General features: G+C 41.8%; 54 protein-coding genes, 1 tRNA gene and 1 other RNA gene (2 of these 56 running past the window's edge). 25 read left to right on the plus strand and 31 right to left on the minus strand.

Going from position 1 to position 57,671, the window contains the following annotated elements:
- On the minus strand, positions 1-169 hold the 5' portion of the coding sequence (locus RM556_RS11460) for a hypothetical protein (RefSeq protein ID WP_311362815.1). The gene continues 161 nt to the left of window position 1, outside the view; 169 of the gene's 330 nt are visible here — the first part of the coding sequence; it begins with the start codon at positions 167-169; its stop codon lies off the left edge, out of view.
- Positions 170-363: 194 nt separating this feature from the next.
- On the opposite strand from RM556_RS11460, the gene RM556_RS11465 reads away from it, so the two are divergent.
- Positions 364-440: transfer RNA gene (locus RM556_RS11465), tRNA-Ile, on the plus strand.
- A 34-nt stretch (positions 441-474) separates the two neighbouring features.
- Here the strand turns inward: RM556_RS11465 and RM556_RS11470 are convergent.
- Together RM556_RS11470 and RM556_RS11475 are read right to left on the minus strand one after the other, a co-directional pair.
- The gene (locus RM556_RS11470; RefSeq protein WP_311374635.1) at positions 475-2,085 is read right to left on the minus strand and encodes a PH domain-containing protein; all 1,611 of its coding nucleotides are present in this window, start codon (positions 2,083-2,085) and stop codon (positions 475-477) included.
- Positions 2,078-2,617, minus strand: a complete 540-nt coding sequence (locus RM556_RS11475; protein ID WP_311374636.1) for a PH domain-containing protein — start codon at positions 2,615-2,617, stop codon at positions 2,078-2,080. The genes RM556_RS11470 and RM556_RS11475 overlap by 8 nt, the downstream gene beginning before the upstream one ends.
- Positions 2,618-2,864: 247 nt before the next feature.
- Here RM556_RS11475 and RM556_RS11480 point away from each other — a divergent pair, with 247 nt between their 5' ends.
- Positions 2,865-4,934 (plus strand): EAL domain-containing protein, encoded by a 2,070-nt coding sequence (locus RM556_RS11480; protein ID WP_311362818.1) that lies wholly within the window; start codon positions 2,865-2,867, stop codon positions 4,932-4,934.
- 1 nt (position 4,935) lies between these two features.
- On the opposite strand, the gene RM556_RS11485 is transcribed toward RM556_RS11480, so the two are convergent.
- Genes RM556_RS11485 through RM556_RS11505 form a run of 5 tightly spaced genes read right to left on the minus strand, consistent with a single transcriptional unit; the run spans position 4,936 to position 10,236 of the window.
- A complete protein-coding gene (locus RM556_RS11485; RefSeq protein ID WP_311362819.1) occupies positions 4,936-5,367 on the minus strand; it encodes a hypothetical protein in 432 nt (143 codons plus the stop codon).
- Positions 5,367-6,572, minus strand: coding sequence for a hypothetical protein (locus tag RM556_RS11490; RefSeq protein ID WP_311362820.1), 1,206 nt, complete (start codon positions 6,570-6,572; stop codon positions 5,367-5,369). The genes RM556_RS11485 and RM556_RS11490 overlap by 1 nt, the downstream gene beginning before the upstream one ends.
- Positions 6,572-7,723 carry a response regulator gene (locus RM556_RS11495; RefSeq protein ID WP_311362821.1) on the minus strand — a complete coding sequence of 384 codons (1,152 nt, stop codon included), beginning with the start codon at positions 7,721-7,723 and terminating at the stop codon, positions 6,572-6,574. Before RM556_RS11495 ends, RM556_RS11490 begins: the two co-directional genes overlap by 1 nt.
- A 3-nt stretch (positions 7,724-7,726) precedes the next feature.
- Positions 7,727-9,673 carry a response regulator gene (locus RM556_RS11500; protein ID WP_311374637.1) on the minus strand — a complete coding sequence of 649 codons (1,947 nt, stop codon included), beginning with the start codon at positions 9,671-9,673 and terminating at the stop codon, positions 7,727-7,729.
- A complete protein-coding gene (locus RM556_RS11505; protein ID WP_311374638.1) occupies positions 9,673-10,236 on the minus strand; it encodes a heme NO-binding domain-containing protein in 564 nt (187 codons plus the stop codon). Before RM556_RS11505 ends, RM556_RS11500 begins: the two co-directional genes overlap by 1 nt.
- Positions 10,237-10,472: 236 nt before the next feature.
- Between RM556_RS11505 and RM556_RS11510 the strand changes: the two genes are divergently transcribed.
- From RM556_RS11510 to RM556_RS11550, 9 genes are all read left to right on the plus strand, one after another.
- Positions 10,473-11,171: a hypothetical protein gene (locus tag RM556_RS11510; protein ID WP_311374639.1), complete on the plus strand. Its 699-nt coding sequence runs from the start codon at positions 10,473-10,475 to the stop codon at positions 11,169-11,171.
- Positions 11,172-11,178: 7 nt separating this feature from the next.
- Positions 11,179-13,494 (plus strand): EAL domain-containing protein, encoded by a 2,316-nt coding sequence (locus RM556_RS11515; protein WP_311374640.1) that lies wholly within the window; start codon positions 11,179-11,181, stop codon positions 13,492-13,494.
- 61 nt (positions 13,495-13,555) lie between these two features.
- Complete coding sequence (locus RM556_RS11520) at positions 13,556-14,398, plus strand: DUF3034 family protein (protein ID WP_311374641.1); 843 nt, start codon at positions 13,556-13,558, stop codon at positions 14,396-14,398.
- The gene (locus RM556_RS11525; protein WP_311374642.1) at positions 14,398-14,859 is read left to right on the plus strand and encodes a group 1 truncated hemoglobin; all 462 of its coding nucleotides are present in this window, start codon (positions 14,398-14,400) and stop codon (positions 14,857-14,859) included. Before RM556_RS11520 ends, RM556_RS11525 begins: the two co-directional genes overlap by 1 nt.
- Positions 14,860-14,934: 75 nt before the next feature.
- Positions 14,935-15,600, plus strand: coding sequence for a sulfotransferase family 2 domain-containing protein (locus tag RM556_RS11530; protein ID WP_311362828.1), 666 nt, complete (start codon positions 14,935-14,937; stop codon positions 15,598-15,600).
- 38 nt (positions 15,601-15,638) lie between these two features.
- Entirely contained in the window at positions 15,639-17,264 is a 1,626-nt protein-coding gene (locus RM556_RS11535) for an MBOAT family O-acyltransferase (protein ID WP_311374643.1), read from the plus strand.
- Positions 17,265-17,298: 34 nt separating this feature from the next.
- Positions 17,299-18,288, plus strand: coding sequence for an SGNH/GDSL hydrolase family protein (locus RM556_RS11540; RefSeq protein ID WP_311374644.1), 990 nt, complete (start codon positions 17,299-17,301; stop codon positions 18,286-18,288).
- Positions 18,285-19,058 (plus strand): sulfotransferase family 2 domain-containing protein, encoded by a 774-nt coding sequence (locus tag RM556_RS11545; RefSeq protein WP_311374645.1) that lies wholly within the window; start codon positions 18,285-18,287, stop codon positions 19,056-19,058. The genes RM556_RS11540 and RM556_RS11545 overlap by 4 nt, the downstream gene beginning before the upstream one ends.
- A 173-nt stretch (positions 19,059-19,231) precedes the next feature.
- On the plus strand, positions 19,232-19,900 hold the full coding sequence (locus RM556_RS11550) for a hypothetical protein (RefSeq protein WP_311374646.1): 669 nt from the start codon (positions 19,232-19,234) through the stop codon (positions 19,898-19,900).
- Positions 19,901-19,977: 77 nt separating this feature from the next.
- On the opposite strand, the gene RM556_RS11555 is transcribed toward RM556_RS11550, so the two are convergent.
- The 6 genes from RM556_RS11555 to RM556_RS11580 are packed head-to-tail and all read right to left on the minus strand — an operon-like array spanning position 19,978 to position 26,525.
- A complete protein-coding gene (locus RM556_RS11555) occupies positions 19,978-21,420 on the minus strand; it encodes an oligosaccharide flippase family protein (RefSeq protein WP_311374647.1) in 1,443 nt (480 codons plus the stop codon).
- Position 21,421: 1 nt separating this feature from the next.
- Positions 21,422-22,303: a glycosyltransferase family 2 protein gene (locus tag RM556_RS11560; RefSeq protein WP_311374648.1), complete on the minus strand. Its 882-nt coding sequence runs from the start codon at positions 22,301-22,303 to the stop codon at positions 21,422-21,424.
- Positions 22,300-23,550 carry an O-antigen ligase family protein gene (locus tag RM556_RS11565; protein ID WP_311362835.1) on the minus strand — a complete coding sequence of 417 codons (1,251 nt, stop codon included), beginning with the start codon at positions 23,548-23,550 and terminating at the stop codon, positions 22,300-22,302. Before RM556_RS11565 ends, RM556_RS11560 begins: the two co-directional genes overlap by 4 nt.
- Entirely contained in the window at positions 23,547-24,659 is a 1,113-nt protein-coding gene (locus tag RM556_RS11570; RefSeq protein WP_311374649.1) for a glycosyltransferase, read from the minus strand. The genes RM556_RS11565 and RM556_RS11570 overlap by 4 nt, the downstream gene beginning before the upstream one ends.
- Complete coding sequence (locus RM556_RS11575; RefSeq protein WP_311374650.1) at positions 24,652-25,749, minus strand: glycosyltransferase; 1,098 nt, start codon at positions 25,747-25,749, stop codon at positions 24,652-24,654. The genes RM556_RS11570 and RM556_RS11575 overlap by 8 nt, the downstream gene beginning before the upstream one ends.
- Positions 25,746-26,525 (minus strand): WecB/TagA/CpsF family glycosyltransferase, encoded by a 780-nt coding sequence (locus tag RM556_RS11580; protein ID WP_311374651.1) that lies wholly within the window; start codon positions 26,523-26,525, stop codon positions 25,746-25,748. The genes RM556_RS11575 and RM556_RS11580 overlap by 4 nt, the downstream gene beginning before the upstream one ends.
- Positions 26,526-26,780: 255 nt before the next feature.
- Here RM556_RS11580 and RM556_RS11585 point away from each other — a divergent pair, with 255 nt between their 5' ends.
- The 4 genes from RM556_RS11585 (at position 26,781) to RM556_RS11600 (ending at position 31,585) form a co-directional block, all read left to right on the plus strand.
- Entirely contained in the window at positions 26,781-27,425 is a 645-nt protein-coding gene (locus tag RM556_RS11585) for a transglutaminase-like cysteine peptidase (RefSeq protein WP_311374652.1), read from the plus strand.
- A 71-nt stretch (positions 27,426-27,496) separates the two neighbouring features.
- Entirely contained in the window at positions 27,497-29,437 is a 1,941-nt protein-coding gene (locus RM556_RS11590) for an EAL domain-containing protein (RefSeq protein ID WP_311362840.1), read from the plus strand.
- Positions 29,438-29,553: 116 nt separating this feature from the next.
- Positions 29,554-30,150, plus strand: coding sequence for a hypothetical protein (locus RM556_RS11595; RefSeq protein ID WP_311362841.1), 597 nt, complete (start codon positions 29,554-29,556; stop codon positions 30,148-30,150).
- Between the two features lie 55 nt (positions 30,151-30,205).
- Positions 30,206-31,585 (plus strand): O-antigen ligase family protein, encoded by a 1,380-nt coding sequence (locus RM556_RS11600; protein WP_311362842.1) that lies wholly within the window; start codon positions 30,206-30,208, stop codon positions 31,583-31,585.
- A gap of 24 nt (positions 31,586-31,609) precedes the next feature.
- On the opposite strand, the gene RM556_RS11605 is transcribed toward RM556_RS11600, so the two are convergent.
- From RM556_RS11605 to RM556_RS11625, 5 genes are all read right to left on the minus strand, one after another.
- Positions 31,610-32,317, minus strand: a complete 708-nt coding sequence (locus tag RM556_RS11605; protein WP_311374653.1) for a VpsP family polysaccharide biosynthesis protein — start codon at positions 32,315-32,317, stop codon at positions 31,610-31,612.
- 11 nt (positions 32,318-32,328) lie between these two features.
- The gene (locus RM556_RS11610) at positions 32,329-33,057 is read right to left on the minus strand and encodes a CpsB/CapC family capsule biosynthesis tyrosine phosphatase (RefSeq protein WP_311362844.1); all 729 of its coding nucleotides are present in this window, start codon (positions 33,055-33,057) and stop codon (positions 32,329-32,331) included.
- Entirely contained in the window at positions 33,054-35,291 is a 2,238-nt protein-coding gene (locus tag RM556_RS11615; RefSeq protein WP_311362845.1) for a polysaccharide biosynthesis tyrosine autokinase, read from the minus strand. The genes RM556_RS11610 and RM556_RS11615 overlap by 4 nt, the downstream gene beginning before the upstream one ends.
- A 16-nt stretch (positions 35,292-35,307) precedes the next feature.
- Positions 35,308-35,805 (minus strand): polysaccharide biosynthesis/export family protein, encoded by a 498-nt coding sequence (locus RM556_RS11620; protein ID WP_311362928.1) that lies wholly within the window; start codon positions 35,803-35,805, stop codon positions 35,308-35,310.
- 86 nt (positions 35,806-35,891) lie between these two features.
- Positions 35,892-37,103: an outer membrane beta-barrel protein gene (locus RM556_RS11625; protein ID WP_311374654.1), complete on the minus strand. Its 1,212-nt coding sequence runs from the start codon at positions 37,101-37,103 to the stop codon at positions 35,892-35,894.
- A gap of 318 nt (positions 37,104-37,421) precedes the next feature.
- On the opposite strand from RM556_RS11625, the gene RM556_RS11630 reads away from it, so the two are divergent.
- From RM556_RS11630 to RM556_RS11645, 4 genes are all read left to right on the plus strand, one after another.
- Positions 37,422-38,846 carry an undecaprenyl-phosphate glucose phosphotransferase gene (locus tag RM556_RS11630; protein ID WP_311374655.1) on the plus strand — a complete coding sequence of 475 codons (1,425 nt, stop codon included), beginning with the start codon at positions 37,422-37,424 and terminating at the stop codon, positions 38,844-38,846.
- Positions 38,847-38,905: 59 nt separating this feature from the next.
- Positions 38,906-39,805 (plus strand): histone deacetylase, encoded by a 900-nt coding sequence (locus RM556_RS11635; protein WP_311374656.1) that lies wholly within the window; start codon positions 38,906-38,908, stop codon positions 39,803-39,805.
- A 132-nt stretch (positions 39,806-39,937) separates the two neighbouring features.
- Positions 39,938-40,825 (plus strand): WYL domain-containing protein, encoded by an 888-nt coding sequence (locus RM556_RS11640; RefSeq protein ID WP_311362849.1) that lies wholly within the window; start codon positions 39,938-39,940, stop codon positions 40,823-40,825.
- A gap of 189 nt (positions 40,826-41,014) precedes the next feature.
- On the plus strand, positions 41,015-41,407 hold the full coding sequence (locus RM556_RS11645; RefSeq protein ID WP_311362850.1) for a TerB family tellurite resistance protein: 393 nt from the start codon (positions 41,015-41,017) through the stop codon (positions 41,405-41,407).
- Here the strand turns inward: RM556_RS11645 and RM556_RS11650 are convergent.
- Entirely contained in the window at positions 41,404-42,156 is a 753-nt protein-coding gene (locus RM556_RS11650; protein ID WP_311374657.1) for a hypothetical protein, read from the minus strand. The two genes, RM556_RS11645 and RM556_RS11650, sit on opposite strands and share 4 nt — an antisense overlap.
- A 180-nt stretch (positions 42,157-42,336) precedes the next feature.
- On the opposite strand from RM556_RS11650, the gene RM556_RS11655 reads away from it, so the two are divergent.
- The 3 genes from RM556_RS11655 (at position 42,337) to RM556_RS11665 (ending at position 44,916) form a co-directional block, all read left to right on the plus strand.
- A complete protein-coding gene (locus tag RM556_RS11655) occupies positions 42,337-43,599 on the plus strand; it encodes a histidine kinase (RefSeq protein WP_311374658.1) in 1,263 nt (420 codons plus the stop codon).
- Positions 43,592-44,242, plus strand: coding sequence for a response regulator transcription factor (locus tag RM556_RS11660; protein ID WP_311374659.1), 651 nt, complete (start codon positions 43,592-43,594; stop codon positions 44,240-44,242). Before RM556_RS11655 ends, RM556_RS11660 begins: the two co-directional genes overlap by 8 nt.
- A 107-nt stretch (positions 44,243-44,349) precedes the next feature.
- On the plus strand, positions 44,350-44,916 hold the full coding sequence (locus RM556_RS11665) for a hypothetical protein (RefSeq protein WP_311362854.1): 567 nt from the start codon (positions 44,350-44,352) through the stop codon (positions 44,914-44,916).
- A gap of 101 nt (positions 44,917-45,017) precedes the next feature.
- On the opposite strand, the gene RM556_RS11670 is transcribed toward RM556_RS11665, so the two are convergent.
- From RM556_RS11670 to zapE, 4 genes are all read right to left on the minus strand, one after another.
- A complete protein-coding gene (locus tag RM556_RS11670) occupies positions 45,018-47,552 on the minus strand; it encodes an exo 1,3/1,4-beta-D-glucan glucohydrolase (RefSeq protein ID WP_311374692.1) in 2,535 nt (844 codons plus the stop codon).
- Positions 47,553-47,835: 283 nt separating this feature from the next.
- An RNA gene (gene rnpB / locus RM556_RS11675) (RNase P RNA component class A) lies at positions 47,836-48,192 on the minus strand.
- Between the two features lie 15 nt (positions 48,193-48,207).
- Entirely contained in the window at positions 48,208-48,924 is a 717-nt protein-coding gene (locus RM556_RS11680; RefSeq protein WP_311362855.1) for a YebC/PmpR family DNA-binding transcriptional regulator, read from the minus strand.
- A 91-nt stretch (positions 48,925-49,015) separates the two neighbouring features.
- Positions 49,016-50,113, minus strand: a complete 1,098-nt coding sequence (zapE, locus tag RM556_RS11685) for a cell division protein ZapE (RefSeq protein ID WP_311374660.1) — start codon at positions 50,111-50,113, stop codon at positions 49,016-49,018.
- Between the two features lie 259 nt (positions 50,114-50,372).
- Between zapE and RM556_RS11690 the strand changes: the two genes are divergently transcribed.
- The 3 genes from RM556_RS11690 (at position 50,373) to RM556_RS11700 (ending at position 53,519) form a co-directional block, all read left to right on the plus strand.
- Entirely contained in the window at positions 50,373-50,831 is a 459-nt protein-coding gene (locus RM556_RS11690; RefSeq protein WP_311362857.1) for a ZapG family protein, read from the plus strand.
- Positions 50,832-50,904: 73 nt separating this feature from the next.
- Positions 50,905-52,275: a DegQ family serine endoprotease gene (locus RM556_RS11695; protein WP_311374661.1), complete on the plus strand. Its 1,371-nt coding sequence runs from the start codon at positions 50,905-50,907 to the stop codon at positions 52,273-52,275.
- A gap of 170 nt (positions 52,276-52,445) precedes the next feature.
- Complete coding sequence (locus tag RM556_RS11700; protein WP_311362859.1) at positions 52,446-53,519, plus strand: trypsin-like peptidase domain-containing protein; 1,074 nt, start codon at positions 52,446-52,448, stop codon at positions 53,517-53,519.
- Between the two features lie 25 nt (positions 53,520-53,544).
- On the opposite strand, the gene murA is transcribed toward RM556_RS11700, so the two are convergent.
- The 7 genes from murA to mlaF form a co-directional block, all read right to left on the minus strand.
- Positions 53,545-54,807, minus strand: a complete 1,263-nt coding sequence (gene murA / locus RM556_RS11705) for a UDP-N-acetylglucosamine 1-carboxyvinyltransferase (protein WP_311374662.1) — start codon at positions 54,805-54,807, stop codon at positions 53,545-53,547.
- 82 nt (positions 54,808-54,889) lie between these two features.
- The gene (locus tag RM556_RS11710) at positions 54,890-55,141 is read right to left on the minus strand and encodes a BolA/IbaG family iron-sulfur metabolism protein (RefSeq protein WP_311374663.1); all 252 of its coding nucleotides are present in this window, start codon (positions 55,139-55,141) and stop codon (positions 54,890-54,892) included.
- A gap of 12 nt (positions 55,142-55,153) precedes the next feature.
- Complete coding sequence (locus RM556_RS11715; RefSeq protein ID WP_311362862.1) at positions 55,154-55,468, minus strand: STAS domain-containing protein; 315 nt, start codon at positions 55,466-55,468, stop codon at positions 55,154-55,156.
- Positions 55,469-55,476: 8 nt separating this feature from the next.
- On the minus strand, positions 55,477-56,091 hold the full coding sequence (locus RM556_RS11720; protein ID WP_311374693.1) for an ABC transporter substrate-binding protein: 615 nt from the start codon (positions 56,089-56,091) through the stop codon (positions 55,477-55,479).
- Between the two features lie 73 nt (positions 56,092-56,164).
- Entirely contained in the window at positions 56,165-56,653 is a 489-nt protein-coding gene (gene mlaD / locus RM556_RS11725) for an outer membrane lipid asymmetry maintenance protein MlaD (RefSeq protein WP_311362863.1), read from the minus strand.
- Positions 56,654-56,661: 8 nt separating this feature from the next.
- Positions 56,662-57,438 carry a lipid asymmetry maintenance ABC transporter permease subunit MlaE gene (gene mlaE, locus RM556_RS11730; RefSeq protein WP_311362864.1) on the minus strand — a complete coding sequence of 259 codons (777 nt, stop codon included), beginning with the start codon at positions 57,436-57,438 and terminating at the stop codon, positions 56,662-56,664.
- Positions 57,435-57,671 carry the final stretch of a phospholipid ABC transporter ATP-binding protein MlaF gene (gene mlaF / locus RM556_RS11735; protein ID WP_311362865.1) on the minus strand. It continues 567 nt past the right edge of the window, so the window shows 237 of its 804 coding nt (coding positions 568-804); the start codon falls outside the window, past its right edge; the stop codon is at positions 57,435-57,437. Before mlaF ends, mlaE begins: the two co-directional genes overlap by 4 nt.

Genomic DNA, 57,671 nt, shown 5'->3' on the forward strand with positions numbered 1-57,671 from the left:
GTTTTGCGTCGAGTTTATTTTGCGGGATCTTGCCCTCATAAACTTCGATTTCGTTATGCATGACAAGCAATACTGGATCACGGCGACCATTGATGATTAACAAATCTAACTTACGTAATTTGTGAATAATGGTATTTCGACCGCTGATTAAGTATGGTGCATCAGCCATTTACCGCTCCTGACAAGTGAAAATAATGTTTACACGCGAAATATACCAAAGGTATGACATATTTGCACGTTTAGTACTAAGCTTAGTGCATTTTACTGGCTTATATGCCAATTATCGGCTTTTTTAAAAAAATATTTACCGCTTTGATGACATACCCGCAAAAAAAATTTATACTGCACGCCGTTTTTCCGGATGGCCCTTTAGCTCAGTTGGTTAGAGCACCCGACTCATAATCGGTAGGTCCCCAGTTCAAGTCTGGGAGGGGCCACCATCTCCATCCTGCTTATATTGTAGCCACTGCGCACTTACATCCAAGACCGCTTATCACTCACAAGCTTATCTAAGGCCCGATTAATCTGTTGCCTAACCACGTCTTCAGGTAGGTACGGGATGGTTTGTGGACCCGATGCCAAGATCATACGCAAGCTCGCCAGTTTGTATGGTTTGATAAAAGCGTTTTGCTTGAATTGAGCTTGTTGGATTTTGTGGATCGGGAAGCAGTAATAATTTACTCCCAAAAATCCTTTGCGAATATAGATGAATTCATCGTCAAAGCTATATCCCCAGCGCCACCAGCGTAGACTCACTATTGCAAAAAACATCGCTAACAAACCCACACTCATTGCCATTCCGGCCAAGCCATTTTTATCTATCAAGCCAAAGGTAATAGCGCCAAGCGGAATAGCAAACAGCATGGTGTTTTTCAAGATGAGACGCTTTGAAATCGGCGCAAAAACTTGCTCGCTCAAACGCTGGCTTGGCATCGCGTCTAACATTAACGCTTTTGATTCTTCTAATGTCACGGACGGCACCAACAAGGTATTCGACATTTGTTGGCCCGGTTTATTGGCATTCGCAGAGCCTGTCTTGTTTTGCTCAAAGTGCAGATTTACTCGCTTTAGCAGCACATCAAGCCAGTCTTGTGCTTGATACATTATCTGAAGGCGACGTAACTTCATACTCACTTCTTGCTTGGTCAACAGACCTGAGCGACGAATATAACGATTATCTATTTTGCTTAGTGTGTACTTGTAGAACATTAAAATAGAGCCAATCACAGACAAGATAACGACTATCAGCATCAATAACATGGCTACTGACAGTACATGTAAGCCAAACTCCCACCATGCTTGTGTTTCCAAGCTGAAGTATGCTTCCGCATCAAAACCAACGGCTGCAAACACTTCCTGAAGAATATCAGCAAGTGAATTATAAAATGGAGCTAAGGCCCCTAGGAAAATCCAAACTCGGTTATTTGAAATGCCATGAATAACGAGGTCTTTCATACTGCGTCGATTAAGCACAACTTCTTGACTAGCGTCGGCTGCCTCAGAGTCACTTTCCCCAAGCTCTTGATTAATAGCCGCGTGCTGCTTAGTATTTTCAACGACGATTTGCCGCAGCGCTTCTGCTTGCTGCATTTTCAAAGCAACAATTTTAGCTTCCTGCTTTGCACTACCTGCGGTATCTAACTCAACACAAGCGTAATTGTTAAAGCGATAATAAAGTGGCTGCTCAAGTTTCACGTTTTGAATGCGTTCAAAAGGTAAGTCAATGTGGGACTTCTTGAAAATACCTTGTTTAATTTCAACTCGACCGGCTTCTAGCCGAAACCGATAGAAAAAGTAATTCAAAAAACCGATGACGGAAAAGAGCAATAAAAAACCACCTGCAGCAAACGCTAAAATTAAAGGGTTTTCCTTTATTTTGGATAAGTTAAACGCCACTGCTGGTAGCAAATAGAATAGAGTATTGGCCATCGCATAGAACGACTTCACCATGAAGTACAATATACTGATGGGCGATAATCGTTGCCAATCTGTGTAGTCACTGACAACCTGTGCTTCGGCCTTCTTATTGATCACGTTGTTCTGTGCATCATTCGAGTGTTCTAGCTCTTCAAGCGACTTATCCATCCTCTCGAACATCCTTGTGATCTAAGATGAATTGCCGAAGTTCTATGGCTTTTTCATGCACCAAACCAGGGATTTCGAAAGTGTGATTGGCCCCACCGGCACTGAAAACTTGTAAGGTTGCCAAGCCCGCTTTTCGTTCAATTGGTCCACGCTCAATTTCGATATGTTGAATGCGCATAATGGGTTGGCTTGTTCGCTTTTGAAAAATCCAACCGGTTTGAAAGTGGATATCGTGCTCACGGATCGCGTATTTCTTTTTCGGATCGGCGAAATAATGATAAATCACAGACCAAATCATGAGAAGAAGTAACACACTGATTGCTATCCACGCATGTTCATTGAAGAAAGTAGGTAAATCAAAAAAAGGCTGGAGCAATACCAGAGCGATAATGGCAGCAAAACCTCCCCAAAAAGCAAAGGAAATTTGGATATTAAGGCGCCGATACTTAGGAGAGAGAGCCTTCATATCCATGCTCTCTACCTCTGTTAAGCCATCCAATTCGACTTGTCTATTACTGGTAATTGTTTCCATTACTTACCCTTTTATCGCGAAGATTCTGATGTTCAATTTGTCTGTTTATAAAATACACGATCATGAAATAGCCCTATTTGTCGTATACTGCCAAATACCTTAATACATATAGTGAGCTTGGAACATGTTTATTTGCAGGAATATGTTTCAAACGTTTACGTGTATTTATACTTGTTACTATTTTTTCATACCCTCAGGCGACAGTAAGTCCTTTCAATAGCCGGGGGCATCTTTATAATTAAGTAATATGATTTTTAAAACAATACGCTCAACCCTCACCGTCTTCAACAGCTTGGCGATAGCAGGCTTGTGTGCTGCCGTTTTGGCTTTTTCAATTTTCACTCATGAAGATCTATACCGAGAAGCTGTAACCGGCGATTTAGATGGCCTATCAAACAATTTGTCAGTCGACCTTTTCGCGGTGCTCGCTGAAGAGGGCGATGACCTCGACACTGTGGCTATTCGCACCTTGTTACTTCGCTTAGGCGAATATGAGAATGTTAAGTTTGCAGTAGTATTTGATCGAGACTTTAATCAGATAGACACCTACCGTGGCCCCACTTTGCAAGTCGAAGGCGAACTCGAGATTGTCGTGGACACAGAGCAGCTAAACCAAATCCCTTTAGGTATGTCGAACAAAAATGGCGAACTCTTCGCATACAAAATTGTTGGCGATGAAGAGCTCCCGTTTGGTTACCTTCTGATTGTGAATGATTTAGAAAAGCCACTGACTGGCAGCAAAATGCATTTATTAACGCGTGTTTTGCCATTGACATTTATTATCATTGGTATCGGTATTGCTCTCTCTTTATGGCTTAACAGTCGCATGTTACTGCCTTTACAAAAGCTTGCTCGCTTAGCGCATCAAATTAAAGAAACCAACGATTATTCCATCGATATCAATGTTGAAGGTAAAAAAGAAGTAGTCGATTTAAGTAATGAAATCGGCAGTATGATGGACACCATCCATGAAGAAGAAATAAAGAACAAACGCTACACACAGCAATTAATGCAGCAACGTAAAGATATGGAGCGCTTGGCCAATTTTGATAGTTTGACCGGCCTACCTAACAGACAGTTTTTTATGGAAACCTTACGTAAGTCTCTGAGCACGGCTGAGCGTGAAGGTGATAATTTAGTATTGATGTATTTCGACCTCGATGGCTTTAAAGGCGTCAACGACACCTACGGTCACGAAGTTGGTGACAAGCTGCTTATCGAAGCAAGCAAACGCACTCAACGATTCTTACGCCACGGTGATTTAATTGCTCGCTTGGGCGGCGATGAATTCCTTATTTTGTTGTACAACGATCCAAATGACTTCGTCGTAACTGATATCTCTGAACGTATCATTAAAGAAATAAGCAAACCATTCGACATCAATGACTGGGAAATACTCATTAGTGCTAGCATTGGTATTGCTAGGGCTAAAGATGCGCAATTCAATCTTAGCGACTTCGTTAGCAACGCCGACGTGGCCATGTACAAGTCAAAAGTAGAAGGGAAAAACACCCATACTATTTTTGTCCCTGAAATGATGGAAGACAATAAGCGTAAGCTGTTGTTAGCTAACAAAATTATACCTGGTTTGAAAGACGGTGAATTTAGCTTGTACTATCAACCAAAAGTCAATCCATATGAAGAAATCGTCGGCTTTGAAGCACTCCTGCGTTGGAATAGTCCTGAATTTGGTTTTGTTTCCCCTGTAGAGTTTATTTCTATTGCGGAACAAAGCGGCAAAATAAACGAAATCACATACTGGGTACTAGAAAGTGTGCTGCGCGATTCTGCTACCTTGATTGAGCATTTTGGTTCTAAACTGAGTATTTCCCTCAATTTATCGGTACATGATTTACGTAATCCAAAGCTCTTTGAAGATATCGTTAGGCTATATAAAGAGTTAGATATAGACGCTAGATGCATCGAATATGAGGTAACAGAGTCTACTTATTTAGAAAACTTCGATATGGCAAACGAGTTCTTTGGCAAAATAAAAGACTTAGGCTCATTCATTGCTCTGGATGACTTTGGCACTGGTTACTCAAGCTTAAGCTACTTAACTCAAATTGAGTTGCATACCCTTAAAATTGACAAGCAATTTGTTGACAACCTTGGGGTATCTAAACGAAGCACTCTGGTAACAAAAACAATCATAGAGATGGCAAAACAGTTGAATCTTAATATTTGTGCTGAGGGTGTTGAAACAAGAGAGCAAACCGATTTCTTGATAGCGAACGGATGTCATCAATTACAAGGTTATTTGTTTGGTAAACCTGCTCCCTTGAAAGCAATCTTAAATACCTTCACTAAGCGATAAACTAGTTCACACTATAAATAACCCTCAAGCCATCCGGCAGTTTATCCGCTTTGCTTTCATCCAAATAAGCCGCTGCGCCCTGATTATTCTGTAGATATTCCAATACCGCTTGTTCAGATTCTAACTCTTGTGGGGGCTTACTCTTTCCGGAAAAGCGCATTTGCGCCCAATAACTTTGAACTCTCGATTCAGTTAATCCTAAAACACTCGCATTGAACTGCATTCTCGACTTGTGTTTTGGTTTTAATGCGACCGCTTTCAAATTATAAGAAACTGCACCGCCCATAAACAAGGCCTTCACCTCTTGTCGCGTCAGTTTAATGACTTCATCAGTGTTCGCTACAACAATGACTTTGGCATTTACAGTTGAGCATATCAATGAACTTGCGATAATCGAGGAGTACAGTAGGGATTTTCGAACGAAGCCCATCATTAAAACACCCACTCTATAGCTAATTGATAGAGTGTTGACTGGCGATCGCCACTGTCGTTTGGGAACTCATCAAAGAAACCTCTTTCTCCATCTTCTGCATTCAGGAAAGATAATTCAGCTTTAACTGCTATGTTTGTGGAATAGTCATACCGGGCGCCAACAGTAAGAGAATCTAATGAATCCACGGGTAGAGAATTGACAACTTGCTGGTAACCAAATGCAAGTGCATCTAGTTGAGGGGCAATACCAATAGGTATTTCATCTGGAAATTCGTTATATTCGGCATCACTCGTTGCATAAGTCGCATGCAATAGTACGTTTGATAAATGGTAACCAACACTCACATACGCTGCGCTGACTTTAGGTACAAAGTGAACTTTAGAATCTATTTGCGTCCACTCTGTTCTGAAGTAGTAATCAAACGTTTCATAGGCAAGCCCAAGCTTGGCGAAAGTTGCCTCCCCATCAATTTCGAGAGCCAATGCGCTATTGTTGAAACCGAGTTGGCGAAGCGAGTCGATAAAAGGTTCGAGCCCAGGGTTTTTCACCGCAACTTCTCCCTGATGATATGCAGCTGAGAAGTCAAAGCCAGACCAAGACGCCTCTACTGCCACACCCGCTATATATTTAACATCAGCTTGTCGACGATCATTGGAAACATAAATATCACCATCAAAAGCACCGTAATAAGCGGTAACAGCGCCTGAAGCCGAGTTATTGATAAAATCGTAGCGACTGCTCAAACCTTCAAAATCTGAGAATACATAATTAGTATAAACTTGGGTCGGTGGGCTTATCCAAGGATAAGCAAACCCCACATCAATAACGTCACTGTAATTGAAAAATGGTATGCGCTGGCGACCCAACTTAAGTGACCAATTACTCGTTGCTTGATAATTCAAATATAACCATTGAATGCCGCTATCTCTTGTATCTGCGCTGTGTCCAATGACTTGACCGACAAACGAAATATCGTCAGTAAAAGTATAGTCTGCTCTAAGTGCAATTAAACTTTGTTGATCTAAACTGAGATTCTTGTCATAGCCGTTGAAACTCAGGTCTTTATCTGAAATAGCGCCACCTACAACCCTACCAAACCCAGAAAACTCTATGTCTTGCGTAGCGTTTGCTGCTGTGCAAATAGACAAACTTGACAGCATTAGAAATACACAGTTCAGTCTTTTAACGTTTATCAATTTATTCACTAATTATCCAGATCAATAGTCAACATGACTAACCTATCTCTCAGCGTAGTGAGGTTATCCTCAACGTGCATACCCTCATCGATATGGGATATGATCTTCGCTGCCTTCGTATTAACCAACTCAGAAATCGTATTTTCCTGAGTCTCAATTAACCCCAATTTAAAAAAACTGTCACCCAATTCGTTTTGCATATCTTCGAGTATATGCATACTTTTCTGTTTATGCGTGGTTTGCATTTGAATAATCATCTCCATAGTGGACTGAATATCCTGAAGTTCTTCTCGGAGAGTAGCTAGCCGAGTATCTGGTAATGGAGACTCCATAATTTCGCCTGACGACGTACCCATTTTTTTATTCAATGCATCGGTATCTTCGATGATCATCATGAGATTGTCGCGCAGTTCACCCCGCTCCATTTCATCATCGGGCATATTCTTGATAATCACAGACACACTTTCAAAATTCACAATGTAGCGACTTCCCTTTTCAAGGAATCGCCCTTGCATGTTTGCTGCTCGATACAATAAATCTTGCTCAAGTGGCGTAATCATCATTTGACTGGAACGATTAATGACCCTCTTTTCCATCCGAAGTTGTACGCATGCATCAATATTTAAGCCATCAAATACGTCAAACAAAGCGCTAACAAGCGCCTCCGGCGTTCTAATTTTTAAACCGCTTCGTAAGAAGCCCAAAACAGTCCCTAGATGTCCAGCGCTCGCAATAACCGACATCACCATATCTGTCGTTGACTTATTCTCGTCTGACAACTCTGCTATACGAGCTCTATCTTCAATGACCACCTTTACTTTTCTGGCAACGAGCGTTGCATCGATAGGCTTGGTCAAATAATCTAAACCACCAACATCGAAGCCTCGCAATATTTCTTCAGTGTGAGTGTTTCCAGAAACGAACATAATTGGAATATGAGGAGCGATTTCGAGTATTTTCTGGCAAGTTTCATAACCGTCCATATCTGGCATGACAACATCTAACAAAACCAGCTCAATATCTTGATCATCCTTAATCATTTGTAACGCTTGAAAGCCACTCGTCGCGGCCACTATTGCATATTTATCTTTCAAGACTTCCATCAAAATGCGTAATTCATTTGGTGAATCGTCAACAAGTAGAATTCTGTTCTTAGCCATTATCTATCCTAGTTGCACCAATGCTGCGGCAATCGCTGCCGACACCATTGGTGTATCAAACTGATTCATTGCATTTTGCGCATTTTTTAGCTCTTCTAGCACACCCTCTGAAAGCTCACAATCCAATAAATCTTTCAAAATATCCTCTGCAGCGAACAAGTCTTTATTTACCAAGTTTTGTAAATCTTTTAGCTGTTGCAATACATAGCCTTGCGACTCTTGCCGCAGCGTTGACTTTTGGTTTTCGTTGCTAGGGTTATCGACCGTTTGCATCGATTTATTAAGATTATCGACCATCATTTGTAAGCTTGAAAAAGCAGATTCATCTGGCCAATTCTGCTGCTTTGCTAATAGTGTTTCATAATCGCCCGCTAGCGATGACAATTCGGCAATTCCTAAATTTGCAGCGCCTCCCTTCACTTTATGCAGCAAAATAATCGCGTTAGTTTGATCGTTATCTGCGAGATACCGCTTCAAGGTATTCCCTAGATTTGTGTTTTCAGTCAAAAAGCGTGCGATTAATGAATATAACAAAGGCCAATCTCCGTTCACTCTTTCCAAAGCGCTGGCTATATCGATACCAGGGATACGTAAACTGTTGTCTATTGCTATTTCGTCTGACTCTTGTATGTCATTGCTCACACTTAAATATTGTAAAACGACTGCCTGCAGACTGTCCCGCTCAATTGGTTTAGAAATATGGTGCTGCATGCCAGCGTCATAACACTCCTGCATATGCTCTTTACTATTGTGGGCTGTCATTGCCACGATAGGTATGTTGGCAAACTTTTCTTTAGAAGCTCGAATGCGTTTTGTCGCCTCGATTCCTCCCATATTCGGCATTTGAAGGTCCATTAACACGAGTTGGTAATCCTTGGTCTCAAGCATTTGTAATGCACAAAGGCCATCGTCTGCCAAATCAACATGACAATCCCACTTCGAAAGCATCTTCATCGCTACCATTTGGTTAACAGGGTTATCCTCAACAAGCAGTATATTACTCTCGGCAAGCGGGTTTTCTCCCGCGTCTATTAAAGGAAGTATATCGCTGTTCTCTTCGCCTTGAGCAAATGAGATATCTACATGGAAGGTTGTTCCTTCGCCTAGTTCGCTTTCAACTAGGATTTGCCCCTTGAACATCTCAACGAGATTCTTAGTAATATTCATTCCTAGGCCTGTGCCGCCAAAGTCTCTAGTAATACTATTGTCCGCCTGTTCAAACGCGGCAAAAACACTATCAATATGTTCCTGACCAATACCAATACCTGAATCGGCTACCGTCAAGCGATAAACGCCTTTTGAATTAAAGGGAGTGAAGGATAAAAACACACCGCCGTTGTCGGTGAATTTAATAGCATTTGAGAGCAAGTTACTGATTATTTGTGTAAAGCGCAGCGGGTCGGTCACCAATGCTTTGGGCACGCCTATATCAATATCGTATCGGAATTCGATGCCTTTTTTCTTGGCATCCAATGCAAAAGGTGCACACACAGAGTGAAAATACGGTTCAATTTGAACTGAGCTTAATTCTAGCTCTAACTTCTTGGCCTCTATTTTTGAGAAATCTAATATGTCATTAATCACGCCAAGTAAGTGCTTACCTGACGACAAGGCAACACGAACCAGCTCTTGCTGTTCTTGACTTAATTTTTCGTCGGACAATAGGGTAAGAACACCTAAAACCCCGTTCATTGGGGTCCTAAGTTCGTGACTCATGTTAGCGATAAAATCAGATTTGACCTGCAAGGCTGTTAACGCTTCGTCCCTCGCTTTTTGCATCTGCGAAGTACGTTTAGCCACCAGCTTTTCTAAACTGTTACTTAATTTTTCAAGCTCTCTGTTTTTTTCAAACAGTTCTCGACTTTTTAACTCAAGTAAATGCTCCGCTTCCTGCCTTGCTTTTTGTTCCCGAGCATGGCGCCTTTCTAGACGCGCCAATTCAGTAGGCACTATACTTCGGTCGCTTCGATCGGCGTAATATAAAAAATGCAGTGGTGTACTTCGCCTTCAACCCAATCTTTACGCTTGAGCTCGAATTTTTCATTGTAATAACTGGAGGTCGATTGTATGAGCCCCTCAGCCAAGTCAGCGAATCCCCGAGTAGAACTGTAGTGAAGTTCGAAAGGTTCGTTTGGAGTGGATGGTTCAGTATAGCTAAAACCGGGCAGCTCAGCATCAGGGTATAACTTACGCACTTCCACATGTATGTGCTTATCGATTTGTTTCAAAAAGGCGAGAGTGTTACCCGCCTCCTCAAAAAAACTAGAGAATTTTTCAGAGAATGTGCGACCGAGATGCTCGCCAAAAGTATAGATGAGTTTTGCAACCGGGACGTCGGTCCGGTTGTGAAGCTCAACCACCATGTCAACCAACTCTTTGTGGTCATAAGTGCCTACACTGGTGTAAGCGCCACCTGAAGCTGGATCCGTTGCGTCGAGCAAATCGTCTAGCATGTCTTCGCCAAAGAGGCTCTCGACCATAGTGGAAAACTCAGTAAAAACAATACCTTTCATGAAATCGCCTTATAAATAATTAGTAGAACGATCCCTGTTGAGCAGCACTCAATGAGTTCCTTACTTCCTAAACAGCATAATACACAAACAAACATCGCAAAAGTAGTTTACTCAGAATTTAAAAATTAGGTAGCAATATAAGTATGACTTTTCACACCTGATTATTGTGACTTAAACGGTATCAACATGGTTATTTGGTATTCTATGTATCCTAATGACTACCAGTAGAGGTTAGATTGCAGACCAGACGACGTTATTCCCATTCTTTTTTCTTTGCGGCTGTCGCGACTTTTTCACTTTTACTAGGCTCTTCAGTATCGCTCGCAAATGAATACGACATCATGGTGGTGGATCAGGCGGGTAAATCAGTACCAAATGCAGTAGTGACATTCCCAGATTTCAAAGCGAAAAAGGATGAGCGAACAGCCGTAATGGACCAGGTAGACCAACAATTTAAACCTGAAGTACTGGCTATCCAAAAGACTCAGAGCGTAGATTTTCCAAATAGTGACAATATTCGACACCACGTATATAGCTTTTCAAGACCAAATCATTTCGAAATAAAACTATTCAGCGGCAGCGAATCTAAGGCTGTCACTTTCGAACATAATGGCGTAGCTGTTCTTGGCTGTAATATTCATGACAATATGATTGGCTTTATTTACATAAGTGATGGGGAAACTCTTGGCGTAACCGATAACAATGGAAAGGTAAGTATCGAATTGCCTAAAGAAGCTGAAACAAGCGAGCAACTGATGCTAAAAGTCTGGCATTCGAAGCTTTCACCATTGAGTAATGAGCATATTGAAGCCAAGGTGAACGGAAAAGAAATGAAACACACCGTGACATTACCGATGACTATTGAAGACAAACCTGAAAATTCAGAGTCGATGCCTCCCGAGTCATCTGGCTTTAAGAAAAAATTCGGTAAATAGAGACACAATGCAAAAGACGCTGAACCAACGTATTAATCGCCTAATCATTCGTATCCTAGTGATAACGATGGTGACTTTGTTGATTTTCATCTGGAAATCGACCAGCGATCAAGCGTCTGCACAATTAAAAAATGACTTAGAAGTCGCGAGAAATGTACTATCCCAAGTGCTCGATACCAGACAGAAACAACTCGCTAACTCTGCCACAGTATTAACAGATGACTTTGGCTTTAAAGGAACTGTTGCTAGTCGAGACAAGCTCACCATTGATAGTGCCCTATCAAACCATGGACAACGCATTAACGCTGATCTAATGGCTCTCTTTTCCTTACGCGGCGATACGATCACTAGCGTCCCAGAAAAGTTCATCCCAGGCGCGAATTTTATCTACCCTAAGCTGATTGAAGAAGCCGTGAACCAAGGCAACTCTGATTCTATTTTGTCGCTTGACGGTGAACTTTATCAAGTTCTGTTTTCAAGTGTAAAAGCACCGCGGCCTATGGCTGTAGCCATGATGGGTTTCAAAATAGATAAGAGCATTGCTGAACAGCTGAAACGTATTACGCAACTAGAGACGAGTATTGTGGTCACACCTGGCGATGCACAAAGTTACCGTGTGAGTACTATCGATAGCGATGCCAACATGATGAATATCCAGATTGAAAATATGGATGCATTGGCCTGGTTTACCTTATCTTTTAATTCCAAGAATAAGCTCATCTCCACATCCTTTACTTTACTCGAAAAAGACGGACTCAAAGTAGAGATCATGTTGTCTAATCAGGTTGAGAGCTTACTGGCAGATTTTATATCCTTACAGATTAGTATTGGATTGATTGCCCTAGCAGCGATGCTTATCGCGATTATGTTTGGCGCAATGCTCTCTAAAAAGCTGGTAAAGCCGATTGAAGCGCTCACCGTGCATGCAAAAAAAATTGCTGATGGTGAATACGATGAAGGGGTGAACGCTGATGGACATTCATCTGAACTTACCACCCTTTCTGCAGCATTTGAAACAATGCAAAGTAATATCAAAGACAGAGAGCGAAAGGTCATTTATCAGGCACAACATGATGTGCTTACCACGCTTTATAACCGAAACCATGTTGAGAAGTTACTCAGTGAAAAGTTTGAACGACAAGAGTGCTTCCAAGCTATCGGCATTAACATATTTGGATTTAGAGGCGTCAACGATACCTTCGGTTATCACAATGGCGATCTATGCCTGACTGAACTTGCTCGCAGAGTCGATTCTCTTGGCGGCCTCTCTGCGCGTTTAACCGGCGGTGAGCTGTTGTGGGTACCCGAAAAAGAGTTGTCCAAAGATGAGTTAGTACAAATCAAAGGTAAGCTGGACGGCGAAGTTGCCGCTCAAGGTGTTAGTATTCCCATGACAGTCGCAATGGGTGTTATTAATTGTCCCTCGGACACTCATTCGCCTAGCGATCTATTTAGAAAAATGAATATTGTCATCGACGAAGCACAAATAACGCGCCAGTTTATTCTTGAGTTTAGCGACGAGTTAGAAGAAAAGTATACACGTCGCCTTTCAATTATTACCGAGCTGAAGAAGGAACTGCGTGAGAATAACGGCGAACTTGCATTGTTCTATCAGCCAAAGTTAAACCTTATCCAAAATAAAGTCCTATCGGTTGAAGCTCTGATTCGATGGAATAACAAAGAGTTAGGTTTTGTATCACCCGAAGACTTTATTGCTGTTGCGGAACATGCGGGTTTCATTGGTGAAGTGACAACATGGGTATACCAACAGGCTATCAGAGATATTATCAGCTTTAGAGATCACGATATTGATGTCATGGTTGCCATAAATATTTCAGCGCAAGATGTGATGAACCCAGAACTATTGTCGATGGTAATGGCGCTGCTAAGGGTAAATGAGCTACCTCCTAGTGTTCTTTCTTTCGAGATGACCGAAGGCCATTTGGTGAAAGATCTTGGTAAAGCGGTGCAACAACTTGCGATAATGCGCGAGGCTGGATTCAAAATTGCTATTGATGACTTTGGAACCGGCTACTCTTCATTGTCTTACTTAAGCAAGCTTCCCGCTGACATACTAAAAATTGATAAGAGCTTTGTCCTCAAACTTGACCAACAAGAGTCGGATCGCAAAATTGTTCGAACCGTTGCCAAACTCGCACACGATTTCAATATGGAGATTGTTGCAGAAGGTGTAGAAAACCAAGAGTCGCTCGAGATTCTGCGCAATTATGGTTGTGAGTACGCTCAAGGCTATCACATCTGTCGTCCTATCGATGCTGCGAAGTATATTGAGTGGCACAAAACATTTTCATTGCCTAACTAACCTTGTTCCTTGGTAATCACTAGGCCAATTACATATAACTTACTCAAGATGACCCACTTTTATGATGAAGATAAAACTAACGAAATACATTTTATTACTTTTTAGCCTGCTGAGTTTTCACAGTATAGCAAGTGACGGCAAATTGATTGGTACAGCCGGCCTTAGTCAAGTTGAGGGCGCCGGTGGTGGCGGCCTTGTTCCTTGGGCGATTCTATCGGGCTATGACAGCCAAGATGAAATATCCGTTTCAGCAGCTTTATCTCAAGCAGATTTAAAGGATTATCGGCTGAATGTTCAAGCAATTAGTGCTTCATTTTATGACCAAGTAGAACTGAGCATAGCTCAACAGCGCTTCGATTTGTTGAGCTTAGGCGGTGAAATTAAGATGAATATCTTTGGTGCAAAATACAAAGTTTTTGGCGACGCCGTTTATTCCCCTATGGGACAAATTAGTGTCGGCTTGCAACACAAAGCACTTGAAGACAAGGCCGTGGCAAATTTACTCGGCGCGGAAGGAACTTCTGGAACTGATTTTTACGTCGCAATGAGCAAGATACACTTAGGTGCTATTGCCGGTTACAACGCCGTATGGAATGTGACAGCAAGAGCAACAAAAGCAAATGAAATGGGATTGCTAGGTTTTGGTAGTAACAATCAGAACAGCTACGAACTCATGTTAGAAGCCTCTGCTGGCGTTTTATTTTCTCGCCACTTTGCAGTAGGTGTGGAGTATCGACAAAAACCAGATAACTTAGGGCTAGGTGAAGATGATTGGTTTGATTTCTTTGCCACTTATATTCCAAGTAAATCCGTGTCTTTCACCGCTGCATGGACAGAATTAGGCACTATTGCAGGAGCTGAAGGGCAAAGCGGACTCTATTTATCTATTAATGGGCACTTCTAATGACAAATAAAACTGACTTTTCAATCAATAAAAAGCTAAAAACATTGAGTCTGATTGCCATCATTTTCACGAGCCTTAGTCTTGCCTCATGCGCCAACCAACAAAGTACAACGTTATACGAACAGTTAGGCGGAATGGAAAAACTTGAACTCATTGCAAATAACTTTGTGAACGAAATTGCATTTAATGAAGAAATATATAGGTACTTCGAAGAAACAAATATCGAACGTTTTACTGAAAAGCTCGTAGAGCAGCTTTGCGTTATGAGTAATGGCCCGTGCACATACACTGGCGACTCGATGGCGCAAGTTCATGCTGGCATGCAAATCACCGAAAACCACTTTAATCTCACTGTCGATTTATTTGTCGCGGCTATGGATAAGGCTGAAGTGCCTCACCGTTTGCAGAATCAACTGTTGAAAGAGATGGCGAAGACTCGTGATGAAATGCTCTACAAATAAAAAGCAGATTAACGATAGACTCTATGTGTAATATAATGGTGGTATCAAAGGAATTAGCGACTATCAGGGAATAGCGTGATATCTCACCAATACCAATGCATTTTTGTACACATTCCAAAGTGTGCAGGCACTAGCGTAGAAAGTGCACTAGGCCACTTTGATGGTCATCAAGGGCGCAGTGGACAGGATCATCGTAGTATTCGAATGATACAGAAACCATTACCCGTAACCAAAGTATTGCGCTCTCGAGAGAACATTAAAGATCTAGTTAGACGTTTTCGAGAGTACACTCGCCCACATGCAAACCCTAACAACGCCATACAAGTCACACACATCCAATACGAACAATACTTTAAGTTTACGATTGTACGAGACCCGGTGAGCCGCGCTTTTTCTTGGTATAAAAACGCCATGCGCGATCCTATACATCAAAAAAACTATCAAATCCCCAGTGATATTGACTTTGACAATTTCATCCGACGGTTTGCTGGACAAGGTTTTTTGCGTCCGCAAACGTATTGGTTGCAAGAATATTCTGGCCTTATCAACATGGATCTGATTATTAAGTTTGAATCCTTAGAAGATGGATTTAACACTTTGCGGAAACAGCTCGGTGTAGAAGATTTACAGTTTCCTCACAAACTGGAGAGTGCGCCTAGCAGAGACCACCAAATCGATGAAAATACGATAACATTTATTAAAGATTTTTATGCGAGTGACTATGAAGCGTTTGGGTATTGAAAGATGAATAAAAGCATAGAGCAAGCGCGAGACCCAGCATGATATTCACGTCAATAGAGTTTGCTGCTTTTTTTATCGTTGTTTTTATTACGTATTGGACTGTCCAACGCAAAATTAAAGTCAGAAATGCAGTAATACTGGCAGCCAGCTTTTTCTTCTATGGATATTGGGATCCTAGGTTTCTGTTCTTAATTGCTCTATCAATAAGTATCGATTTTTACTGTGGAATGCTTATCGATAAAGGAAAAAGCGAGAAGAATGCTGGACTGCAAAGCCTGACTTTCCTCGCGCTTAGCGCCTTACTATTCTTAGTTTTCCCACAGCTAGATTTTGCACTTAAGATAATTCGAGAGCACATGTTCTTGAGTTTGAGCTCAGTCTTGTTGGCGCTGTTTGGTGTGCCACTCCTGTTTAGGTACTTTGCTAACTTTGAGTTTAGTAAACGTCGCAAAGCTTTCTTAATTTTTAGTATATTTTCTAACTTAACAATCCTCGGATTCTTTAAGTATTTTAATTTTTTTGCAGACTCATTTGCACAATTAAGCGAATCGCTTTTTGATATTACTCCAACAGCACTCACTTTAGACATCATTCTTCCGGTAGGCATTTCCTTTTACACTTTTCAAACTATTAGTTATTCCGTCGATATTTACCGAAAAGAGCTGACACATACAAACAACATCATAGACTTCGGTGCATTCGTTTCATTCTTTCCACAGCTTGTGGCAGGACCAATAGAAAGAGGTAAAAACTTACTCCCTCAATTCCAAACGGTTAAGCAATTCCCAAGAGGAGAGCAATTGAGTAATGCACTTTGGCTGATCACTTGGGGAATTTTCAAAAAAGTAGTTGTTGCCGATAATATGGCGAAGATTGTAGATAGTACTTTTCATCCATTTGATATTGGCAATGCAGGAGCTGGCGCAACTGATGGCTTAACCCTCCTCGTAGGTGTGTATGCCTTTTCCATCCAAATTTACTGTGACTTTTCTGGTTATACCGATATAGCGAGAGGGATAGCAAAGCTATTTGGCTTTGAGCTCATGGTCAATTTTAAGCTTCCATATTTTGCGACAGATCCTTCATCATTTTGGAGAAGGTGGCATATTAGTCTGTCTTCCTGGTTACGAGACTACTTATATATTCCATTGGGAGGCAATAGAGGTGGATCTTTCTTTGTTTACCGAAATTTAAGTATCACAATGCTATTAGGTGGCTTATGGCACGGTGCATCTTGGAACTTTATAATATGGGGAGCCTACCATGGTTTCCTGCTCAGCTTTTACAAAGCATGTAAACTAGAGAGCCCAGAACGAGTTAAAATCTCAGGAAAGGTAATCTTGAAAGTATTTATTTTCTTTCACTTGACCTGTTTAGGATGGTTAATATTTAGAGCTCAGAATGTTGAGACAATCTCACATTTTATGTATTACATTGTCACATCGCCTACTTACTCTGCAATCACGATAGAAAACTTATCCACTGTTCTTTTTTATTCTTGGTTTTTAGTCGCTTTTCAATGTTGGCAAGCATTGTCAAAAAGCCTGACACCGGTCAGTAAATCGCATTGGTTTGTATCCTTAAATATCTGGCTCTTTGTGTTAATGAGTATTTTGGTATTAGCCTCGAACAAACCTTCGGAGTTTATTTACTTTGCGTTTTAAACTGTTGATTAAAATAATTTTTGTTTGTACTTGGATGGCCGTTTTTTTCGAGGGCTATATACGCCTATTTAAAGTCCAACCAATAAACCCTAGAAATATTACCAAAGGTGAATATGGAATTCGCGTAAACAAAGCCTTAGCGAACTATACGCACAAGACATATGATTACACAGTAAACTTCAAGACTAACGCTAAAGGCTTAAGAGCTGATGATGAAATACCGTATAAAAAATCTGACAACACATTTCGACTTCTGCTTTTAGGTGACTCATTTGGTATGGGATATGGTGCTACTTTAGAAGAATCATTCATACACCAAGCAGCTACTATTGTCTCTAAAAATATTAGTAAAAAAGTTGAAGTCATTAATCTTTCTGTATCAGGTTATAGCACCGCAGAACAACTCATCGCGTTACAGCAGGAAGGCATTAAGTATTCGCCAGATCTGATTGTGTCTACATGGCACCATACCGATCTAGATGAAAATAAGTGGAGTCAACTCTTTCACTTAGAGAATGCCGGTTTGAGCCGTAAGGCAATTAGCTATTTACCTGGAGTTAGGCAACGCGAAATACTCGAACATATCCCGTTTTACACTTTTCTTTCTGAAAATAGTCAAGCATATAGTTTTATTAGGGAAAGATCAGCACTAATGATTAAGTCGTTGCTGCGAAACAAAAACAATACATCAAAGCATTCTGGAGCAGGGCCTGAAAAGGCTAAGCTAGCCTTTGCACTCTACAAGGAGCTCGAGAAGACAGCAGGGCTAAGTGATGTTCCACTTATTGTACTGAACATACCTAAGAAACTTGAAAAACGGGCTTACGAGAATACGATGCCACTAACAATCAAAGAAAACTTCGTTGTTGTTGATCCTACTGGAACTTTTGAACAAAATAGTGAAAAACTGCTTTACTGGGAGCGTTCACAAGGTCACTTTACGCCAGTTGGGAATGCCTTGGTTGGACAATTGCTAGCACGTCGGCTTATCGACGTTATACAAAACGAGAATACGCCAAAATGAAAAAAAACTGGCAGTTTAAAAGAGCAGTCAATATCGCTTTTTATAAGTTACGGAAACTTCCGCGCCTTGCCCGTCTTTTTGTCCGGCTTACATATTTGCTGCGCTACTGTCTTCGAGCAGGAGTGGCGCCGACTGCAGATAACATAGGAACGGTCATCATATGTGATGAACTGAAAGCAATTCACGCAGGAAACCCTAAAGTGGCTTCAAGCAGTGTAAGGAGCTTTTTTCGTACACTCCCTTTTAGCTATCAATTAGAAACCAAACTCTCATATGCTGAAGTATTACAAATCAATGCAAAGCTTTCAGACTATTATCAATTCGCATTTGTGAGAGATCCTTGGAGCAGAGTTTATTCTTGTTGGAATGATAAAATAAGCAACAATGGGAAGTTTGCCGACATTTTCATAATAACTCGCTATCGAGGTTTATACCCAGACATGCCGTTTGCTGAGTTTGTCCATTGGCTAGCTAGTGAGGAAGGCGCAGACCAATTTTCTGATAGGCATTGGATTTCGCAATATCGAATACTTAACAACAATGAAGGCGGACTTCGTTTTGACTCTTTAGGCTATATGTCTTCGTTGACAGAAGACTTTGCAAAGATTCAAAGTGAACTTGGTGTAGAAAGTTTCTCACTGCCGCATTCTAATCAGCAGCAAGACGAAAACTCATTTTTAAACGCATACACAGATAAATTACTAGCGATAGTAAGTGAAAGATATCAAAGGGATATCACAATATTTGGTTTCAAAGTGCCGCAACTTTAGCTTGTGTGTCAGCTTTTTTAACACCTTTTCTAAACTCATTGGACCAACAGTATTTTAACCATAATATTCAACAACTTAAATAAATGGCGCAATTATTGCTTTGTATTGAGACTAACTCGTAACTGAAACATGGTTACACTTTTCGCGCAAATGCGCATTATTATTGAGGTTTTATGAATTCTATTAAGCTGGTTTTCATTTTTATCGCTTTATCCATAAGCACATTGGCTAACGCGTCTTTTATTACCAATGACGATATTGATGTCATTAATGTTTATATTCCAGATGGTTATGTGCTTGATACCACCCCAACTAGCACTACGACTGACTCGACTGTTTTATTGTTCGACAGTGTAGTTCAGAGAAAACTCTCTAAAGGTGGCACTGGCGCTTTTCGAGTAACCCGTGACAAAGACGGTGCAGTTATCTCCGATACTAACGCGGTGTTTATTGAAATTGAATTAAACAGACTAGTCAATATCAAGACATTCTCTATCTTTAATGATGGTTTAGCTAATCCGAATGAGCAAGTTACGGAAATTGGTTTAAAGCTTTTAAAAGACGTTGAAGTTTTATTCATGGACATATTTAACAACTTCTACGTAGCACCTACCCCAGATGGCAGTGGTCCAAACCCTTGGCTTGAGCAAAGCATTGCAAATTTCGGTGACGGCATTAATGGCGTAAACAAAATAATGATTGCACTAACTGACGCTCAAAATGATAGAGAGATTGAGATCCGTGAACTACGCTTCTCTATAGAAGAGTACAAAGCAAGCGCTCCAGCCGCAGTGTTGTTATTCATGGCCTCTTTGATGTTTATGCTAAGACGTAAGAAATAATAAGTACATCAAAGAAATAACAAAGCCGCCTGATGCAAATCATGGCGGCTTTTTTGTATGCTCACTTTAGCCTCTAGCTACTCAGACACGAATCTTCTTATTCTTTTTATTATGGTTGGTTCTAAAGCAAGTACACTGCCTAAATAAACAAAACCACCAATATTAACAATCAAAGTAATATCGATGACGTCTTGTAATGGTAAGTATGTGATATATGCCAATAAACTTCCGCATAAGACGCCACATGCTAATACAGGCTTTAAGAGCACCAGCAAATAGCGTTTGACCGAGAACACACAAATACTAGTGATAACCTGAGTGTTGATAGGCAACATAATTGCCAATTTAATAATAAGTGCCCATACAGCACTCATCAAGCCGTAGTGTTCAGATGTCATAAACACGAAAAGAATAGCCATTATGGTTGTGATAATTTCTGGTATTAACGCTTTCTTCGTCACCTTCTTCGCCACCAGAATGCTTGGTAAGAAAGTTAAAGAAAAACTGATGGCCGCCATGACACTAATAGGCAATATTAAACTAGCCGCGGCGGCCCAACGCTCTGGAAAAATCACGCCGACTAATGCCTCACCAATTATCGCAAACCCAATAAAAATAGGAGCAGCAAGGTAAACCGCTATCTGTGTTGCATCTAAGAAGAAATTTGAAAGCAATTTTTCCGCATCTGGGCTTTCACTTTTCGCTTTCCTACTAAACACAGGATGACCGTAAGTCATTAAAGCGCTGTGAATGGCTTTCTTTGGTAATTGCACCAAGCGATTAGCAAAGTTGAAAAAGCCCACTGCTGCCGAGCCTAGAGTAATATCTAGGGCAAATATCAAACCTTTTTCTACGAAGTTACTGCTTATTGACTTCACAGCAGCAGGCACACCAACTAGACTCAAATCTTTTATCAAATCGATGTCGAAGGTGAAAGGAACTGATCTACGACAAGTTAACATTAGCAAACTTGCAGAAGTAAATGACATCACAATTGCTTGAGTCACTAAACCCCATGCTCCATAGCCAATATAGGCTACGTAGATACCGCAGCACAAGCCCAATAGTTTACCGAGAAGCGTTCGCTGAGCTAATGATTTGAACTCCCCTGCCCGCCTTAAGTGGATAATATGGATACGTGAGAGTGATTGTAAGGGTAAAAATAGTAAAGCCACCATTAATATCGAAGATTCAGCTTCTTGGAAGTAGAAGGTGCTAAGTAATACCCACAAAACACATGCAAGTATCGATGTACTAATAAGGCCGGTCCAAAATACTGTTCCATCGTCAGACTTTGAAATCTTTTTCATTCCTATCATCGAATTATCAATGGTTGATGAAAAGAAGAATGAAAACAACTCAGCAATCGCTAATAAAAGCACAGCTAAGCCCAATTCATTTGGTGTTAGCAGTAAGGCGAACGCAAAGAATGAAAATATTGAAAGGAAAATTAGGCCGAACTTTTCAATAAACAACCAGGCTAACCTTGCCATCCTTTGTCTAGCCGGGGAGACTTGCATGTTACTTACTCACTTTTTTTGAGGGCCGAAATTTTCTAAATAGGGCAGATACCGTACTTTTCCAGCCTATAAACTCAGCACACACTTTGACCCATGATAGCTTGTACTTTTTCCCCATCAAATTAGTTAAGGTTTGCGAAATAATGCGCTCTCTAAATGCTTCTTCACCTAGCCAAGCTCGATGTTTAAGTGCTGCATCAAGTCGATAAAGTGCTTGTGTTGGCTGAATTATTTGCGTGCTTTTAGTAATACCAGAGTTAACTTCTGTACGGTAGAGATATAGAGGTAAAGAAATGTTCTTAACGCACATTCCAGATTGAAAAAAGCGAATGTAGATATCCCAATCTTGTGCGTTTTTTAATTCCTCATCAAAAGGAATCTGTTTTAGGTACTCTTTTTTTGCAGTAAAACCACTGACACCACAGTACGTATTGCCTTTTTGTAACTCTGCTTTAGTAAGGAAGCCTTCGGAGTTCACTTTTTCAATATGTTGACGCTCCATGATCCGCTTACCACAGAGGGTGGCGACCACTTTTCTATCTTCAGCGTATGCTTGAACTACCTTTGATAAATATTCTGGAAGCCAAATGTCATCATCATCTAAAAAAGCGATGACATCGCCACTTGCAACATTCGCGCCTGTGTTCCGGGCGTGATTAGCCCCTTTTGAGCCATCGGTACTGATTAATTTGGCATTACTCAAGTTAACTAATTCATCACAGCTTGTGTAGTCATCGCTAGGACTATCGTTGACCACAATAATCTCCGATGCTTGAGCGGATTGAGCTAAAACGCAAGACAAAGCGCTCTGCAGATACTCTGGCCGTTGATAAGTGGTTATTACGACAGAAATACTCGGTAGGCTATTCATCTTATTATTCATGACTTGTTGTACTCATGAGAACCCACCAAATTAGCCACACAGAAAAAGCAAAGCATAAATAAGAACATATCGAAGCTATTATGATTGAGAATAATATAACCTATATAATTGGTAATAAGCTGTACTGACAGAAGCGTTATCGCGAAAGAAGCAAAGATACGATGTTCGCTACCAATATAGAGTTTAATTGCTCGCGCAGCGTTAACAAAAATAAGGACAAAGAAAAGCCCCATACCAACTACGCCAGCATGCAACATGATCTCAAAGTAGCCGCTATGCGCGTTACCAATAAACCCCCACCTTTCAATAAAATCTGCCACAGCACTACTTGCCCAAAAACTACCAAAGCCATATCCATATAAGTATTTTTCTTCCAAATAGGGCTTTAGTAATTCCCAGATAATTGCACGATTTGTTAAATTAGCGTCACGACCTAAGAGTGAGAGTAGGTATTCGTACAAATTAATAATTACCAATCCGGCGATCATTAAAAGCAAAACTAGCATAATAAAGCGAAGTATACTCTCAGACTTGTTTCTACCTCGAAATATACGAAGTGCAATAGTGAGACCGACACCCACCACCGCTATTACAACAGCTGATGCTGATTGCGAGGCGAAAAGGGCAAGAGTCAATAGTGCTAGGAGCGATCTATCCCATCCTGTTCTGTAACGCCCAAGTGCACAAAAAAGTAAAAGACCATAAGCATATATTCTAGCGGCACTGTTTTTATCAGCAAACATTCCTCTAAAACCTGACTCTCGCTCACCCAGGCCAAAATTAATCGTACTCCCGCTTAAAAAGGTATAAAACAAGCCAACAATAGTAGCCAGAGCAATAGCGTTTGCCAAAAAATACAACAAAGAACGAGGAGAAAAAACTTGAGCCAAAACGAAGGTACTGATTATCAAAGTGAAAAATGCAACACATCGCCTAAACGTTATATTCGGTACATCAGACCAAGTTATGGATAATAAGAAGAAACATACAATCAATAATATGGGCCATGCTGACATCAGGAATGCCTTAATACCTTGAAGCTTGCTAGTCAGAAAGTATGTAAGTGAAAGCAAAAGTAAAAGTATCCCTATTATTTGATTAAGGATATTTCCACCAGCAACAACTTCGAATGAAGCGCTATCACCCGCTCCAGTAATTACTCGCTCAAAAAAGCGAAAGAAACTCAAATAAAAGCCAACGGCAATAAGTAAAAAGACTCTGTAATAATTTGTGGTTGAAATACTCATTTTGCTAACATGAAGTCCAAATATATCTTGGCAGATTCAGCTGCCTCAAAACGAGAAATGATTGCAGGGTAAATATCTATATTAGTTTTTTGTTGCAAAGCCGTCTCCATTCTTGAACTCAAAGCCTTAATGTCAAGGTAAGGAACCAACGCTTCTTTTTCTACCGCTGCAAGGATTTCTTTTGGCCCGTGAGGACAATCAAATGCTACCACAGGTAGTTTAGCCGCCATCGCCTCTACCAAAACATTAGGGCTCCCTTCAAACCTAGAGGGTAGAACGAACAGATCAGCGGCTTGCATTTCAGCGACGGGATTCTCGGCGTATCCAGGCAGTGATACATAAGGACCTAAGTTCAGATCTAGCACCCTTTGCTCTAGTTGAGGTCTTAATTCCCCTTCTCCAAAAATAATCAATCGATACTGCTCTTTGTTCGCCTCTTTGTTCACTAGAATCGAAAACGCTTTTAAAAGCAAGTCGAAACCTTTCTGCTCGCATAAACGACCGATTGCTATGATGACTCGACCTTGTTTATTTAATAGCCATGGGTGAGTTGCGGTTGAATTAAGTTGCAACAAAAAGTCGGTCGCAACGACAGGGTTAGGTGCCACAACAACATCTTTACTTCTAGCAATGCTCGTAGCAACGAGATCGTTTGCCACGCCTTTAGATACTGCAATAACTGGTTTGGATGCAAACCGATAACACCAAGGTGCTAATGCATATGCTAGTTTCATCACAGCACCTTTGTTGACTAACTTGTCATGAGAAAAAGTATTGCGTTCACTCATACTTAATTTGTGTCTCATGCCCAAACTCATGCAAACGAGGAATGTCAAAACGTTAATGTGTGTTAGCGCTGACAGAATTGCATCTGCCTTGAGGGCTTTGAGCTGTTTTCGAAGCGGCATAAATGCAGACAATGTGCGATCACAGGCTAATTGGATTACCTTAACTTCTGGCGAAACAATGGCAAGATTAGCACCTCCTTTCGCGACTAAAAGTAAAGTCACAGTATGCCCTCGCATGGACATTGCGTTTGCGAGTCGCACCATCATTTTTTCGGCACCACCGCCTCGTAGGTCATGAATGACAATCACTATCTTAGACATTCGCTTTACCGCCTAATAGCTTCAAATAATGTTGGCAAACACTGCTTTGTGAGAATTCAGCGACACTTTCGACTAGTCCAGTTTTTGGTACAGACTGATAGTTCGATAAGGCATCTGCAAGCGCGTCTATGTCTCCGTTTGCGACTAAAAAGCCATTTTCGTTGTGTCGAATAATTTCGCTCGGGCCCGTTGGGCAATCAAAAGCAATACAAGCAGTACCGAGAGACAAGGCTTCTATCAGAACCGTAGGCATACCCTCATGGCGAGAAGACAAAACAAAACACTCTGCTTGCGCCATAGGATAATATGGATTCCGTAGAAAGCCTGCAAAAGTGACATGCTCTTCCAGCTTGAGCTCAGAAACGAGCGCTTTGAGTTTCGCCTCATCTTCACCTTGCCCCGCAATCACTAACGAGGGTAGATTTTTGTTTTTATTAACAGCTAGGCTGTATGCTGTGATCAACATATCAAAACCTTTCTGTTCGACCAGTCGACCAATGGCTAGGAAATACTGTTTATGAGGCCAGTGTTCTGTATTTTGTTGAGCTAAAGCTTGATTTTCTTGGGTAGCAGCAGCATTTGGTATGTAGTGTAAACGACTTTTATGAATCCAAGTCTGCCTTTTCGTCTGTGTGACTAGCTCCCTTGACACAGCAACGACTGTGCCAAACCAAGGATAGATTGAATACAGTGATTTAATTGCACTTGGCCCTAGTTTCTGACCGCTGACATCAAAAGCACAATGACGAGTAAAAATAATCTTAAGGCTCGGAAACCTTATTTTGCAAAAAATCGCCAGCATGTTGGCAGTTTCAGTGGCAGCAATGACACTGGTAATTTCCTCTTGGCGGATCAGTTTAGATAAGACTGAAAATTTCCGGTTAAGGGAATCATTATCAAACGTAAAGGAAACACTGAAAGACTGAGCAAGCTTTTTAATCCCCTCTGAATGCTCCGCGCTAGCTGAGATGATATGGAAGAAAACATTTTGTTCGCTGGCAACGAAGCCGGCAGCTAGGTTCGAGTGCACCTTTTCAATCCCCCCTCCTTGTTCGAAGGTTTTCTGCAGAAACAACACTTTTTCGTTCATGTGGCCTCTGATGGAAAATACTTGTGCTTCAACACGCAGTATATTGCATGCGGATTAGTGGTGAGATAGCGCCAGAACAGTTTCCTTGGCTCACTTAGCATTCTATGCAGCCACTCTAATCCCCCATCTTGCATCCATTGAGGGGCTCTTTTATAGTCACCCGTGATGTAATTAAAACAACCTCCACAGCTAATAATAACGGGGACTCGCAATTTGTGTTTATTTTGCATAATCCAATATTGTTCAATAGGTTTTCCTAAACCTACCCATAGAATATCGACCTGTGTCGCATTGATCTGCTCAATAATGTCATCGCTATTTTGCTTATCAAAATAACCATGATGCTTACCCGCAACCAAAAAATTAGGATACTTTTCAGTCATAATGTCTGCGCAAGCATCAACAACTTGAGCTTCGCCACCTAACAGAAAATGTTGTAGCTTTGCGTCGCTCCGATTCGGTATGTCGTGGATAGTATCAGTTGTGGCCGTTCTTTCTGGGATATCTGCGCCCTTTAGCCAGCGAGAAAATGATACAACGCTTTGGCCATCTGCGTGAATTAGATCAGCTTGATTCAAACAATGCATAAAGTCAGCATCTGAATTAGCTAAAGAGATAGCGTGCCCATTAGAATCGAAAATCACCATTGGCGTCGATTGTCTTGTTGCCCTTTCAATTCGACTCACAATGACTGAAACCATTCCTGTGCGGTCGATACAGGCAGTTTTGATACCACCTACATTGATAAGTGGATATTGAGCTAAGCCGTTTTGCAAGAACCTAATACTCCCTATTATGCTAACTTTCCGTAAATGCTTTGGAATTAAGCAGTATTACTGCCAATAAGTAAGTATTAATAGTACCAAAAAGCACAGCTGCGTATAAATAACTAACATCATAAATATGAAACTTTAAGTTATGATGCAAATCTATCGATATAGTAAGTGCAAAAGCATAAACGAGCATTAATGACATCATGAACAGCGCATGCTGGAACAATTACATGTGGCTTATAAAGGTATCGCAATAGAATGAAAAAGGTCATTCTCTATTGCTGCGTTGCCCTGCTTGCTATTCAGCATTCTCCTCTCTATTCAAAAATTGAAATTAATGAAAATTTGCTATCGCGAATAAGCGAACAATATGGTCAAGACGCGTATAAACGAATCATCAAATGGCAAGCCCTACTTGAAGCTCAACAAAGCGAACCTATTGATGAACAATTAAAAGAAATTAATGACTTTTTTAATCGACTAGATTTTATAAATGACAAAAAACACTGGGGAAAAGAAGACTATTGGGCAACACCAATAGAGTTTCTATCCACATCTGGTGGTGACTGCGAAGACTTTACTATCGCCAAATATTTCAGCTTAGTCGAGTTAGGTGTAGATAAGTCTAAACTAAGACTAATGTACGTTACGGCTACCAAGCCACCACAAGCCCATATGGTGTTAGCCTACTATGAGAATCCAAATTCTATCCCCTTGGTACTAGACAATTTAAATAAACGCATTCTCCCGGCAAGCCAAAGAAAAGATTTACTCCCTATATATAGTTTTAATGGCGATGGCCTATGGCTTGCCAAAACTCAAGGCCGAGGCAGAATGATGCAAAATCGAGGGAACAACAGCTTGTGGGATGAGCTAAATGAGCGAATGAAAAATGGCTTTTAATAAGATACGCCTTATAATCTCAGCTAAGAGTATAAGTCGTGGCTTGTCGACGACATTCAAACGGAGCAGATATGTCACTCTCTAAACAGTTAGGATTAGGGTTTTTCCTAGTGTTGTTTATCGTATTTATGTCATCCATTTGGGTGAATGTCAGCAATACCCGTGAATACATAGAATACCAGCTTTCCTCTCACGCTCAGGATACTGCTACCTCGTTGGGTTTATCGATCATGCCTCACTTAGAGAGCGAAGAAGGCTTACCAATTATCGATACAATGACGAACGCAATTTTCGATCGTGGTTATTATCAAGAGATTACACTATATAACGGTGAAGATGAGGTATTGATTAGAAAAATAAACACGCAAACACTTGATGATGTTCCCGCTTGGTTTGTTGATTTATTTACTATCGAGGCCCCCAAATCAAATACAGAACTAAACACTGGCTGGACTATTGCTGGGCGATTAGAAGTCATTAGTAATCCTGGGTTTGGGTATCAGCAACTATGGTCTAATGCAAAAGCCACATTTTCAGTCATCAGTATTATTTTTGTTTTTGGATTATTTTTTGTCTATGCATTAGTAAAAATGATTACGCGTCCTCTTAAAGATGTTGCTCTGCAAGCTGAAAAAATGAGTGATAAACACTTTGAGAAAGTGAGTAGAGTCCCAAAAACTAAAGAGCTAAAACAGTTTGTTTTAGCCATCAATGTTATGTCTACTAAGCTAGGTAAGTTGTTCATGCAGTTGAACAAACAGTCTGAGCAATATAGACGATTCGCTTATTCCGATGTAGTAACTGAAGTCGGCAATCGTCGCGCTTTCGATTTAGCTTTTGAACAACTGCTGCGAGATGAGCAACATCATTCACAAGGTTTTCTATTAATCATTCGTGGCACGAGCCTACAAAATATCAATGAACATATTGGGATCAACGAAGGCGATTCGTATTTAAAGAAAATCTGTGAGGAAACTAAACAAATTTGCTCTCAGCATTTTAGTCATTTCTCTATCTACCGAATTGCAGGAGCCGATTTTGCAGTGCTTTTAGAGGATATTGAAAAACCTAAATGTGAGAGCTTAGTGGAAGCGCTTGCTGCTAACTTTAAACGCATTGAAAAAAGTGAATACCAACTTGGTACTGCCCACATAGGCGCTACAGAGTTTCAGTATTCAGACAATTATCATGCTGCTATGGAGCGCGCCGATAGTGCCCTAGCCATCGCAGCTACGTTGCCGTCACAATGGCAATTTGCATCTAATATCACAATTAAGCAAAGCAATAGTGAGTGGCGAGGTCAAATCTTACAGCTTATTGATGAAGCAAAAGCAGATTTTGCGGCACAGCCTTTGATAATGCCTAACAGCAAGGTTGAGTATTCTGAGTGGTTTGCACGAATGAAGCGAAAAGATACCGGTGAAATGGTACCGATGTCACAACTGATACCGGCCTCAGTCAGATTAAATTACTCTGAAGAATTGGACAAAATGCTATTCTCTAACGCGTTTGCGTTATTGAAAGCTAAGAATGGACGTGTTGGCCTAAACGTTTCTCGCTTATCCTCACTCTCTCCGAATTTTCAATCTTGGCTGCTTAGCAAGTTAAATGAAGAACCTGACATCGCGAAACGTTTGGTTTTGGAAATACCCGAACGAGCCTTAGTCAATTCTGCGCAAACACTCAATATGTTTGCTCAGCAGTTAAAAGCATTAGGTGTCAGCATCACCTTAGAACATTATGGCGCTCAACTGGCTGGCTTTATTCACTTAAAAGAACTGCAACCAGACTACTTAAAGTTAGATGGTCGCTTCACTGCCAACATCCATGAGCAACAAGATAATCAATTATTTGTGGAGTCTTTGCTTGCGATTGCTCATGGTTTAAATATAAAAATAATTGCAGAAATGGTTGAGAGCTCGGCAGAGTCAGACTGGTTAAAAGACGCCGGCGTTGATTTCCAACAAGGTTACTTCATCGCAGCTCCCAGGTTGGTCCAAGATGAGCAATAAACTACTGTCGCTTATTTGCTAATAAATGAATTACTGAGTAAAATGTAAACAAAGCATGTGTTCGGCGTATGCTAGTAATAAATTGTCACTATTATCAAACGATTTGGAAAATTAAAATGCGCAGACTCGCCACCTTTATCTTTGTTTGTTTTGCTTCATTCGCCTCGGTCGCGGCGCAAGATGTTGCAACAAGGTCTCTATTCGGTGATGAAGTGCAACCAGGAAATCGACTTCATGAGAATGTTATTGAATTAGTGAATAGCGGTAACACCTCTGTTCAAGCTATTGCCATGGCAATAGCTTCATCGATGACAGAAGAAGATACAACGCTTAATCCTGACGCAAAATCCGCCATCGCTTTTAATGTGCCGCTGTCGAATGATTTTTATCGTGAAATGATTGTCGTAAACAGCTTGATTGATGTCACGAAAGTGCTCATTGAAGAATATCCCGCAAAAGTCATTGAGGTCATTACACTTGGTGTTGTGCTTTACCCTGACTTCGCCCAAGAAGTGCTTGATGGCGCAGCCCTTACCGGCGCTATTACCCCAGAGAATGCTTTAGTTGCGGCTTTGCAAGCAGGCGCTGATCCCTCTTTGGTATCAACAGCAACAGCGGCTGGCGTAATTAGCACAGGTCCTATTTCACCTGTTGGTATTGGCATTGGTGCTGGCGGCGCTGGCGGCGGCGATACAACGGTCTCTAGCAATTAAGAAATAATCATAAAAAATTGCCGCTAGCTTAACGCGAACAACCCAACGAGCACTCGTGAATTTAAAACTTCAATCATTACTGTATTATTCACTGTTGTTTGTTATTTTTGCCTTACCTATACCTTTGGGTGCTAACCGCCCTTGGGCTTGGAATTTTTTCCAGATCGCTATTTTTGCTCTCACCTTTGTTGCAGCCCTATCTCACAAAGACAAACCTTGGCTGGGTTTGCTGCCCTACCTGCGAATGATCTACTTATGGTTAGCCTTAATAGTAGTTGCTGCATTGCAACTCGTTCCCCTACCAGCAGTCTTTGTTGAGTTCATTTCGCCAAGCGCTTTTGCTATTCAACAACTAGCCTCTGTGGAAAGTTTTTACTTATCCTTAGATACCGGTCAAAGCGGTATTAGTTTTTACAAGCTCTTGTCTTTTTTCTGTTTATTTTGCTTAATCTTGATGTTGGTAAATACTGAGCAACGGCTCAAACTTCTGCTCATGACCATGTTGGCAGCCGGTACTTTTCAAGCCTTATATGGTGCATTAGAAGTCTTGTTGCAAAGCCATAGAAGTCTAATATTTCAGTTAGAAGTCACTTCAATTGCCACTGGTAGTTTCGTTTATAAGAACCATTTCGCCAACTTCCTTATGTTAACCTTAGCGGCAGGTCTGGGTTTATTGATCACTAGTTTACAGAAAGACCAAATGTCATCACCAAAGGACTTGTTGCGTTCAATAGCAACCACGATGCTGGGAAGTAAAGCACTCATTAGAATTTGTTTAGCCATTATGGTCATTGCCTTGGTGATGAGCAGAAGTCGAATGGGAAACACCGCGTTTTTCTTAGCAATGACCTTGACCGGCATCTTGGCTCTGTTAATCATCAAACAACGTAGTAAAGGTCTGAGCGTCCTAATAATTAGCATATTTATTATTGACCTCTTTATTGTGAGCACCTATTTCGGCCTAGAGAATGTGAAAAATCGACTTGCTGAAACCAGTCTTAGTGAAGAGACGCGTGACGAGGTCATTACTGATGCCATGCCAATGCTTAGCGACTTTGCTATCACTGGATCTGGCGCTGGCAGCTTCTACTCCGTGTTTCCGAAATACCAGAAAACTGACGTCATGTCGTTTTATGATCATGCTCATAATGATTATTTACAATTCGCAATTGAATACGGCTTGCCTGCCTTTACGTTATTAGCGGGGATTGTTGTCTTTGCGTTCTACAAGTCAATAAGAGCAATGCGAAAGCGTCGGAACTCTATATTTAAAGGCGTTTCGTTCGCCTGTTGCATGGCGATCATCGGCATGTGTCTTCACATGGCAGTAGATTTTCCGCTGCAAGCGTATGCAAATGCCTGCTATTTCGTGATATTCATCTCACTTTGTATGCTAAGCAATAATTTGAAAATTCGAGCAAGAGGCCCTCTTTAAGCCATTCTTAGAAAGATGTAGAGTCTACTGCACGCATTTTAAAGCATTCTTGACCACCCAAGGATCCTGTTTGTTCATCCATCGACAAACTGTTTTAAGGCTTTGATAATAATCAATTATAGCAAGCGTTGAGATTCGTGTTTCTTGATTGCGCAATGCCAGTGAAAGATACTTTGGTAAGGCATCTCGTACATGAGCATAGAACGGGTGATTTTCAGCATAAGTTGCTAAACCGAAATGAATAATGATTGCATGTACTTCTGGTTTTTTAGCGCCTAAGGTTTGCACCATTTTAATACTTTCAATCAATTCCTCGTCAAATTCACCCAATCGCCATTTCACTAAGATTAAGGATGCGTAAGTCACTGGCCAGGTTGGTCGTTGTTGTATAGCTGCACTGTAAAGGGCCTTCGCTTGTTGTAGGTCTCCAATTTCATTGCTGCTTCCGGATAAAGCACCCCATTCAAATACCTGACCAAGCATGTCAGTATAAACTGGATGCGCAGGGTGAAGTGCTTTTGCTCTTTCTAAATGAGATTTTGCTCTTGCTATGTCTTCAGTGTTTTTTACTGACTCGGTTTCTTGCCATTGAGAAATGAGATTTTTAACTGCATAGAAGTCTAAACTAGATAGCGCAAAACGTGCGCTATGGAAAATACCCACTAAAGATATAAGCAACACGAGTATTAACATTAGATTTGTTCGAATTAACTCTAAGGCTTTTTGTAACATAGCAATATTCCCTACCGCCACTGCAAATCAGCAGTAATCAGAGCAGGTGTTGTATGCGTTAAACGTTTAACATCTTCAGCACTGAGTAAACTGTCTAGCTCGACTCGAGCTGCTTTCATATCGTTCGGTCGCCGGTGAATGCTATGCATATCTGAAGCAATATAATCAATCAGACCATCGCTTAACATTTTAACAGCTAAATCTTTCACGCGCTCATTAAACCGATTGGTAAATGCGCCGGCAGTAACTTGGAATAAACAGCCTTGTTTCTTCAAGCTTGTTGCTTTTCGGTAATCCGCAATGATATCCCTGTTTCTCTCTGGGTGTGGAATAACAGGCTGTATTCCCGACTTCAACAACCACTTGATCAGATTTTCGACGCCCGGTGGAATATGGCTATGAGGTAGCTCCAGTAATAACACAGAACGCCCTTCCCATGAGCCTAAAAAGGGTAGTTGTTTATTCGCAACCCAAGATACAATTTCTGGGCATATTCTAACTTCACCAGAATACGCTAATTTTATAGGTATTGCTTTGGACTTTACTTCATAGCACAATAGGTCGTATGCATTTAGGATAGTCGATAGGTCATTATCATATACACCTTGATGAATATGTGGCGTACAGACAATATGAGTCACATCAGCAGCAATCGATTGTTCAATAAGCGCAATGGCATCATCCATGGTTTTAGCACCATCATCAATGCCGGGTAGGATGTGGCTGTGTAAATCTATCAACTCTTCGCGTCGTCTGATGGGTAACTGTTGTAACCATATTGGTCATAGAAACCAGAATATTCACCCGTTTTCTTGGCCTTTTTCAAATCAACCTGGTTTAGTACAACACCGTCGACCCGATTTCCAATCTGTAAGAACCGACTTAAACCTGTATTGATCACTTTATGACTAGTGCTGTCCGCTCGAACGACATAAACGACCGAATCACAGAGCTTAGAAACGACCACTGCGTCGCTCACAGCTTGGGTAGGTGCACTATCAACAATAATATAGTCATACATTGTCTTTAAAGCTGACATTAACTCTTTGAATTGATCAGATGCCAGTAACTCTTGAGGGTTTGGGGGCACTGAACCTGAGCATATTAAATCTACCCCAGACTGTTCATCAGTCACAATGCACTCATCTAAACTATGGGTACCCGCTATCAAGTTTGCTAAGCCCGGCTGAAAACCTGGAAGGTCGAACTGTTTAGCAAGCGTTGGGCGTCTCAAATCGGTATCTAACAACAACACTTTATTCAGTTGCCCGATAGCAAATGCGAGATTGATTGATACGGTACTTTTACCCTCTTTGGGCACACTAGAGGTAACCAATATCGTTTGTGAAGGTTTATCTAAATTCAGTAACTGTAAACTCGTACGTAGTGTCCTTACTGCCTCACTGAACATATGATGCTGTTTATCGAAGAAGTGCCTCAGCGCTAAGTTTTCAGACTTTTTGTGGGCTTGCCATGGAATAATCCCTAGCATACGCTGCCCCAACTTTCTTTCCACATCATCTACTGAGCGAATCCCAGCATTCAATGCTTCTAATGCCAACGCAAGAAAAACACCAAAGCCCATACTAAGAACGAACGCAGCAACAATAATAAGGGCTTTTTTTGGTTTAGCAGCTTGTGTTGGCGCAACTGCAGCATCAAGTACACGCGCATTTGCTGACTCAAAGCCACCTAATTGATCAGTTTCTTTTAAACGGGTGAAGAAGGAGTTATACAGCTGTTGGTTAGTATCGACTTCACGCTGTAGCCCTTTTCTCTGATTCTCTAAACTTGAGAGCTTTCTAAACTCAGCCTTTGCTTGCTCAACATCTTGAGTCAATTTCTTCACTTTTGATTGAGCGCTTCGATATTCCGTATTAATGCCAGAAATCAACACCGCAACTTGTTTCTGAATACTTTGCTGAATTGAGTTTAATTCTGCATTGGCGGCTATCATTTTGGGATGCTTTGGACCGTAAACTTCTCTGAGTTCAGAAACCTTACTCTGAGCAACCACTTCTTCTCGTTTGATAGACTGAATAGAGGGATGATTTAATACTTCAGGCAGGCTTGAAAGTTCTTCTATTCCTACGCCAGCCTGATTTACTTGTTCATAAATACTACGAGTTCTTTGAAGTAAAACTTGAGCTTCAATCAGCTGATCACTAAGTTGTTGCAGTTGCTCAGATGCCAAACCAACTACGCCATCGATATCAACAAGTTGTTCTCTTTCGTAAAAGTCAGATAAGTTCTTTTCTGCCTCATTCAGCTTAAGCCTTAAGCCCTGAAGGCTTTCGTTTAACCATGAGGTTGCTTTTGACGTCATATCAAGTTTGGCTTCAAGGTAGCTTTCAATATAAACATCTGCGAAGGTATTTGCGATTTGAGCTGCTAACTGAGCATCCTCACTTTCGAAAGAAATTTCAACGACCTGTGTGTTCTTGAGAGGTTTAATAGTGACGTTATTCATAAGCTGCAAAACAGCATAATTCAAACGTCTGTTAAACGCTTGTTCCTCTGAAACTATACCTTCTTCGGCTTGCGGTAAAAACGGTAACAGTCCCTTGAGAGAGTCTAGAGTATTCGATAAACCAGATTTATTCTGTTGAAGCAGCTCAACGTTAAATAAAGGATTGTCATATAAGCCTAGTTCTCTAGCAACTTTGGTCGCTATTTGTCTAGACCTCAGTATTTCGAACTGTGTCTCAAAGTACTCTTTGCGGCTAGAATCTAAACCATAAACTTCTTCGATCGAGAGCACATTTGCTTGTTCTGCTTCAATGAGCAAGGACGCTGTTGCGATGTACCTTGGGGTAATTGAAAGCACCAGTAAAGCAACTAATATAGTTAAAAAAAAGGCAAGACCCAGAATACGCCACAAATATCTTTTAACAGTGTTCCAATACTGAGCAAAGTCGATAATGTCCGCCCCTATCAACTTTGCTTCAATTTGTTCAACTTTTTCGATTGTCATCTATTACAACTCTGGCTTAAAAGAAGCGTTCTTTAACTGTGACGATGTCACCGGGAAAAATAATATCTATTTCGGTCGCTTCCAATTCAGTCTCGACACCAGAAATATTACGAATTATGAGTACTTTGGATGGGTTTGCACGTTCGGTATAGCCACCAGCAAGAGCGGCAGCTTTGTTAACTGAGAGGGCTGGCTGATAAGGGTAGCCACCAGGCTTATTAACTGCACCGTCGATGAAAAATGGACGATATTCAACGACTGTGACTGAGACCGAGGGATTTACTAAATAATCACCTCGCAAACCTTTATCAATGAGCGCTTCAACTTCATTCGCTGTAAGACCCACAAGGTTTATATCCCCTAAAAACGGGTAATTTATAACGCCAATATTTGATAGCTTAGTTTCTACCATTAGGTCTTGCTGACCAAATACACTTATCTTGATGACGTCGCCCGAACCAAGACGATATTGGTCGAACTGTTGCGCTGAATGCGCCTGAACAGCAATTATCATCGATAATGCGATTAAGAGCTTCGCAAATAAGCTAAAGCTAGTGGATATAGTCATTGCTATACAAAACCCTCTTTATAATCTTTAAATTAAAGCGTAAATAATGCGTTGATCAAAATTTGGTTACGATCATATACAATGGTCGCTCTGTTGCTGTCTCGCTCATCTCGAATATAACCTAACTCAAAATTTATCCAACGTCTGAATTGGTAGTACATAGAAGCCCTAAACCGCGCTAAGTCGTCTTGTCTTACGCCAATACTCTCGACAGTTTGCCCTTCATAGCGGTCATTGCCCCACGTGTAAGATACACGAGTTCTTAACCTATCCAACCATTCATGGCGCCATTCAACTTGATAGTCACGACCGCGGATAAAGTTTCCTTCTCCATTAGTCTCATTCGTGTTAGCGCCTGTTGTCAGTTCGACTGTAGAATATTCCACAGGTTCCCATAAAATCCCCGCTTCCCAATCAACACCATCGAAGTCTTCACGAAATGGACTATCGAAGTCTTTCTCTTGATAACCTATTTTTGCATAACCAGAAGTCTGTGCTGTTGCTTCCCAGTCTAGTCCGATTAAATACGAAACCTGGGTGCTATCCAAGGGAGAGTCAGCATTCAGGTCAAATTTATAGCTGACATCTGTATGGATGATGTCGAACACCAAATCTGTGGTTGCGCCAACACGATAGTAGAACGTACTACCCAGAGTAGAGAATGTGCGATCACGAGCCATGTACTGGGGTGTCGAAATATCGTAGTCTCGGTTAGTCACGTTAAAATTGAGGTCTAGACGACCGTCAGCGTTAAACGCACCGTACGAGTACAAAATATCAAACTCAGCTTGTTTAAATTGATCTGGTTTGTTTAGGTCATCACCACTTCCAATAGAGAAACCGGTACCTCGGTCCTCATGGGTGTCGCTAAAATCAATGCCTATATCTAAGCGATGACGAGAGTTAAGTTCATATTCTACACCTGCTTCAAAGAAGTGGTCGGTATAGTTATCAATTGGACTGCTAAAAAAACGCTCATTACGCAAACGGTAGCCCACCGTCACTTGACTGCTACCAAAGTTGGTAAGCATTACCGCTTGAGGAGAAATGATTTGAGACCAACTGCTCGTTTCATTTTGTGAGGCACGCGTGATATTGTCGTCATAGCGAAATCCAACATCTAGTGTTGGAGTGAGGTCAAAGCCACCAAATTCGATGCTTGAGGCATCTTCAAACTGCTGAGCATGAGCGAGTGCGCATGAACTTGTGAGTGCAACGATAAGTGCCGTTTTTGTGAATTTCATTCCTTTGCCTTTGTTATTCTGCTGGTGTTGACATGGCTATCTTTCCAAACGATTCTCTATCGCTTACGTAAGTAGCTCAACAACGTCACTCTGAGGCCTGATTGTAGCTCATCTTAGCGGTGAAGCACAATGCTCAAGTGCTCAGTTTCACGCTTTTTATTGACGCAGAAATGCGGCACTTCCGAATAAAAAAGAGAATAGTTACAAGTACCTAGTAATCACAAATTTTAGCGCGTACCATTAGCGCATATGTAAACGCCGACTCCATAGGTGAGTTTTTATAGTTGACCAAGCTCTTGGTTTCTATATGTGAGAAAAATGAACAAGCAAAAAACGAATCAAAGCCGTCGAACCGGCATTATTCAGTCCAACCAAAGTAGCTTCTCAACAATGTATCGCCTTGTTGACTTAATAGCGATTGCCTTCTTGTTTTTTTTGATTCTTGAGTCTAAGCAAGAAAAATTTGAAGCTGACAGTTGGATTCTCCTATCACTTGGGCTCATCGTATTTAATGTGACCGCTGAAGCACTCGACCTTTATCGATCTTGGCGAACACAATCAACAACGATCCTGATTAAGTACACAACAATTGCATGGCTAGTGACGTCTTCCGTCATCGTTGTCTTTTCCTACTTTTTCCCGGAATTAGCGAAATATGATGAAACCATAATATTGATTTGGATATTCTCTACTTTTCCCGCTCTCGCCGCGTGGCGTATCGTCTTTAGAGAAATCTTGTTTATACAAAGGAAACAAGGCCGCAATACTAGAAAAGCAGCCATTATTGGAGGAACTCCTGCGGGCTACCATCTGGCAACGCAGATTTTGGAAAATAACCATTTAGGAATAAAGCTAGATGGGATTTATGATGATAGAGACATGAATCGCTTACCCTTAGAGTTCCACGATCAAATTGTTGGCAATATTGAAGAGGCCATATCTAAAGCGAAGAAAGGCACGATTGACTTTATTTACGTTGCCATGCCCATGAGTGCAGAAGCGCGCATTATGGAAATTCTTAATCGTTGCAGCGATACTACCTGCTCTGTATACATCATTCCTAATTTCTTTATCTACAACCTTCTACACGCTCGCTGGCAAACTGTCGGTTCAGTGCAAACCTTGAGCGTTTTTGATACACCGTTTCAAGGTGCAAATAATGTATTGAAACGTATCGAAGATCTTATTTTTAGCTGCATTATTCTGAGCATTGTCGCGATTCCAATGCTGTTCATCGCAATTGGAATAAAACTAAGCTCCAAAGGCCCTGTTATCTTCAAACAAAACAGGTATGGCTTAGATGGTAAACAAATCAAGGTATATAAATTCAGGACGATGCGCACTGCTGACAATGGAGATGTTATTCAGCAAGCTACGAAAGGTGATAGCAGAGTAACGCCTTTTGGTGCTTTTCTAAGAAGACGCTCATTAGACGAATTACCTCAGTTTTTTAATGTGTTGCAAGGGCGCATGTCGATAGTAGGCCCTCGCCCACATGCAATTGCTCATAATGAGCAATATCGCGAGTTAATTGAAGGTTACATGCTACGTCATAAAGTGAAACCTGGTATCACCGGGTGGGCTCAAATCAATGGCTTCCGTGGAGAGACTGAAACGGTGAACAAAATGGTCAAACGTGTGGAGTATGACCTTGACTATATCCATCGCTGGTCAGTTTGGTTAGACGTGAAGATCATCTTAAAATCAATCATTAAAGGTTTCTCAGATAAAAACGCTTATTGAGCTTTCAGCGATTTATCTGCGTAACACATTGTTGAATTAATATTAGTTGAGGACTTTGCTTGATTCCTTTGGTCTTTCACCCTATTTATAGCCAACTTGACCTGCCAGTTCGTCATCGATTTCCTATTGAAAAATATCAAGGGATCAAGAACGCACTGCTCGAAAAAGGTGTTCCCGAGCAACAATTTTCTAGCCCAAGTCCACTAGACACCAAAGCACTCTCTAGCGTTTATGACCCTAATTATGTAAGAGATTTGTGCACAGGTAGTTTAGATCCTAAAGCTATGCGTCGAATTGGATTTCCTTGGTCAGAGCAATTAATACAACGGACCTTAACCGCAGCCGGCGGAACAGTATTAACCGCTGAGCTAGCGCTAAACTCCGGGAAAGCATTAAATTTAACGGGTGGTTATCACCACGCCTTCGCTAATTTTGGTTCCGGTTTTTGTATGATCAACGATTTATACTTAGCTGCCTTGCACATGCTTCAATCTCCAAACATAGATAAAGTGCTTATTTTTGATTGTGACGTTCATCAAGGGGATGGCACTGCAAAACTCGCTGAAAACAACCCATCGGTTTATACCGTGTCTATTCATGGCGAAAAGAACTTTCCTTATCGTAAGCAGCGTAGCAACCTAGATTTCGGCTTAAGCAAAGGCACTGAAGATGATGAGTTTCTTACCACTGTGGAACAAGCCTGGCATATGGCGATCGCATACTTTCAACCAGACGCTGTGATTTATGATGCTGGAGTGGATGTGCATATAGATGATGATTTAGGTCATTTGAATATTACCACAGAAGGCGTTTATGCCCGAGACGCGTTTATTTTTCAGCAGTGCAAGACATTAGGCTTGCCTGTAGCTGCGGTTATCGGCGGCGGCTATCAGCGTAATATTGATGCCCTAGTTGATGTGCATTTACAGCTATTTAAAGCCGCGGGGGTGTTCAGTTAAACTTGCGAACCTCGCTAAAATTCCGCTATTTTCACACTAAGCCTTATAGAATCATTTTGATTGCACACTGAGTATTTATACACTATTCTTATGCATCAAAAATGAGCTTGTCCTTTTGGGAGATTACAGGAAGTGAACAACACCGAAATCATCAACGAAATGCCTCATGCCCAGCGTGAGCGACTTGCATTCATTGACTTTTGTTTACAGTTTTTTGGACATATTTCGCGCAACGATTTGGTTACTCGGTTCCAAACTGGCCTCGCAGCCTGTACTCGAGACTTTGCTGCGTACAGAGATCTCGCAGCGAAAAACCTGTTGCTTGACCACTCAACCAAACAATATTACCGAACAAGTGAATTCCGGCCGTTATTTAAATATGAACCAGATATCATTTTACATTCACTGAGCCGGGGTTTTGGAAACGGTATATCAAACTACACACAACCCTCCGAACAATGCTTTGATGCGGTTCAGTTAATTCACCCTGACAGCAGTATTATTGCAGCTCTCATGCGCGCAATTCATAATCAGCAATTATGTGAAGTTGATTATGTCTCCATTAGCTCTGGTGAAAGTAAACGCCAATTGGTTCCCCACGCTTTAATCAATAATGGTCATCGTTGGCATGTAAGAGCTTACGACTGTAAGAATGAAAGCTTCAGAGACTTTGTATGTACACGTTTCACTTCGATCACGACACTCGAGAGCGAACCTGACGCGCATCAATTGTCCGGTGCTGATTCTCAGTTTCATCAAATGATTAATCTCGTTTTGATCCCGCACCCTAGTATTAAAAATCCGATGGCGATTGAAATGGATTTCGCTATGGCCAATGGACGTAAAATTATGCCGACAAGAGCCGCGCTCGCTGCATATATTTTAAGGCAATGGCAGGTCGACTGTTCCGAAGGACACAGAATTACTGGGCAAGGTTGTCAGTTAGCTTTGGAAAATACTGATGTGTTGCAGCGTATCGAAAACCCAAGCTTGGCACCTGGCTATTCAAGTACAAACTAAATCCCTCTTGATTTTGTCTTTTTGGCACTTAGATCCTCAGTGAAATGAACTACTTAGTTTATTCTCTGTAATAACTTTGTATAGCTCAGGAACTTTACTGAATAATCAAGGGTCTTTATAAAGCGTATATAGCGGCTACTTGATTTAGTACCTGTACTCTCTAACACTCATCGGTTTAAGGTAGATAACATGTCACAAATTCATCGATTAGAAGAACAGCAACACCAACAGCACAATGAAGCTTTGATTAAATTGACTGTTTTGTTATATCAAATCGATGGGAAAATCACCTTGAGTGAGCAGGATTATTTTGATGACTTGGTAGACGAAATGAGCTGGCATAGTGGTATTTCCAAAGAAGCTTTTATAAACGACGCAATTCATCAAGCTAGAGAGGCAATAGATGGCTTTGCGGCGCCCGACTTTATTCGTTCGCTATCAGACGAGCTCAATATTGACGCAGCGCGCTCACTCGAAGTCGCTATGGCGATCACCAAAGTTGATGGCGAGCGCAGCGAAGAGGAGGTCGAACTTCTTGCCTTGCTCGCTAACCGAGTATTAGCCCGGGGTCTTGTCGCTTAAACACTCGCTCTTGCGGCACTCTCGACTTGAAAGACCTTGCCATACTTTTTACACAGTATGGCTGAAGCGATTGTTCCAATCACACCTGGTGCGATCCAAAATACTAATTGCCAATAGCCTAGCCCCTCAAACATGGTTCTGCCGCCAAAAGCCAGAAATGCTGTATAGGCACCGATGCCTGAACCAATAAACGAACCAATATGCTCAAAAACCCACTTGCGTTCACCCATTTCGGCTTTTAGGCAATAACGCAGCATACTGCATGCTAAAAAGAACCCTAATATTCCGAACACAAGATGCAAGACACGACCCCCTGACACACCAAAGTAAATCATAATAGGACCACCTATCAACAGTGCTACTATAGGCGCAAGATAGGAAAACTTGCGTAAGGCACTTCTGTTTTCTTTCACTTTGATTACCGCAACAGCATGGCGAGTCACAGTGAAACTGAGAATACTTAAATACAGCAAATATGCCCAAAATATTCTGACCACACCTACCATTCTCTCTGGATCACTTGATTGCGCTATCATCTCTGCTTTCATTGTCTGTGGCATAGCGATAACCATCAGTGACATAACAAAACCACCTAACGCAACAATGTACATTGATGTCTTGTAAAAAAGGCCGAATTTAACGTGATTCAACTGACCTTTTTTCGTGAACAATGGCACCCAAAATAAGACAAGGGCGATACTGCCGAAGACAATATGAATAATAAATAACAAGGAATGAAAGTAAGTCATAGTAAACTCCGCATAAGTCGTTTGTTTGAATTGTTTTATCAGTGAATCCATACTAGCCGCTCAAAAAGAGATACGAGAGTGCCATTAGTCATGACGTAAAAAGTGACTTTTTACCTATCGCACTTGCAGGCAAAACACTGCTATTCTTTCAACAAGAAAAAACAGACAGAAATGAATAACATGACAATCACTCAAGCACCTGTGCAAAAGAAACCGCTTTGGCAACGCCTTTCTATTTCTATAGAGAGCGCATCTGCATTGCTTACATGGGCCCTAGTCAGCGGAAGTGCATTATACTTTATGTACGGTATGGAAAAGCTATCGGACAGTGCGCTCCCAATAGCCGCTGCGTTATTTCTGACTTACATTGTGCTATGGCTTAGCTTGATAAGAGAACGTCCGTATAAAAACGATGGTCGAGTGCGTACTATCTTTCTTTTCCTACTTTTTAGCACGGTAGTAGGTATCTACTTTGTGGTTCCTTTCGTCTACACCGCTATTTTCATGGTGATTTGGAGCGCTGCATTACCCTACTTTATCAGCGCTAGATTGGCTTTCATGCTATCACCTCTGTGGTCTGCAGTTTTATGGGCAGTTTACGAGTATCATTGGGGTTTCAGCGGAATGATTGTTTCCGCCCTTTTATTCTGGACCTTTAACTTGTTTGCTTTGGTCATGGTCACCACCACAATCAAAGAGAAAAACACGAGAGAAACGGTAGAAACGATTAATCGAGAACTCGTTTCTACCCAACACCTATTGAGCCAAGCTGCTGAACAAGCAGAAAGAGTGCGGATTGCGCGCAACATACATGACTTATTGGGTCATCACTTAACGGCATTAACGATTAACTTGCAGGTTGCAGGGCGTCAACTTGACCAGCTCGATACAGACAATGAACAAGCAACGCAAAAACAAACGATCAAAGATTCTATCGAGCAATGTCACAGCTTGTCTAAATTATTACTGAGCGATGTGCGTGAGGCTGTGTCTGATATACGAGATAAATCATCGATTCGACTAGAAAGTGCAATAAAGGCGATTAGTGACAGACTACCTAGCATCGATATCACCGTGGATTACCCTGACAATATTAGCATCGAAGACGTTACGCTAGCTGATGTACTGATCAAATGTATCCAAGAAAGCTTTACGAATAGTCTGAAGCATGGGAAAGCAAGCGAAGTTAAGGTCTCTTTTTCTCAACACTCAAATCATGTTCAAGTTGCTATTCAAGACAATGGCAATCATACTCAGAGTAAGCAATTAAAGGCCAACAAGCACGTTAGAGATGGCTTACAAAAAGATATCGAAATCCAACGAGGAAATGGCCTAACGGGTATCGAAGAGCGTCTTGCGTTAGTCGATGGCAAAGCAGAATTTCAACGCAACGAAAAAGGATTTTTAACTATGCTAAGTGTTCCGGTAATGTTACATGATTAAAGTATTGCTTGTAGATGACCAAACCCTCGTTCGACAAGGTATTCACAGCTTACTTTCGCTCTCTGATAAAGTTGAGGTTGTGGCGCAAGCCAGTGATGGACAAGAAGCCATAAACGCCATCAATTTGGCCGCAAATGGCGGCATTGATATTGTGCTCATGGATATTCGTATGCCGAATTTAAACGGAATCGAAACTCTCAACAAACTCAAAGAAATGCAATGCACTATTCCAGTCATCATGCTGACCACTTTTGATGACCATGAATCTGTAATGAAAGCCCTTCAAGCCGGAGCGAAAGGCTACTTGCTTAAAGATGTTTCGTTGGAAACCTTGGTCGAAGCAATACAGACAGTAAATGCTGGCAACACCTTAATCCAACCCGCTATAACCGAACGCTTGATCCAAGGTTTACAAGGCGTGAAAGGTGAGTTTGAATCTAGCGAAATGCCCGAAGCGCTGTCTAACAGGGAAACCGAAATTTTACGTCTGCTCGCTGCTGGATGCAGTAATAGAGAAATGGCGGAAAGCCTGTTCAAATCAGAAGGGACAATTAAAAATCAAGTCAGCAGTATTTTGTCAAAGCTGGGCGTTAGAGACCGAACTCGAGCTGTTTTAAAAGCGATTGAACTAGGCATCATTTAAACGTTTACCGCACCAAAACGAACAGGCGGTTAATTGCGAAACAAACAGAACACGCTCAAGCAACAATCGCTTAGAAAGTAAGATACCAATATGAGTAATAACAAAACATGAAGTCGATTAACCTATTAGCATTCGGACTACTGTTTAGCCAACTAGCCTTCGCGCTAAATTTAGAAAAAGACGTCACACTACCCCTAGAGTGCCACTCCATACCAGAGCACAGTGACTCTCTGTGTATCGTCGATACTGCCTCACCAAGCATGCCCGTTAACGATGTCGTTTTTTATCGCCAAGATAAGTTCGGTAACTTCGTTTTACTGGAGGCTATCAAAGGAGATGTTGCACATGTGTTTATAAAAGACTTTTCTAAAGGTGGGAAATACACAGTCATTGGCTATGCTGAAGAAGGACATCCAAGCTTTATCATCTATGAAACTGACACCTTTCTCGCTCGTTCTCGTCCAGTTAAAAGCGTGGCTGTCATATCCAACTATTTTATTACCAATATCGTATCGCTAGATGATGAGGGCAATGCAATCCTTGAACTAATGGATTTGCCCAGTGACATCCAAAGTCAGGAAAGCTGTATACCGTCAGCGCAACTGCCCAAGCACACCGATACTGAGCTTTGCCACATCGCTTACTCAATATATCAACATTCTTCGCCGTACTAGTTGTTTGAGCAACAAACTCATTAATAATTATCTCTGCTGCGAAGCCAAAGAACTTTCAAATGGTCTAAAAATAAGGGGCCACCCTTAGGTGACCCCAATTTTTATTTGCATTTAATACTTGCTGAGTCTGCAGTATCGAATGAAAATTCAATATCACTTACGCTTAATTGAATATTGCCAGTACTTAGTAAGTGGAAGGGTACTACCAAGCCAGAAAAATCGACACCTTGCTGACTGAAGCACTGTAAATCAACGGATAGTGCGTGCCACTTATCTTTTTCCATTGCTTTCAAGTTCTCGGTAATATCAACACTGCCACGACAGCTGCCTGGAGCATCACCTTCGCTCTCGCAACTCATGTTTAACATCACCGCTTCCGTTATAGCCGACTCAGGTTTGATCATGAATGATAAACTGGACTTATTAAGAAGTTCATTGCTGATATCTTCGCGGAAGAAACTCTTACTTGCTATCTTAAGTCCTGAGGGAACTGTAGCGTCAGTGAGTGTCATTCTAATAGCGTCTTCTTGTACTTCCTTATCAATAGTGCGATAGCTCAGCGTTCCCAATGAAGCTGTACTAGCGACAACAAGCTCTTCCTTGTCACCTTCGCTAAGTAGCAAGACCCAAGGTTTTTGCATCGTCCCTGTGAAGATTTTCTTACCGGTCGAAAACGCCTCAAGCTCTTCGTATGTCTCACTCAAGTCATTTCCTAACGTGTCTTTCGAGTCATAACTTAAGCCATAACCGTAGGGGAATAATGGTGAATAATCCTCATCACCTTTGTTCAACACCGCATCATATGGTGAGTTAGGCCATGAAAATGACAAGCGGCCTGTGAAATCATATTGACGCTTTCCATCGGCATCAGTAAACAGTACATCCGCTACCGCACTACCTTCTGAGCCTGGCAGCCACAAAGCAACAAAAGCATCGCTGTTGTTGAGCTCTTGATTCACCCACATAGGTCGACCGCTAATAAATAGTGCCACGACAGGGATATCTTGCTTTTGTAGTTTCTTCAACAGTGCCAGATCAGACTTTTGACCTCGCTGATAATCTAAGTGCTCTCTGTCGCCATGACCTTCTGCATACGGCTCCTCACCAAAAACAACGATAGCAACATCAGGTTTCTTGAAAAAGTCACCATTTTCATTTAACTCAACACTACCATTTGCTGCACTAACTTGGGCTTTGACACCGTCATAAATAGAGGTGCCGCCCGGGAATTCTTCATTGGTATTGTTGGTGCCTTGCCAAGTGATTGTCCAACCGCCAGATTGTTTGCCAATGTTGTTGGCACCATCACCTGCAACTAAAATGTGCGTATTTGGATTAAGTGGTAATAGCGCCTCATTATTCTTCAGCATTACAAGCGATTCACGCACAGCTTGTTTGGCAATATCTCTATGCGCTTTTTGACCGATCAACTCGGTTTTACCTGAAAACTTCCTATTTGCTGGACTAGGCTTCTCAAACAGACCTGCTCTCAACTTTACTCGCAATATTCGAGTCACCGCATCATCAATACGAGACATTGGGATGATGCCTTCATTCACTTGGCGAACAAGATTTTCATATAGCGGTTTCCAGGCGCTTGTTGGCACCATGAAGATGTCCAAACCCGCATTTGCTGCTTGCGCACAATCACCGTTAGTGCAGCCTTTCACCTGTCCGTGTCCGTTCCAATCTCCGACAATGAAACCATCAAAGCCCATTTTTTCTTTCAATACATCGTTCAATAGATACTTATGGCCGTGAATTTTTTCACCGTGCCACGAGTTGAAAGACGCCATCACTGATTGAGCACCCGCTTCTAAACCACCCACATAGCCCTGCGCATGAATTTCGAAAAGTGCTTGTTCACTCGCAACATTATCACCTTGATCGTCGCCTCCTACAGTGCCACCATCTCCAACGAAATGTTTCACTGTGCTGATCACTCGATTGTCACTCAAGAAGTCTTGTCCGGCTCTGCCTTGCAAGCCTTTTACGATAGCTGCGGCATAATCACGTACAATCTCAGGATCTTCAGAATACGATTCGTAGGTGCGCCCCCAGCGGTCGTCTCGCACTGTGGCTACAGTCGGTGCAAAAACCCAATCGATTCCTGTCACCATCACTTCAGTCGCAGTAGCATTAGCAATTTTTTCAATTAGCTCGGGGTTGTTGGCAGCTCCCAAGCCAATATTGTGAGGAAATAAGGTCGCGCCAATCACATTATTGTGGCCATGTACGGCATCTGTGCCCCACATCGTAGGAATAGTCGAACCATCCAGACTATCGTCAATCGACGCTTGATAAAGATCTTCAGCTAACTTAATCCAATCTTCTGGTGTGGACTGTTTATTGCCCTGAGGAAATGAACCGCCACCATTTAAATAACTACCAAAACCATATTGGCGCATATCTTCAACCGTAATATCGCGAATTTCTGGTTGAATCATTTGTGCTACTTTTTGCTCCAATGTCATTGTTGCCATAATTTCTTGAATACGGCTTTCAACTTCATCGGTTTGTTTCACTTCAACGTTCAGCCTTGGCCAAATATCAATACCGTTTTTTTCTTGCATTGCAGGTTTCTCTTTTACTGGTTCAACAACTGACTCTTGGCTGCATGCCGATACTAAGCCCATAGCTAAACATAAAATTGGAAGATGCTTACGAAATGCCACGATCTGTTTTCCTCAAAACTATCAAAAATATAACGCGATTGACACAATCCAAACGCGCAATGTAAACGTTTACATTACATCATTTTAACAAGATTGCATACCATAGGTCGAAAAAATGCCGAGATTAGATTTTAACTATTTGAAATGAATGTAGAAATTGCAACGCGGAACGCATTACTCTACGAATAAGTTGAGATAACTCACTATCATCTGTTTGATTCGTTACCATTGCCTAACTGATTAAAAGTTGAGCCAGCCGATAAGCCGGGTTCTGTCGTGGGCAATCATTCGTCTAGGCCAACAATCACTCGTTGGCTCCAGCAACCTACCCGTTCCCAACGCGGGCCGCGCCATAAGGGAACCTATTTGGTCTTGCTCCGGGTGGAGTTTACCTTGCCATCCACTGTTACCAGCGATGCGGTGCGCTCTTACCGCACCCTTTCACCCTTACCAGTCGAAACTGGCGGTCTTCTCTCTGCTGCACTTGTCGTCGGCTTACGCCGCCCAGACGTTATCTGGCACCCTGCCCTGTGGAGCCCGGACTTTCCTCCCCTTGCAAACATGTAAACATGAAGAAAGCGGCGATTGCCTGGCTGGCTCAGGGCGGGAGTTTACACTAAACGTTAGCGTTGTGATATACGTTTTGCACGTCATCACAATCATTCAACATATCCATGAATTTTTCGTACATCGGCATGTCTTCTTCACTAATGTCTTTGGTGTCTTGAGGTACCCAAGTAATCTCCTCGAGATCTATTTCCAAGTCAGGAAATGCTTCATCAAGTGCTGTTTTACATTTGAAAAACTCTGTATGAGGCACAAACACAGTTACTGTGCCGTCATCGACTTCAACGTCAGACACATCTACGTCAGCTTCCATTAAAGCTTCAAGCACAACTTCATCGTCATCGCCCTTAAACCCGAAAACAGCAAAGTGATCAAACATAAACGCTGCAGAGCCTTGCGCACCTATTTTACAATTGGTTTTGGTAAAACAGTTGCGCACATCAGTAATGGTCCGGTTAGCGTTGTCTGATAAACAGTCAACTATTACCATGCAACCACCTGGACCAAAACCTTCGTAACGCATTGGTACGAAGTCTTCTCCAGCGCCACCGGCTGCTTTGTCGATTGCTTTCTCGATAACATGGCTAGGTACTTGGTCTTTCTTTGCTTTTTCAATCAATCGACGAAGCTGCAAATTGGCCTCTGGGTCAGTACCACCGTTTTTTGCAACAACATAAATTTCTTTACCATAGCGTGAATATACTTTGGTCTTTGCTCCGGCAGTTTTTGCCATAGAGGCTTTTCTTACTTCAAACTTTCTACCCATTTTTAATTCTCTTTATATGGATTAATTCAATGTTTTGGATTTTATGCGCAAGATTGTACTGTTTTTCATGCCCGGTGTCAGCACGCGTCTGTTAGGCGATATGTTGTAGCCCCAAGTACTCTCTTGATTGCATCTCTTGAAGGCGACTTAAACAACGTTGAAATTCAAAATTGAGTCGTCCTTGGGAATAGAGTTTCTCAAGAGGCGTTTCTGCAGACATGATCAACTTTACTTTCCGTTCATAAAACTCATCTACCATCGCAATAAAACGACGAGCGATATCATCAGAGCTGGCCCCCATTTGCTCTACATTTGCAATCAGTACAGTATGATAGCAACGACTAATCTCTATATAGTCTCTTTGACTGCGTGGACCATCACATATTGCTTTGAAATCGAACATCACAACACCATCAGCATCTCTCAAGGCGCTGATTTCACGACCTTCAACACTGATTTTCACATCACTCCTCCCTTCTTCAGGGGCGAGTTGAGTAAAATAGGTTTGCAAATTTGTTGTCGCTTCATCATCGAGTGGATAGTGGTAGATTTCAGCTTGCTCTAGGGTGCGCAATCGATAATCGACTCCGCTATCGACATTCACAACACGGGTGTTCTGATTAATCAGTTCAATCGCGGGCAAAAAGCGTGCACGTTGTAATCCGTTTCGATATAACTCGTCTGGAATGATATTGGACGTCGCAACAAGGACTATGCCATGGCTGAACAGTTCCTCCATCAGGGTTCCAAGGATCATAGCATCAGTGATATCTGACACAAAGAATTCATCGAAGCAGATAACTCTCGCTTCCTCCGATAATTTCTTAGCAATGATTTTTAGGGGATCTTCCTTCCCATCTAATATTTTGAGTTCAGAATGGACGCGATGCATAAAACGGTGGAAGTGCACACGCATTTTGCGTTCAAATGGCAGGCATTCATAGAAAGTGTCGACTAGGTAAGTTTTGCCTCTACCAACACCGCCCCAAAAGTAAATCCCTTGAATACTGGGATTGTGCATGCCTTTTCCAAAGGCCTGTTTGATTTTGACACGCCAAGACGGCTTGCGTTCTGGGTGAGTCAATTCATCATATAGTCTTTGTAACTCTTTAACGGCATTCTCTTGTGCTTCATCGTACTGAAAGTCAATCAACGACAAGTCGTCTTGATATTTTTCCCAAGGGGTCATGAATTTTCCAAAAAATCTACATTTATTGGGTTGAAAAACCGAATTAAGGCCAAAAATACGCATTATATGGGCAGTGATGACACACCGTAATGAGTATCGCTTTAATCCCTGTGTCTAAGAAGTGAGGTAGTATACAGCGCTTGTGACAGCTTGAAAATCGAGATTAAAGTCTAATAACAATTTATTACCAATAAGCGCTTGCATGGATGAGTTGAATGTTTGATCATGCAAGGGAAGCAATCCTCAAGTTGGAGTTATCATGGAAATCGGCACCTTAGCCATCGGCATCATTATCGGTTTAGTTATTGGGGGCGCATTAGGCGCTGTGCTGTTTAAAAGCTTATCGGCTTCTTCAGAGAAAAAGCTTGGGCACAATGAACAAGAATTAAAAGCATTATTGGCTTTACAAGCCAGGCAGCATTTGGATTTAAGCCGTAACGCGCTGAATGAAATACAAAGTAAAACGGCTGAGCTAGCACGTCAACTTAATGACTATGAAGAATCATTGACTCAAGCGACGACAAGTAACGAAGATACAAAAGATACATTCTTTGGTGAACATGCAAGCTTGTTTCTACGTAACAATCTACAAAGCAACAAACATGATATTGCACTTGCTCAACCTGACGCTCAACCGAGAGACTTTGCAAATAGTGGTTCAGGCGTATTTGTCGGCGTTGAGGCCGAGGTAGAAAAAGAGAATAAATCACAAGCCTAGTGAACTAAAATCTCATTTCACTAGTCTTTGTAAGGTATTCAGTTAACTAATCATTATTGGAGTATCGAGATTAATGAAAGCAATTTTTCGTCAAATAGCTGTATGTATAACCGCAGGTTCCCTTGCATTGGGCGCTGCGACATCAGCATCAGCTTCTATCCCTTTCTTCTCTAGCAGTAAAGATGAGGTACCGTCTCTGGCACCTATGATCGAGCGCACCTCTCCAGCTGTCGTCAGTATTGCCGTTGAAGGTACGCAAGTCACTCGTCGTCAAGTCCCAGAAATGTTTAGGGAGTTTTTCGGTGCGCCCGACGAACAAGTGAGCGAGAGACCCTTCAGAGGGATGGGCTCTGGCGTCATTATCAATGCAGCAGAAGGTTATGTAGTCACAAACAATCATGTTGTCGATAATGCTGATGAGATTATTGTCAAACTTACTGACGGAAGAGAATTTACAGCCAAGAAACTCGGCGCTGATAAACAAAGCGATATCGCTCTACTTAAAATTGAAGCAGATGACCTGTCAGAAGTTGCCTTGGCAAATTCTGATCAACTTCGTGTGGGTGACTTTGTAGTCGCTATTGGTAACCCCTTTGGCCTAGGTCAAACAGTGACATCAGGCATTGTGAGTGCGCTAGGTCGTTCTGGCTTGAATATTGGTGGTTTAGAAGATTTCATTCAGACCGACGCTGCTATAAACCGAGGAAACTCTGGCGGTGCACTCGTCAACTTAAATGGCGAATTGGTTGGTATTAATACGGCGATTTTCGGACCAAATGGTGGCAATGTCGGTATAGGATTCGCCATCCCAAGCAATATGATGAAAAGCTTAGTCAATCAGATCGTTGAATTTGGCGAAGTGCGCCGTGGCTTACTTGGTATTCTGGGTAGAGACGTTGACGCAGGTATCGCAGAAGCGATGCGCTCCAAGAGTAATAAAGGTGCGTTTATTGAGGAAGTTGTGGCTGAATCTGCAGCCGCTAAAGCAGGCCTAAGTGCTGGTGATATCATTACTGAAATTAATGGCAACACACTTTCTAGTTTTGATGAGCTAAGAGCAAAAGTGGGAAGCATGGGTGCTGGTGCAGAAGTCGATTTAACCATCGTTCGCGATGGCGAAGAACAAGTGGTCGAAGTCACTCTTGGCGATGCTGGCATTACGCCAGAAGTTGCGAAAGAAATGCACCCCGCATTTGAAGGTAGTGAACTCAATAATGGCCAAGACAACGCAGGCAATGCAGGTGTTGTTGTCACGAATGTAGAGGTACGCTCTCCAGCAGCTCGCATTGGTTTAAAGGATGACGACGTGATCATCGGTTTAAATCGCCAACGAGTAAACAATGTTGCTGACTTACGTCGCCTTATTGAGGCCAACGAAGGCAATGTTATGGCCTTAAATGTGAAACGAGGTAGTTCTACAATCTACGTTGTTATCCGACAGTAATCGTCATATAAATCGTAAAGGAGGTAGGTGCATACATGGGCTTACCTCCTTTTTTATGGTTATTTCGAATAAAAACCGTTACTTAAGCTCCACACCCAATCATTATTGGCTATATTAAGCGCATTTTGTTTGTTATTATTCGCGCATTCAAACACGTAAACCAGTGAATCATGTCAACATTGCAACGCTTTTTCATCGCGCTACTAAAACCTATTATCCTTGGGTTAACAGTTGCCGCCATTTTGTTGATTTTCATTCCTGAGTTTAGGCAAGGTAGCGGCTTAAATGTGAAGTGGTTGAAGACCTCTGACAAAGCCCCTGAACGTGTTACCTACTATGAAGCTATTAGTCGTAGCGCACCCGCCGTTGTCAATATATACAGTGTCAGTATAGATAATCGAAACTCCATTTTCCGTAATCGCCCTAGCGAACGAACAAACCGCGGCTCTGGCGTAATCATGAATGAAGAAGGTTACTTGCTGACTTGTTATCATGTTATTAGAGAAGCTGATACCATTTACGTTCTGATACAAGACGGCAGGTCACTCGAAGCTCAAATTATCGGTTACGATACAATTACAGATTTAGCGGTGCTGAAAGTAGATGCCGACGACTTGCATGTCATGCCTCAGATACCAAAAACAGATGTTCGCGTTGGCGATGTGGTTATGGCTATCGGTAACCCTTTAGATTTGGGTCAAACAATTACGCAGGGAATCGTCAGTCGCACAGACCGCACTAACAATTTAGCTAACTATTTCGGTTTTATCCAAACAGATGCGGTGCTCAACCCTGGCAGTTCAGGTGGCGCCTTAATCGATAGTAATGGCTACTTAATGGGTATTACAAATGCAGAGTTTAAACGTATTGATAGAAACAGTCGCACGATTACTGAAGTAGATGGTGTTAATTTCGCGGTTCCCTATGAGCTAGCAAAACGCGTCATGGATGAAATCATCGTTTCAGGCACAGTCACCAGAGGCGAATTAGGATTCTCAGGAAATGTAGAACTGGGTAGTTCAGGTATGACTGTCACGCAAGTCGTTAGCGGGGGTCCTGCAGATCAAGCTGGCTTGCGTGTGGATGATGTCGTATTGTCCGTCAACGGAATTGCATTGAGTAATGCCAGTAAAGCCTTGGAGTTTGTCTCTGAAACAATGCCAGGTACTCAGCTTCAATTAGAAGTGAGTAGGAACAATCAAATCATCATTATGACCGTGACCGTTGGCGCCCTAGCCTCTTAAGCAAGCGGCGCTGTCTGTTGAAATATTATTCCGAAACCCGCTTAATATTAGCGCCTAAACCACTTAGCTTATGTTCTATTGCTTCGTAACCACGGTCTAAGTGATATATCCTATTAACCGTTGTTTCACCTTCTGCAACTAAACCAGCAATAACCAGGCTAGCCGAGGCTCTTAAGTCAGTCGCCATAACTTGTGCACCGGTTAGTTGAGAATTACCTTTCGATAAAGCACTATTGCCCTCTAGTTCAATATGAGCCCCCATCCTTTGGAGTTCAGGCACATGCATAAAGCGATTTTCAAAGATAGTTTCTGTGATCACGCCCGACCCTTCTGCCACCGAGTTGAGTGTCATAAACTGGGCCTGCATATCTGTTGGAAAACCTGGGTGAGGCACTGTCTTTAATTTCACCGCTTTGGGTGCTCGACCTTCCATATCCAACTCAATCCAGTCTTCGCCTACTTTAATGCTCGCACCAGCTTGTTCTAACTTGCTTAATACGGCGTCTAAAGTAGCTGGCGCTGCATGTTCACATCTCACACTACCACGACTGACTGCTGCAGCGACCAAGAATGTGCCGGTTTCAATTCTGTCAGGTAGCACTGAATAGTGACAGCCTTGTAGGTGTTTAACACCGGTAATTTTAATGCTGTCATTGCCCGCCCCTTCGATTTTAGCGCCCATGCTGTTTAGGCAGTTAGCTAGATCAACAATCTCCGGTTCTCTTGCTGCGTTTTCTAAAATTGTTTCACCATCAGCAAGCGATGCAGCCATCATTAAGTTTTCAGTTGCACCTACACTTACCATGTCCATGAATATACGCGCGCCTTTTAAACGACCATCGACTTCCGCGCGAATATAGCCTTCTTCAACCTCAATTTTAGCGCCCATTTTTTCAAGGCCTGATAGATGAAGATTGACAGGTCTGGCACCTATCGCACAGCCGCCTGGCAACGATACATTTGCTTTACCATGTTTAGCCAACAGTGGACCTAAGACCAAAATAGATGCGCGCATAGTGCGCACTAGGTCATACGAAGCAGTAACACTATTTAATTGGCTAGCATCAATTTCAACATGATTTTTGTTTACTTGGTTGACGCTTGCACCGAAATCTTTCAACAATAGCAAAGTCGTATTAATATCTCGTAAAGCGGGAACGTTCTCAAATGAACAAGTAGAATCAGCAAGTAGACTTGCGATCAACAAAGGTAGTGCGGCGTTTTTAGCGCCTGATATAGTGACCGAACCTGATAATGGCGGGCTTTTCTTGATGACCAACTTGTCCACGGGTACTCTCTTATTCGTTTTTCTTATTAATATTATTTGTGCTTTTGATTACTTTTATATAGTGAGTTATCACTAATCAAAGTTAAGAGTGGAACATCTTTTCGCGCTTCCACTGCTCAGTTGTAAAGGTTTTAATCGTAATTGCATGCATTGTGCCGTCTGCTATTTTGTCGGACAGCGGCTTATAAATCAGTTGCTGTTTCTTTACGCGGGTCATGGTATCAAATCGGTCATCGACCGCAATGATCTGATAGTGAGAGCCTTCGCTTTTCACTTTTACATCATTTAGCGAAAGTTCGCCTTTCAATAGATCCGCAATATCTTCGTTTGTCATTCTATTCTCTGTTTACTCTATTAACTGTTCAGCGTTGCTTAGCTTCGCCAACTCTATCAGCTTCGCAGGGGAATTTTGAATGGTAACATCAACGCCGTGTTGTTTTAAATCTCGTTTCAAATTAATTAGCCAAGCGAGTCCAGCACTATCGCCTCTGACCACGTCAGCAAGGTCAACTCGCAACTTACTCGCTTTTTGTAGGCGCGCTTTATCTTTAGATGATGCCATCAACCAATAATCTTTGCTGAGCGTTAATTGATCAATATCGCCGCTGATGATTAAGCTAAGGTTTTGTGTTTCTTCACATGTCTGTAGATTTGCTTGCATTTGATGTTTTACTTTTCTTCAAGAACGATCGGTTGCTCAATGCTTTCACGCATCAACTCAATCACTCGATCGATACCGTCCTGTCTCAACACCGACTCAAACTCGCTGCGCTTACTGGACAATAAACTGATACCTTCAGCAACCATATCATAAGCTTGCCATTCGTTTGACTTTCTATCTTTGCGCACCTTGAAAGCCACTTTGATGTCAGGTCTCTCATCGTCTTTAATCACCGCACGAACAGTTACATCAGAACGCCCGTCAAAATTGATAGCTGGCGCAAATTCAACGAATTGATCATCATAGTAACCCAATGCTACTGCATAGCTGGTAATTAAGTATTCACGAAAAACTGATACAAACTCAAGAAGCTTTTCTCTAGGTACCTTTTGTGCGTATTTGCCCAAAACCTTGAAGGCTGAAAAACGGTAGTCGATATAAGGTAGCAACTCTTCTTCCATCACTTTACGTAAGAGTTCAGGGTCTTGCTTAATCGCATCCTTCTCTTTTTTCATGCGTTCAAAAGTTAAACCAGCCACTTCTTGGATCATTAAGTACGGGTCGTCTTGCTTTGCCGCATGGGCACTAGATGCTGTCAATATGACCATCATCGCAGTCAACATTGTTAATAAGTACTTAATACGACTACATGTTTTCACTTTCACACTCTTCCCCTTCTGCACACTGCGAGATTAATTATTCTGAATCTTTACCAAATAAGAATTGACCAATCAGGTCTTCTAGTACCAAGGCTGATTTGGTATCTACGATAAACTGCGTTTCACCCTCTTTATCACCGAGGTAAATCGGATCTTCACCTGGAAAAATAAAACCGGGTGTTAGACCCACATACTGCTCACCAAGTAAACCAGCGGTTAAAATGGATACCGAACTCGTTTCTGGAAAGGTCTGTGCATATTCGTCAGATATTTCCATTACGACAACAGGAATGAGCTCTTGTTCATCTAAATAAATACGAGAGACTCTGCCCACCACAACGCCACCGACTTTTACCGATGAACGCGGTTTCAAACCACCAATGTTGTCAAACTTTGCATTGACGACATATGCTTCGCCGCCACCGCTCATTCCCTTATTGGCTACTTGTAATGCTAAAAGTAATGTTGCGGCTATCGCCAAGGCAACGAAAATACCTACCATTAATTCTGTTTTCTTGCTTGTCATCTCAATTCCTAATTAATTCCAAACATTAGTGCTGTTAGCACAAAATCTAATCCCAACACTGCGAGTGATGAAAACACCACAGTTTCGGTTGTTGCTTTGCTTATTCCTTCAGAAGTAGGAATTGCGTCATAGCCTTTGTAAAGAGCTATCCACACCACGACCAATGCAAACACAATACTTTTTATTACGCCATTTATAACGTCTTTGTCCCATTCGACCGTGGCTTGCATTATTGACCAGTAACTACCTGAATCAACGCCTAACCAATCTACCCCAACCAAATGACCGCCAAGGATACCAACGGCGCTGAATATTAGCGCGAGCAAGGGCATTGAAATAACACCCGCCCAAAAACGAGGACTGATTATACGGCGGAGCGGGTCAACAGCCATCATTTCCAAACTACTGAGCTGCTCGGTTGCTTTCATCAAGCCTATTTCAGCAGTCAGTGCCGAGCCTGCTCGCCCAGCAAATAGCAAGGCCGTCACAACCGGACCTAACTCTCTTAACAATGACAGAGCGACCATGGGGCCGAGACTGCCTTCGGCGCCATAATTGACCAAAATAGTGTAGCCCTGCAACGCCATTACCATGCCGATAAACAAACCAGATACAATAATAATTAACAAGCTTTGCACGCCAACGACGTATATTTGCTGAATAATCAAAGGAATGTTTTTCAATCGAGGTAAGGCAAACAAGCCACCCCAAAGCATCAACGAGGCATTTCCTATCGCACTTAAGCGGGATAAGGTTCCTGCCCCTAAATTGATTAGCCAATTCATTCCTTGCCTCCTAGGAAAGATGTTTCCATTGACTCAGAAGGGAAATGAAATGGGACAGGCCCATCGGCATTACCTTGTAAAAACTGCTGCACCAGCTCTGATTTAGATTCACGGATTTCGGAAGGCGTACCAGCACCAATTATCCGTTTATCAGCAAGAATATAGGCGTAATCTGCGATAGAAAGCACCTCATTGACGTCGTGAGTAACCACAATGCTAGTCAACCCCAAGGC

Origin of the sequence: Alteromonas sp. W364 (genome assembly GCF_031846205.1) — a bacterium.
Taxonomy (GTDB): domain Bacteria; phylum Pseudomonadota; class Gammaproteobacteria; order Enterobacterales; family Alteromonadaceae; genus Glaciecola; species Glaciecola blandensis.

Bases quoted from the DNA above. Each gene is read 5' to 3' on its own strand.
- RM556_RS11575 (WP_311374650.1), bottom strand. From the start codon at position 25,749: ATGAACGAAAAAGTGTTGTTTCTGCAGAAAACCTTCGAACAAGGAGGG.
- RM556_RS11495 (WP_311362821.1), bottom strand. From the start codon at position 7,723: ATGGCTAAGAACAGAATTCTACTTGTTGACGATTCACCAAATGAATTA.
- RM556_RS11700 (WP_311362859.1), top strand. From the start codon at position 52,446: ATGTCAACATTGCAACGCTTTTTCATCGCGCTACTAAAACCTATTATC.
- RM556_RS11665 (WP_311362854.1), top strand. From the start codon at position 44,350: ATGAAGTCGATTAACCTATTAGCATTCGGACTACTGTTTAGCCAACTA.
- RM556_RS11550 (WP_311374646.1), top strand. From the start codon at position 19,232: ATGAATTCTATTAAGCTGGTTTTCATTTTTATCGCTTTATCCATAAGC.
- RM556_RS11695 (WP_311374661.1), top strand. From the start codon at position 50,905: ATGAAAGCAATTTTTCGTCAAATAGCTGTATGTATAACCGCAGGTTCC.
- RM556_RS11615 (WP_311362845.1), bottom strand. From the start codon at position 35,291: ATGACAATCGAAAAAGTTGAACAAATTGAAGCAAAGTTGATAGGGGCG.
- RM556_RS11480 (WP_311362818.1), top strand. From the start codon at position 2,865: ATGATTTTTAAAACAATACGCTCAACCCTCACCGTCTTCAACAGCTTG.
- RM556_RS11620 (WP_311362928.1), bottom strand. From the start codon at position 35,805: ATGATAATTGCTGTTCAGGCGCATTCAGCGCAACAGTTCGACCAATAT.
- RM556_RS11690 (WP_311362857.1), top strand. From the start codon at position 50,373: ATGGAAATCGGCACCTTAGCCATCGGCATCATTATCGGTTTAGTTATT.
- RM556_RS11570 (WP_311374649.1), bottom strand. From the start codon at position 24,659: ATGTCTAAGATAGTGATTGTCATTCATGACCTACGAGGCGGTGGTGCC.
- RM556_RS11660 (WP_311374659.1), top strand. From the start codon at position 43,592: ATGATTAAAGTATTGCTTGTAGATGACCAAACCCTCGTTCGACAAGGT.
- RM556_RS11470 (WP_311374635.1), bottom strand. From the start codon at position 2,085: ATGGATAAGTCGCTTGAAGAGCTAGAACACTCGAATGATGCACAGAAC.
- RM556_RS11630 (WP_311374655.1), top strand. From the start codon at position 37,422: ATGAACAAGCAAAAAACGAATCAAAGCCGTCGAACCGGCATTATTCAG.
- RM556_RS11515 (WP_311374640.1), top strand. From the start codon at position 11,179: ATGCAAAAGACGCTGAACCAACGTATTAATCGCCTAATCATTCGTATC.
- RM556_RS11565 (WP_311362835.1), bottom strand. From the start codon at position 23,550: ATGAGTATTTCAACCACAAATTATTACAGAGTCTTTTTACTTATTGCC.
- RM556_RS11655 (WP_311374658.1), top strand. From the start codon at position 42,337: ATGACAATCACTCAAGCACCTGTGCAAAAGAAACCGCTTTGGCAACGC.
- RM556_RS11520 (WP_311374641.1), top strand. From the start codon at position 13,556: ATGATGAAGATAAAACTAACGAAATACATTTTATTACTTTTTAGCCTG.
- RM556_RS11605 (WP_311374653.1), bottom strand. From the start codon at position 32,317: ATGTTACAAAAAGCCTTAGAGTTAATTCGAACAAATCTAATGTTAATA.
- mlaD (WP_311362863.1), bottom strand. From the start codon at position 56,653: ATGACAAGCAAGAAAACAGAATTAATGGTAGGTATTTTCGTTGCCTTG.
- RM556_RS11535 (WP_311374643.1), top strand. From the start codon at position 15,639: ATGATATTCACGTCAATAGAGTTTGCTGCTTTTTTTATCGTTGTTTTT.
- RM556_RS11645 (WP_311362850.1), top strand. From the start codon at position 41,015: ATGTCACAAATTCATCGATTAGAAGAACAGCAACACCAACAGCACAAT.
- RM556_RS11720 (WP_311374693.1), bottom strand. From the start codon at position 56,091: ATGTTGACTGCGATGATGGTCATATTGACAGCATCTAGTGCCCATGCG.
- RM556_RS11505 (WP_311374638.1), bottom strand. From the start codon at position 10,236: ATGAAAGGTATTGTTTTTACTGAGTTTTCCACTATGGTCGAGAGCCTC.
- RM556_RS11680 (WP_311362855.1), bottom strand. From the start codon at position 48,924: ATGGGTAGAAAGTTTGAAGTAAGAAAAGCCTCTATGGCAAAAACTGCC.
- mlaE (WP_311362864.1), bottom strand. From the start codon at position 57,438: ATGAATTGGCTAATCAATTTAGGGGCAGGAACCTTATCCCGCTTAAGT.
- RM556_RS11710 (WP_311374663.1), bottom strand. From the start codon at position 55,141: ATGACAAACGAAGATATTGCGGATCTATTGAAAGGCGAACTTTCGCTA.
- RM556_RS11715 (WP_311362862.1), bottom strand. From the start codon at position 55,468: ATGCAAGCAAATCTACAGACATGTGAAGAAACACAAAACCTTAGCTTA.
- RM556_RS11560 (WP_311374648.1), bottom strand. From the start codon at position 22,303: ATGAATAATAAGATGAATAGCCTACCGAGTATTTCTGTCGTAATAACC.
- RM556_RS11670 (WP_311374692.1), bottom strand. From the start codon at position 47,552: ATGGGCTTAGTATCGGCATGCAGCCAAGAGTCAGTTGTTGAACCAGTA.
- RM556_RS11625 (WP_311374654.1), bottom strand. From the start codon at position 37,103: ATGAAATTCACAAAAACGGCACTTATCGTTGCACTCACAAGTTCATGC.
- RM556_RS11650 (WP_311374657.1), bottom strand. From the start codon at position 42,156: ATGACTTACTTTCATTCCTTGTTATTTATTATTCATATTGTCTTCGGC.
- RM556_RS11525 (WP_311374642.1), top strand. From the start codon at position 14,398: ATGACAAATAAAACTGACTTTTCAATCAATAAAAAGCTAAAAACATTG.
- RM556_RS11595 (WP_311362841.1), top strand. From the start codon at position 29,554: ATGCGCAGACTCGCCACCTTTATCTTTGTTTGTTTTGCTTCATTCGCC.
- RM556_RS11590 (WP_311362840.1), top strand. From the start codon at position 27,497: ATGTCACTCTCTAAACAGTTAGGATTAGGGTTTTTCCTAGTGTTGTTT.
- RM556_RS11485 (WP_311362819.1), bottom strand. From the start codon at position 5,367: ATGATGGGCTTCGTTCGAAAATCCCTACTGTACTCCTCGATTATCGCA.
- RM556_RS11475 (WP_311374636.1), bottom strand. From the start codon at position 2,617: ATGGAAACAATTACCAGTAATAGACAAGTCGAATTGGATGGCTTAACA.
- zapE (WP_311374660.1), bottom strand. From the start codon at position 50,113: ATGACCCCTTGGGAAAAATATCAAGACGACTTGTCGTTGATTGACTTT.
- RM556_RS11545 (WP_311374645.1), top strand. From the start codon at position 18,285: ATGAAAAAAAACTGGCAGTTTAAAAGAGCAGTCAATATCGCTTTTTAT.
- RM556_RS11555 (WP_311374647.1), bottom strand. From the start codon at position 21,420: ATGCAAGTCTCCCCGGCTAGACAAAGGATGGCAAGGTTAGCCTGGTTG.
- RM556_RS11585 (WP_311374652.1), top strand. From the start codon at position 26,781: ATGAAAAAGGTCATTCTCTATTGCTGCGTTGCCCTGCTTGCTATTCAG.
- RM556_RS11540 (WP_311374644.1), top strand. From the start codon at position 17,299: ATGGCCGTTTTTTTCGAGGGCTATATACGCCTATTTAAAGTCCAACCA.